Genomic DNA, 55,537 nt, shown 5'->3' with positions numbered 1-55,537 from the left:
GGTGTATGGGCTTTTTCCTAGCGTGAGACGTAAGGCAGGTTTTTATAGTTGTGACATGGGCACATACGCCGTAACTGGAAATAGGGGCTTCAATGTCAGTCGTCGGATACCGAGGCAGGTATGGTCGTCGTGGATAGTGAATTGACGACGCATTCTCTGATCTTTGCGCGTTGGACCCTGTACGGCGATGGCCGCCTGACCGGCGAGGGTTCGGATGTTCAACTGCCACCCAAGGAGTGGCGCGTACTGCGGCTTCTGCTGGCTTCGGGCGGTGAGTTGATGACCAAGGATCGCTTGCTGGAGCTGGTGTGGCCCCAAGGGGAGGTCGCCGAAGAATCGCTGACGCGCTGCATTTACTCGCTGCGCAAATACCTTGGCGCGGACAAGGGGTTTATCAAGACGATCTATGGCCGAGGCTATCGGTTTACCTGTTCGGTGAGGGCCGACGGGCAGGCATCGCGGGGGAGCGGGCAATTGGCGCATGTGTGTTCGGTGTGCGGCCAGGTCAGCCATGCGCCGGTAACGTATGAGCAGGTAAAACATGGCTAGGTTCTGGAGCAAGGGCGTGTTGTTTAGCTTATGGATAAGCGCTGATCAGGCGCTGGCCTATTGCTGGGTTGAGACCGCCAGCCGTTACAACATCGAGCCGGAATTATTGCAGGCTATCGCTGCTGTGGAGTCGGGTTATCGTATGGATGCTATCAATGCGGCCAATCGCAATGGCACCCGCGACATCGGTTTGATGCAGATCAACAGCATCCATCTACCGCGCCTGCTCAAGCAGGGGATTACCGAAGAGCGCTTGTTGAGCGAGCCTTGCCTGTCAGTGGAGGTAGGGGCGTCGATTCTCGCGGAGTTCATCCGGCGCTTTGGCTATAACTGGACAGCGGTGGGGTCATACAACGTGGGGATGGGGTCCGGGCCGCAGCTCGAGACATTGCGTATGCGCTACGCCGAAAAAATCTGGTCGCATTATGAGGCCCTGGTCATGCAGCGCGATTGACGTTTACACCGCACGCCTCGCGCGCGCGGCGTCACCCCGGCTATAATCGGCGCCACCTTTCGCCGCCATCCGAGTCTAGCCCGCCCATGTATACCCTGGCCCGCCAGCTGTTGTTCAAACTTTCCCCGGAAACCTCCCACGATCTGTCCCTGGACCTGATCGGTGCCGGTGGCCGCCTGGGGCTCAATGGCCTGGTATGCAAGGCACCGGCGAAAATGCCGGTGTCGGTGATGGGGCTGGATTTCCCCAACCCGGTTGGGCTGGCGGCTGGCCTGGACAAGAATGGCGGGGCCATCGATGGCTTTGCGCAGCTGGGTTTCGGGTTTGTCGAAATCGGCACCGTGACGCCTCGGCCGCAGCCGGGCAACCCCAAGCCGCGTATCTTCCGCCTGCCCGAAGCCGAGGCGATCATCAATCGCATGGGCTTCAACAACCTGGGCGTTGATCATCTGCTGTCGCGGGTCCAGGCGGCGAAGTACAAGGGCGTCCTGGGGATCAATATCGGCAAGAACTTCGATACCCCGGTAGAACGCGCGGTCGACGACTACCTGATCTGCCTGGACAAGGTCTACGCCCACGCCAGCTACGTCACCGTCAACGTCAGCTCGCCGAACACGCCGGGCCTGCGCAGCCTGCAGTTCGGCGACTCCCTCAAGCAATTGCTCGAAGCCTTGCGCCAGCGCCAGGAAGACCTGGCCGTACGCCATGGCAAGCGCGTGCCGTTGGCGATCAAAATCGCCCCGGACATGAGCGACGAAGAAACCGTGCTGGTGGCTCAGGCCCTGGTGGATTCGGGTATGGATGCGGTCATCGCCACCAACACCACGCTCAGCCGCGTCGGCGTTGAAGGCCTGGCCCATGGTGATGAAGCCGGTGGCCTGTCGGGGGCCCCGGTGCGTGACCAGAGCACGCATATCGTCAAGGTGCTGGCTGCTGAACTGGCCGGGCGTTTGCCGATCATTGCGGTGGGCGGTATCACCGAAGGCAAGCATGCCGCGGAGAAGATCGCTGCGGGCGCCAGCCTGGTGCAGTTGTATTCAGGCTTTATCTACAAGGGCCCTGAATTGATTCGCCAGTCGGTGGATGCCATTGCAGCACTGCCAAAGAAGGCTTGAACCACAGGCAATAAAAAGGGCTCCTTGAAGGAGCCCCTGGGCCGAAGCCCGCCGCCTGGATAGGGCGTGCGTGGTTAAGTCGTTACATATTCGTGGTGGTGTCGGAATTAAATGCCCTTGATTAGCCGACGGCGTGAAGTTCGTTGAGTCTGTGGATGCCCGCAGTGCCAGTCATACCGTCCCAGTTGTCGCCGCGTCCTTCTCGCCAGCCGTTGATCCAGGCTTGGCGTACCGACGGTAGAGTAAATGGGCAAAGCTCACGGGATTTGCCATGAACGCCATATTGATATCCGCGTAAAAATGCTCTTTCCAACGGATCACGCTTAAGTCTTCTCATAGGGTGTTTCCCTCACTTGTTGACTGTCTTGATATCCTTCGGCCTCGTCTGGGGCCGGGCAGAGTTTTTCTGCCGTTGGTGGGCTCGCTGCCGGCGTGGCGAGCCTATGTGTCGGCGTCGTTACGGCGCCAACCTGTGTTGAGTTCTAACCAATAGGTCACATGGATTCAATGATCGTTTTGTCATAAGCACGTAACGATAACGATGCTATAGCCATAAGCTGGGATGGCTTTTCGCCCCATTTATTAGGCAAAGCCAGCTATGATGCACCCTGCAAAGAGGATGGGTTTAATCCTTTAGTGAGAATGCCCGCTCGTTGCAGTCGGTTATTATTCGACGAAGGGTCGGAATATTTCTTTTTGTTGCTTCAAAAATTCACTCTGCCCCGTCAATAAAGGCTCAAGGGCCCGGTAGACGGGGTGGGACGGCACATTCGTGCCACGCGAGCACTCTTCAAGAAAAGTGCTTGATTGAAAACCGAGCCGGCGATGCGTCGCCCGTTCATTTATTGCTGAAAAGCCTGGAATGCCCCATGTCGGACCGTTTTGAACTCTTCCTCACCTGCCCCAAGGGCCTCGAAGGCCTGCTGATCGAGGAAGCCATCGGGCTTGGCCTTGAGGAAGCCCGCGAGCACACCTCGGCCGTGCGCGGCATGGCCGACATGGAAACCGCCTACCGCCTGTGCCTCTGGTCGCGCCTGGCCAACCGTGTGTTGCTGGTGCTCAAGCGCTTCCCGATGAAGGACGCCGAAGACCTCTACCACGGCGTCCTGGACATCGAGTGGGCTGACCACATGGTCCCGGATGGCACGCTGGCCGTGGAATTCAGCGGCCACGGTTCGGGCATCGACAACACCCACTTCGGCGCGCTGAAGGTCAAGGATGCGATTGTCGACAAGCTGCGCACCCCGACTGGCGAACGCCCGTCCATCGACAAGATCAACCCGGACCTGCGCATCCACCTGCGCCTGGACCGTGGCGAAGCGATCCTCTCCCTCGACCTGTCCGGCCACAGCCTGCACCAGCGCGGTTACCGCCTGCAGCAGGGCGCTGCGCCGTTGAAGGAAAACCTGGCGGCGGCGATCCTGATTCGCGCTGGCTGGCCGCGCATTGCGGCCGAAGGCGGCGCGCTGACTGACCCGATGTGCGGCGTGGGCACCTTCCTGGTCGAAGGCGCGATGATCGCCGCCGACATGGCGCCTAACCTCAATCGCGAACTCTGGGGTTTCACCACCTGGCTCGGTCACGTCCCGGCACTGTGGAAGAAACTGCACACCGAGGCCAGCGAACGCGCGGCCATCGGCATGAACAAGCCGCCGTTGTGGGTGCGTGGCTACGAAGCCGACCCGCGCCTGATCCAGCCGGCGCGCAACAACATTGAACGGGCGGGCCTCAGCCACTGGATCAAGGTGTACCAGGGCGAAGTCGGCACCTTCGAGCCGCGTCCGGACCAGAACCAGAAAGGCCTGGTGATCTGCAACCCACCCTACGGCGAGCGCCTGGGTGACGAAGCCAGCCTGTTGTACCTCTACCAGAACCTCGGCGAGCGCCTGCGCCAGGCGTGCATGGGTTGGGAAGCCGCGGTGTTCACCGGCGCGCCGGACCTGGGCAAGCGCATGGGCATCCGCAGCCACAAGCAGTACTCGTTCTGGAACGGCGCGTTGCCGTGCAAATTGCTGCTGATCAAGGTCAACCCGGATCAGTTCGTCACCGGTGAGCGCCGCACCCCGGAGCAGCGCCAGGCTGAGCGTGAGCAAGCCGCCTACGATCAGGCCCCGGTCGAGCCGCAAGAGCGCCAGTACAACAAGAACGGTAACCCGATCAAGCCGGCCCCGGCCCCTGTGGTCGAACAGGCACGCCTGAGCGAAGGCGGGCAGATGTTCGCCAACCGCCTGCAAAAGAACCTCAAGTTGCTGGGTAAGTGGGCCAAGCGCGAAGGTGTGGATTGCTACCGCGTGTACGACGCCGACATGCCGGAATACTCCATGGCCATCGACCTGTACCACGATTGGGTCCATGTACAGGAATACGCCGCGCCTAAGTCCATCGACCCGGAGAAGGCCTCGGCGCGCATGTTCGACGCCCTGGCCGCGATTCCCCAGGCGCTGAACATCGACAAGAGCCGCGTGGTGGTCAAGCGTCGCGAGCGTCAGAGCGGCACCAAGCAGTACGAGCGCCAGAGCGCCCAGGGCAAGTTCACCGAGGTCAGCGAAGGCGGCGTGAAGCTGCTGGTCAACCTCACCGACTACCTGGACACCGGCCTGTTCCTCGATCACCGCCCAATGCGCCTGCGCATCCAGAAAGAAGCCGCCGGCAAGCGCTTCCTCAACCTGTATTGCTACACCGCCACGGCCAGTGTGCACGCTGCCAAGGGCGGTGCGCGCAGCACCACCAGCGTCGACCTGTCCAAGACCTACCTGGACTGGGCGCGTCGCAACTTCTCCCTCAACGGTTTCTCCGACAAGAACCGCCTGGAGCAGGGTGATGTGATGGCGTGGCTGGAGGCTAGCCGCGATGAGTTCGACATGATCTTCATCGACCCGCCGACCTTCTCCAACTCCAAGCGCATGGAAGGCATTTTCGACGTACAGCGTGACCACGTGCAGTTGCTCGACTTGGCCATGGCCCGCCTGGCACCGGGCGGCGTACTGTATTTCTCGAACAACTTCCGCAAGTTCGCGCTGGAGGACAACCTCAGCGAACGCTACGCGGTCGAGGAAATCAGCGACAAGACCATCGACCCGGATTTTGCGCGCAACGCGAAGATCCACCGGGCGTGGAAAATCACCGCGCGCTGATCGCGGTAAACAAAAGCCGCAAGCCTGGATTTTTCCGGGCTTGCGGCTTTTTTACGCTGGTCAAATAGTGGGACGCTAGCTATAACTATGGCCTAGCCAAAGTGACACCCCCCGCACGCTGGCGTTGTGAGTGTTGCCTATGCCGTTGCAAGCCGTTCGCCCGAAAATCCTAGGCTTTATCAGTGAGCAGGCGTCGGCTTGGCTGGTGGCATTGGTGGTGTTTTTGGCAGGCGGCGCCCTGACGATCATCGTCGCCTGGGCGGCGTCCGACCTCTATCAACAACAGGTGCGCCAGCGCTTTCAGTTGCTGGTCAACGAGCGTTACACCCGCTTGCAGGAACGCTTCGAAGACCAGGAACAACGTCTTAACAGCCTACGGCGTTTCTTCGCCAATTCCGATGACGTGTCCCGCGAAGAATTTGACGGCTTTGCCCGGCCCTTGTTGCTGCGTGCCCGTGCCTATTCGTGGGCCCCGCGGGTGTTTCGCGAGCAGCGCAGTCAATTCGAACAGGACGTGTCGCGCCAGCGCGGCACGCCGTTTGTCATTCGAGAATTGAATTCAGCCGGTGAGTTGGCCCCTGCGCCCGAGCGCGAGGAGTACGTACCGGTGCTCTACAGCCAGACCCAAAGCCTGCTGGGCGCGCCGCTGGGTTTTGACCTGTTGGCCCAGCCGCTGCGGCGTTCAGCCCTTGAGCGTGCGCAAAAGAGCGGCAAGCTGGCGGTGTCGCAGCCAATGCAACTGGTGGGGGTGGAGCCGGCGTATGCCACTGGCGTATTGCTGGTGGCGCCGGTGAGCAGCCTGCCTACGTCAACGCAGTCGCAGAATGAGCCCTACGGCTATGTAATGGCGGTGATCAGCATGCGCCAGCTGGTGGCTGACGGTTTGCCAAAGCCGGACCGGGACAACCTGGTAATGCAGATTGTCGACACCTCCGACCTGCAAAAGCGCGTGCTGTTTGAATCCAGCAATGCCGTGGGCGACAGCGACCTCACCGGCGCGCGTCGCCTGACCCTGGGGGACCACGTGTACGCGCTGAGCCTACGCCCGAGCCAGGTATTCGACCAGGCCAACCACTCTTCGCTGGCCACGATCCTGACTATGGGCGGCTTGCTCAGCCTGTTGCTCGGTGCCTTGCTCTATGTGTTGGTGAGCCAGCGCCAGCGGGCGTTGAAACTGGTGGAACAGCGTACCCTGCAGTTGCGCCAGCGCGAACTGGAGCTGCGCGGCGCCCATGGCCAATTGCGCAGCGTGTTGAACGCCGCCACCCAAGTCGCGATCATTGCCACTGACTTGCGTGGGGTCATCAACACCTTCAACGCCGGTGCCGAGCAGATGCTCGGGTTCAACGCCGAGCAGGTGGTAAGCAAGTTGACCCTGGAAAGCCTGCACCTGCCGTCGGAGCTCGAGGCGCGCTCCGCCAGCCTGAGTGTGGCCTTGGGCAAGCGCATCCCGCCGAGCCAGGCGATGCTGGTGGAAAGCCCCGATAACCTGCACAAAGCCCGTGAGTGGAGCCTGATCCGCCAGGACCGCAGCCAGTTGACCGTGAATATGCTGGCCACCGTGTTGCTCGACGACCATGGTTTGTGGATCGGCCACCTCGCCATTTACCTCGACATTACCGAGCAGAAACGCGCCTACGAGGCCCTGGCGGCCCGCGACCGTCTGCTCAAGAAACTCAGCGCCCATGTGCCTGGCGGGATTTTCCAGTTCACCCTGGAACCCCATGACAACTGGCGCTTTATCTACGCCAGCGACGGGATGCGCGACATCTATGAAATCGAAACCAGCGTGTTGCAGCAGGATGCGGCGAAGGTTTTCGAGCGTATCCACCCGCTGGACGTGGAGCGGGTACGTGCGTCGATTCGCTTGTCGGCCTTGCAGTTGAGCCATTGGCGCGAAGAGTATCGGGTGCTGTTGCCGCAACGGGGCCTGCGCTGGATTCGCGGCGAGGCCACCCCGGAAGAGTTACCGGGCGGCGGTACGCTGTGGCATGGCTATGTGTCGGATATTTCCGACCTTAAGCGGGTTGAAGAGGAATTGCGCGCGCTCTCCATTACCGACTCCCTGACCGGGATTCACAACCGTCGCTATTTCCAGGATCGCCTCAAGGCCGAGATGGTGCGACTCAACCGCACCTCGGGGGCGCTGTCGGTGATCATGCTCGATGTCGACCACTTCAAGCGTATCAATGACCAGCACGGGCATGCGGTCGGCGATGGCGTGCTGCAGGAGTTGTGCAAGCGCATCAGCCAGCGCCTGCGGCGCAGCGATGTGTTCTGCCGCCTGGGCGGTGAGGAGTTCATGGTTTTGTGCCCCAACACCGATGGCGAGCAGGCCTACCGCGTGGCGATGGAGTTATGGCAGTCGCTGCGCGATACGCCGATGGAGCCGGTGGGCATCGTCACCGCCAGCTTTGGCGTGGCCAGTTGGCGGGTCGATGAAGGTATTGATGGGCTGCTGCTGCGCGCCGACTCGGCGGTGTATGTGGCCAAGCAGGCGGGCAGGGATCGGGTGGAGGCCGAGCGGATACGGGCTTGATGACAGACACAGGGCAAATGTGGGAGGGGCGGTGCGACGATTCGACTTGCCCCCGAATGCGGAGTCTCAGTCACCCAATCTAGTGACTGGTCTACCGCATTCGCGAGCAAGCCCGCTCCCACAGGGGGGCTGCATTCCCTCTTAAAGGACGGGCGCCGCAGCCACTGCCTTCGGCTGGCGATACAGGTCCAGCAGCACCTGGTCGAGCACCGACGAAGCGCCCCATGGCTTCGGATCGTTGAGGATCGCCACCACCGCCCAGGTATTGCCATTGTTGTCACGGCTGAAGCCGGCGATAGCCCGCACGGTGTTCAAGGTACCGGTCTTGACGTGGGCCTCGCCGCGCATGGCGGTGGTTTTCAGGCGTTTGCGCATGGTGCCGTCGGTACCGGCAATCGGCATCGAGCTGATGTATTCCGCAGCGTAGGGGCTTTTCCACGCGGCTTGCAGCATGGCCGCCATTTCGCGGGCGCTGACCCGTTCGGCGCGGGACAGCCCGGAACCGTTTTCCATCACCAGGTGCGGCGCGGTAATGCCTTTTTTCGCCAGCCACTGGCGCACCACGCGCTGTGCGGCCTTGGCGTCGTCGCCGTCGGCATCGTTACGGAATTGCGCGCCCAGGCTCAGGAACAACTGCTGGGCCATGGTGTTGTTACTGTATTTGTTGATGTCGCGGATGATTTCCGCCAGGTCCGGCGAAAATGCGCGGGCCAGTACCTTGGCATCCTTGGGCACCGGCGCCTGGATATCCCGACCCTGGATGCTGCCGCCCAATTCCTGCCAGATCGCCCGGACGGCGCCGGCGGTGTAGGTGGCGTGATCCAGCAGCGACAGATAGGTCTGCGAGCTGCAGCCCTCGGCCAACTGGCCGCTGACCGTCACCGTCACACTGCCATCGGCGGCGGTGACCGGGTTGTAGCGGACGTCGCCGGTGCATTGCTTGGCAGCGGAAACCTTGACCTGGTTGTCGATGCGGATACTGGCAATGGGCGGCTCGACCGACACGATCACCCGGCCTGAGTCATTGCGGGTGACGAAACGCAGGGCCTTGAGGTTAACCAGCAGGGCGTCGGGTTTGACCAGGAACGGCTTGTTCTCGTCATTGCCGTCGTCATTGAACTCGGGCAACTGCGGCTGGTTGAAGAAACTGCGGTCCAGCACCAGGTCGCCGGTCACTTGCTGTACGCCGTTGGCGCGCAGGTCGCGCATCAGCAGCCAGAGTTTTTCCATGTTCAGCTTGGGGTCGCCGCCGCCCTTGAGGTACAGGTTGCCGTGCAACACGCCACCGCTGAGGGTGCCGTCGGTGTAGAACTCGGTTTTCCACTGGTGGTTGGGGCCGAGCATTTCCAGGGCCGCATAGGTGGTGACCAGCTTCATGGTAGAGGCCGGGTTCACCGAGACATCAGCGTTGAACACGGTAGGGGTGCCGGGGCCGTTCAGGGGAATCATCACCAGGGACAGCGCAGTGTTTTGCAGCTTGGCTTTCTCGAGGGCCTGCGCCACGTTGGGCGGCAAGGTGTTATTGATCGGGGCAGCGGTGGCGGAGAGGGCCAGTGGCAGGACAACACTGGCAAGTAGCACGGAACGCAAAGATTTGATCATAAAGAGTAAAACCCTACTGCTGAGAAGGGTGAAAAAGGCGAGGGGTATGTAAGAAAATCCCTCATTGGTCATGAAAGTGTCGGCATTATGCCCCAAGGTGGTTCCACTTGTAGCTGAACGATAGCTGCTAATCGGGGTTTTTTTGCAGGCATTATGCCGCCCGTCCCAGAGAGTCGGGCAATTGCCGCCTTAAACTGCTAAAGTGCCGCCCGTTATTACTTATGAGGATTGTTCCAATGGCGACTAACCGTTCCCAGCGTCTGCGCAAAAAACTGTGCGTTGATGAATTTCAAGAGCTGGGTTTCGAACTGAACCTGGACTTCAACGAAGGCCTGAGTGAAGAAGCTATCGACGCTTTCCTCGAAGCATTCATCAAAGAAGCCATGGAAGCCAACGGTCTGGGCTATGTTGGCGGCGATGACTACGGTCTGGTTTGCCTGCAGAAGCGTGGCTCGGTCTCCGAAGAGCAGCGCGCTGCCGTTGAAGCCTGGCTGAAAACCCGTTCCGAGCTGACCAAGGCTGAAGTCAGCCCGTTGCTGGACGTGTGGTATCCGGAAAAGCCGATCAACGCGGCTAAGTGATACTAAAAAAAACGGCGACCCTCGGGTCGCCGTTTTTTTATGCCCTGCGCCAGTTCAGAATCAGCAGCGTCAACACCCCCGCCACAATCCCCCAGAACGCCGACCCGATGGAAAACAGCGTCAAGCCAGACGCGGTGACCATAAAGGTGATCAGCGCCGCTTCGCGCTCCTTCGGCTCATTCATCGCGATGGTCAAGCCATTGATGATCGAGCCAAACAACGCCAATGCCGCAATCGACAGCACCAGTTCCTTGGGCAGGGCTGCGAACAACGCCGCCAAGGTGGCGCCGAACACCCCGGCAATCCCGTAGAACACCCCACACCACACAGCTGCGGTATAGCGCTTGTTACGGTCTTCGTGGGCATGGGGCCCGGTGCAGATCGCGGCGCTGATCGCCGCCAGGTTGATGCCGTGGGAGCCGAATGGCGCCAGCACCAGCGAGGCCAGGCCGGTGGTGGTGATCAGCGGCGAGGCCGGCACGGTGTAACCGTCGGCGCGTAATACGGCGACGCCGGGCATGTTCTGCGAGGTCATCGCCACCACGAACAATGGGATGCCGATACTGATGGTCGCCGCCAAGGAGAAGTGCGGTGTGGTCCATACCGGCGTGGCCACTTCCAGGTGAAAGCCGCTGAAATCCAGCAACCCCATGAGCCCCGACAGCGCAGTGCCGATCAGCAGCGCAGCCAACACCGCATAGCGTGGCGACAGGCGCTTGATGATCAGGTAGGTGAAGAACATCCCCAGCACCAGGCCGGTACGATGCTGCGCAGCGACGAAGATTTCGCTGCCGATCTTGAACAGAATCCCTGCCAGCAAAGCCGCCGCCAGCGATGCCGGGATGCGCTTGACCAGTTTTTCAAAGCTGCCGGTCAACCCGCAAAGCGTGACCAGCACGGCGCAGGTGATATAGGCGCCGATCGCTTCACCATAGCTGACGCCGCCCAGGCTGGTAATCAGCAGCGCCGCGCCGGGTGTGGACCAGGCAATGGTGATCGGCGTGCGATAACGCAGCGACAGGCCGATGCTGCACACCGCCATGCCGATGGAGATCGCCCAGATCCACGAAGAAATCTGCGCCGTGGTCAAACCGGCGGCTTGCCCGGCCTGAAACATCAGCACCAGGGAGCTGGTATAGCCGGTCATCATGGCGATGAAGCCGGCGACCACGGCCGACGCAGAGGTGTCGGCCAGCGGGCGCAAAGGCGCTTGGGTGGCGTCGTGCATGGAAAGGTGTTCCTTTTACCTGGGAGTTTGCCGTTTTCGGCACGGATTCAAGCCTAAACTCAAACGTAACGACTCATTGCAATACAGCCGCAGGCGCAAACAGCCGTACAGTGTGTTGGCGCACTCGGTTGTGTACAATGTGCCCTGTTTTTAGGTGATACTTGCCAGCGACACGCGCTTGCCGTATTACCGTTAATTCGCCGCCGTTCTCCAAACCCGAGTGCCCATGAACGAACAGTTGCAACCTCTCAAGAAACAACCGCGTGCCGGCAAGGCCGGTCGCAGCGGAACCCAGGACGATATCGTCTACGCGCATATCTTCGAGGCCATCCTTGAGCAACGCCTGGCGCCCGGAACCAAGTTGAGTGAAGAGGCACTGGGCGAAATCTTCGGCGTGAGCCGCACCATCATTCGCCGCGCGCTGTCGCGCCTGGCCCATGAAGGCGTGGTGCTGCTGCGGCCCAATCGCGGAGCAGTGGTTGCCAGCCCGAGTGTCGAGGAGGCCCGTCAGGTGTTTATGGCGCGGCGCCTGGTAGAGCGAGCAATCACCGAGTTGGCCGTGCAGCATGCCACGGCCGACCAGTTGGCTGAGCTGCGCCAGATGGTCAACGACGAGCGTGACAGCTTCTCCCGTGGCGATCGCGGTGCGGGCATCCGCCTCTCCGGCGAATTCCACCTCAAGCTGGCCGAAGCGGCGAAGAACGCGCCGCTGATCAGCTTCCAGCGCAGCCTGGTGTCCCAGACCTCGTTGATCATCGCCCAGTACGAAAGCGGCAACCGCTCGCACTGTTCCTACGATGAGCACACCCAGCTGATCGACGCGATCGAAGCGCGGGACGCGGTGTTGGCGGTGGATTTGATGATGCATCACATGGATCACATTGACAGCAAGCTCAACCTCGATGAGGAAGGCGCGTCGGATGATCTGCATGCGGTGTTTTCGCATTTGTTGCAGACGAAGAAGCCTGGGCGTTCCTCAGTAAAGTTGTAATTTCCCAGGTTCACATGGGATTAAAAATGTGGGAGGGGGCTTGCCCCCGATGGCAGTGGATCAGTCAGCTTATGTGTAGCTGACACACTGCAATCGGGGGCAAGCCCCCTCCCACATTTGTTTTGTGTTGTGGCTGAGATTAGCGTTGGTGCACCAGTTGCCCGGCCGCGTAGGTTTGCAGAATCGTCCGATCATCCCCCAGCGTCATCAACACGAACAACGTCTCGGCAATGTTATTGGCTTGCTTCAAGCGATAGCTCAGCAGCGGCGTGGCGTTGTAGTCCAGCACCAAGAAGTCGGCATCGGTGCCCGGTTGCAACGTACCGATCTTGTCTTCCAGGCGCAGTGCCCGCGCGCCGCCCAGGGTGGCCAGGTACAGCGATTTGAACGGGCTCAACCGCGCGCCCTGCAACTGCATGACCTTGTAGGCTTCGTTCAGGGTCTGCAGCAGCGAGAAGCTGGTGCCGCCGCCCACGTCGGTGCCCAGGCCCACATTCAATTTGTGCTTCTCGGCCATCGGCAGGTTGAACAAGCCGCTGCCGAGGAAGAAGTTCGAGGTCGGGCAGAACGCTACAGCCGAGCCGGTTTCTGCCAAGCGCGCGCACTCGTCGTCGCACAGGTGCACGCCGTGGGCAAACACCGAGCGCTCGCCGAGCAATTTGTAGTGGTCGTACACGTCCAGATAGCCGTTGCGCTCCGGGAACAGCTCTTTCACCCACTCGACTTCCTGCTTGTTCTCACTGATGTGCGTCTGCATGTACAGGTCCGGGTATTCACCCAGCAGTTGCCCGGCCAGCGCCAGTTGCTCCGGCGTGCTGGTGGGGGCGAAACGTGGCGTGACCGCATAGTGCAGGCGGCCTTTGCCGTGCCAGCGTTCGATCAGTGCCTTGCTTTCCTGGTAACCGGTTTCGGCGGTGTCGGTGAGATAGTCCGGCGCGTTGCGGTCCATCATCACCTTGCCGGCGATCATGCGCAGGTCGAGTTTCTCGGCCGCTTCGAAGAATGAGTTCACCGATTGCGGGTGCACGCTGCCGAACACCAGCGCGGTGGTGGTGCCGTTGCGCAACAGTTCCTTGATGAAAATATCCGCGACTTCGTCGGCGTGGGCCTTGTCGGCGAACTGGCTTTCACACGGGAAAGTGTAGGTGTTGAGCCAATCCAGCAACTGTTCGCCATAGGCGCCGACCATGCCGGTTTGCGGCAGGTGGATGTGGGTGTCGATCAGGCCCGGGGTGATCAGCGCGTCCTGGTAATGGGTCACTTCGATATCGGCGGGCAGTGTCGGCAGCAGGTCGCCGGCATGACCGACGGCACTGATCTGGCCGTTATCGATCACCAGCAGGCCGTCTTCGAAATACTCATAAGAGGCTTCGATCCCGACTTCAGCAGGGTCGGCGATGCTGTGCAGGATGGCGGCACGGTAGGCTTTGCGAGTCAAAGGCATGGGGTTCTCAACTTAGATAGCTTGGCTGCGACGCGAGGCCGGCAGCAGTTTGGCAATGGGTTCGGCGCTGGCAGTGTGCTGGCCGAAATTCGCGTTATAGGTGGCGATGATTTCGCCGGCGATGGAGATGGCGATCTCCACCGGCAGTTTGCCCTTCACCTCGGTGAGGCCCATGGGGCAACGCATGCGTTGTAGCTGCGCGGTGTCGAAGCCGCGATCGCGCAGGCGGTGTTCGAACTTCACGCGTTTGGTCTTCGAACCGATCAGGCCGAAGTAGGCAAAGTCATTGCGCTTGAGCAGGGCGGCGGTCAGTTCCAGGTCCAGCGCGTGATTGTGGGTCATGACGATGCAGTAACTGCCCACGGGCAGGTCGGCAATTTCATCCACCGGCTCTTCGCTGACGATTTTACGCACGCCCTGGGGGATGTGTTCTGGAAACTCCTGGTCACGGGAATCGATCCAGCGCACCCGGCACGGCAGGCTCGCCAGCAGCGGCACCAGCGCGCGGCCGACATGGCCGGCGCCAAACACCGCAATCTGCGCCTGCACTTGGCCCATGGGCTCGAACAGCAGCACGGTCACGCCGCCGCAGCACTGGCCCAGGCTCGCGCCCAGGCTGAAGCGCTCCAGGTGGGTGTTCTGCTGGCCGCGTACGAGCATGTCCCGGGCGATCTGCATCGCCTTGTATTCCAAGTGCCCGCCACCGATGGTGTCGAAGGTCTGCGCGGCGCTGATCACCATCTTCGAGCCGGCATTGCGCGGCGTGGAGCCGAGTTCTTCGATGATGGTTACCAGTACGCAGGGTTCACCCCGGTTCTGCAGGTCGGCGAGGGCGCTGATCCAGTTGTTCATAGTCACCTCTTGTGGTGTCTGTGAGGCCGTCATCGGGGGCAAGCCCCCTCCCACATTTGAAGGTATTCACAGATAAAAATGTGGGAGTGGGGCTTGCCCCCGATGGCAGCGCCTCGGTCTAAAGCGAAGCCAACTCAGTTTCGGTCTCCACAGCCACAGCAGCGGTCAACTGCCGCATCTGCTCACACCCCCACAACACCCGCTCCGGCGTTGCCGGCGCATCAATTTTGGGCTGATGGCGGTAGTCACCCAAACTCGCCACCGCATCCTTGATCGCACACCACGAGGCAATCCCGAGCATGAACGGCGGCTCACCCACGGCCTTGGAGTGGAACACCGTGTCTTCCGGGTTCTTGCGGTTTTCCACCAGCTTCACGCGCAAATCCAGGGGCATGTCCGCCACGGCCGGGATCTTGTAGCTGGCCGGGCCGTTGGTCATCAGCTTGCCCTTGTTATTCCACACCAGCTCTTCCATGGTCAGCCAGCCCATGCCCTGGATAAAGCCGCCTTCGACCTGGCCGATGTCGATGGCCGGGTTCAGCGAGGCGCCCACGTCGTGGAGGATGTCGGTACGCAGCATCTTGTATTCGCCGGTCAGGGTGTCGACGATCACTTCGCAGCAGGCCGCGCCGAAGGCGAAGTAATAGAACGGCCGCCCGCGCGACTGGCTGCGGTCGTAGAAGATTTTCGGGGTCTTGTAAAAGCCGGTGCTCGACAGCGACACCTGGGCGAAATACGCCTGCTGGATCAAGGCTTCGAAGGTCAGGATCTGGTCACGCACGCGCACATGGCCGTTGTGGAATTCCACGTCCGCTTCGCTCACGTCGTATTTGCGCGCAGCGAACTCCACCAGGCGCTGCTTGATGGTTTCGGCGGCGTTCTGCGCGGCCTTGCCGTTCAGGTCGGCACCGCTGGAGGCGGCAGTCGGCGAGGTGTTGGGCACCTTGTCGGTGTTGGTGGCGGTGATTTGCACACGGTCGATGTCGACCTGGAACACCTCGGCCACCACCTGCGCGACCTTGGTGTTCAAACCCTGGCCCATCTCGGTGCCGCCGTGGTTCAGGTGGATACTGCCGTCGGTGTAGATATGGATCAGCGCGCCCGCTTGGTTCAAGAAGCTGGCGGTGAACGAAATGCCGAATTTCACCGGGGTCAGCGCCAGGCCTTTTTTCAGGATCGGGCTGTGGGCGTTGTACAGGCGGATCGCTTCGCGGCGTTCGGCGTATTGGCTGCTGGCCTCAAGCTCGGCGGTCATCTCGTCGAGCATGTTGTGCTCGACGGTCTGGTAGTAGTGGGTGACGTTACGCTCGGTCTTGCCGTAGTAGTTGGCCTTGCGCACGGCCAATGGGTCCAGCGCCAAGTGACGGGCGATGGCGTCCATGACTTCCTCGATGGCGACCATGCCTTGCGGGCCACCGAAGCCGCGATAGGCGGTGTTGGACGCGGTGTTGGTCTTGCAGCGATGGCCGTTGACCGTGGCGTCGCCCAGGTAATACGAGTTATCGGAGTGGAACATCGCGCGGTCGACAATCGAGTTGGACAGGTCCGGCGAGCAGCCGCAGTTACCCGCCAGGTCCAGGTTGATCCCGTGCAGGCGGCCGCTGTCGTCGAAGCCCACGTCGTATTCGATATAGAAGGGGTGGCGCTTGCCGGTCATCAGCATGTCTTCGACGCGCGGCAGGCGCATCTTGGTCGGCTGCCCGGTCAGGCGCGCCACCACTGCACACAGGCACGCGGGGCTGGCGGCCTGGGTTTCCTTGCCGCCGAAACCACCGCCCATGCGGCGCATGTCGACGACGATTTTGTTCATCGACACGTCGAGCACTTCGGCCACCAGTTTCTGCACTTCGGTGGGGTTTTGCGTGGAGCAGTAGACGATCATGCCGCCGTCTTCGGTGGGCATTACCGAGGAAATCTGGGTTTCCAGGTAAAAGTGTTCCTGGCCGCCGATATGCAGGGTGCCCTGGATGCGGTTTTTCGCCGTCGCCAATGCGCCCACCGAATCACCGCGCTGATGGGTGTGGCTGTCCAGCACGAAGTGTTTTTTGCGAAACGCCTCGACCACGTCCAGCACCGGCTCCAGGTCTTCGTATTCGATCACGGCGGCCATGGCGGCCTTGCGCGCGGTTTCCAGGTCGCGGGCGGCCACGGCCAGGACCACTTGGCCAACGAACTGCACAGTGTCGATGGCCAGCAACGGGTCGCCGGGCATCAACGGGCCGATGTCTTTCAGGCCCGGCACATCCTCGTGGGTGATGGCGATGCGCACGCCTTCGAAGGCGTAGCAGGGCGCGGTGTCGATGCTGATGATGCGGGCGTGGGCGCGGTCGGACATGCGCGCATACAGGTGCAATTGGTTGGGGAATTCCAGGCGGTCATCGATGTACTGCGCCTCACCGGAGACGTGCTTGGCGGCGCTGTCATGCTTGACGCTGCGGCCGACCCCGGAGGTCAGGTCCTGGGCAAACAATTCGGCGAGTTCGGCCTGGGTTTTAACGACGGCGTGATGGTTAGACATAAGCGGTCACCCGAGTCTCGATGTGTGGCGTTTGCAGCTCGATAAAGTATTTACGCAGCAGGTTTTGCGCGCTGAGCAGGCGGTATTCCTTGCTGGCGCGGAAGTCCGACAGCGGGGTGAAATCCTCGGCCAGGGCCGCGCAGGCTTTTTCCACGGTGGCGGCATTCCAGGTGGCGCCGACCAACACGGCTTCGCAGCTTTTGGCGCGTTTTGGTGTGGCGGCCATGCCACCGAACGCGACGCGGGCTGCGTTGATCACTCCGTTTTCAATCTTCAGGTTGAAGGCGGCGCAGACGGCAGAAATGTCATCGTCCAGGCGCTTGGAGACCTTATAGGCACGGAACAGCGCATGGCCCTTGGGGACGATGATTTTCTCGATGAATTCGCTGTCCTGCCGCGCGGTGACGCGGTAGTCGATAAAGTAGTCTTCCAGCGCCAGGGTGCGGCGGGTAGTGCCCTTGCACAGCACGATCTGCGCGCCAAGGGCGATCAGCAGCGGCGGCGAATCGCCAATCGGCGAGGCGTTGCCGATATTGCCGCCCAGCGTGCCCTGGTTGCGGATCTGCAAGGAGGCGAAGCGGTGCAGCAACTCGCCGAAGTCCGGGTATTCGTGGTGCAGCGCGGTGTAGCAGTCGGAGAGGGCGGTGGCGGCGCCGATTTCCAGGCGGTCGTCGAAAGATTCGATGCGCTTCATTTCTTCAATGTTGCCCACGTAGATCATCACCGGCAGGGTGCGGTGGAACTGCGTGACTTCCAGCGCCAGGTCAGTGCCGCCGGCCAGCAGGCGGGCTTGCGGGTAGGCGTCGTAGAGGTCGGCCAGGTCGGCGACGGTGAGCGGTACCAGGCAGCGTTTGTCGCCGCTGTTGAGTTCACCGGTTTGCGTCGGCGCGATGGCTTTGAGGCGCGCGATGGTTTCGGCTTGGCGGCTGTCGAACTGGTCCAGCGGTTTGTTGCAGCAAGCCTGCTCGGCGGCGGCGAGGATCGGGCGATAACCGGTGCAGCGGCACAGGTTGCCGGCCAGGGCTTCGTGGGCTTTTTGACTGTCGGGGGCGTCGCTGTTCTTTTGCAGGGCGAACAACGACATCACAAACCCTGGGGTGCAAAAGCCGCATTGCGAGCCGTGGCACTCGACCATGGCCTGTTGCACGCTGTGCAGTTGGCCCTGGTGCTTGAGGTCTTCGACGCTGATCAACTGCTTGCCGTGCAGGGACGAGACAAAGGTCAGGCACGAATTGAGGCTGCGATAACGAATCTGCTCCGCGCCTTGTGCGTCGCTGTGCAGCTCGCCGACCACCACGGTGCACGCGCCGCAGTCGCCGCTGGCGCAGCCTTCCTTGGTACCGGATTTGCCCAGGTGCTCGCGCAAATAGTTGAGCACAGTCAGGTTGGGGTCCAGGGCGTGCTCGCTACGGAGTTCCTGGTTAAGTAAAAACTGGATCACGGAAGGCCTCGCAGACTCATTATTGTTGTTAACCGCTTTGCGCCGAATCTAGTCATGTCTGACTTTTCGGTCAACGATTTTCTGACCAGAAGGTCAAGAAATTGCGATCGCAACACTTTCAATTATGGTTCAGTCTTCTGAAACCGGCGTTTTTACGGGCTTATGGCTTTTCATTGCTGCTTATTCCGTGCCAAATTCGCCACCGTGGGCGTAGCGCCATCAGCCAGCCAATGCGCTACACTGCCGCGCTTGTATCGATAGAAGATTTTGAAGGGAAAACATGACGTTCAAGGCGCCGGACAGTCTCGCCGAGCAAATCGCTCATCACCTCGCCGAACGTATCATTCGCGGCGATCTCAAGCCTGGGGAGCGGATCCAGGAGCAGAAAGTCACGCTGGCACTCAATGTCAGCCGTGGTTCCGTGCGTGAAGCCCTGCTGATCCTTGAACGCCGTCACTTGATCGCGATCCTGCCGCGCCGTGGCGCCCACGTCACCGAGCTCACCGCGCACAAGGTGCAGAGCCTGTGCACCTTGATGAGCGAGTTGTACATCTTGCTGGGCAATGCGGTTGCCGAAGGTTGGCAGACCCAGGCCGACATGGCGCCGTTCGTGCAGATCCAGCAGCGTCTTGTCGGCAACTTCGAGCGCCAGGACATCCGCGCCTTCGTCGAAGAGTGCTTCAACGTGATGCGCGCCGCGTACCCCTTCGCCAATAACCCGTATTTGCAGGAAACCGTCGAGAACCTGCAACCGGCGATGAACCGCGCCTATTACCTGGCCCTGGATCAGCGCAAGGCGTCGATGAGCGAATACCTGGCACTGTTCGAGCAATTGCTCGCCGCCGTACTTGCCCGTGACCTGCCGCAGATTCGCCAAGTACTGTCGGCCTACTGCCAGCGCAGTTCCTCATTGGTTATCGCAGCGTTGGCGGACGCCTAAGCGTGCGGCTCAAGTGCATCAAACTGGCGGGGTTCAAATCCTTCGTCGACCCGACCACGGTGAACTTCCCCAGTAACATGGCGGCGGTGGTCGGGCCCAATGGTTGCGGCAAGTCGAACATCATCGACGCCGTACGCTGGGTGATGGGCGAGAGCTCGGCAAAAAACCTGCGTGGCGAGTCGATGACCGACGTCATCTTCAACGGCTCCACCAGCCGCAAGCCAGTGAGCCAGGCCAGCATCGAACTGGTGTTCGACAACTCCGACGGCACGCTGATCGGTGAGTACGCGGCCTACGCGGAGATCTCGATCCGCCGTAAAGTCACGCGCGACAGCCAGAACAGTTACTTCCTCAACGGCACCAAATGCCGTCGACGCGATATCACCGACATCTTCCTCGGCACCGGCCTGGGCCCGCGCAGCTACTCGATCATCGAACAGGGCATGATCTCCAAGCTGATCGAAGCCAAGCCCGAAGACCTGCGCAACTTTATCGAGGAAGCCGCCGGCATCTCCAAGTACAAGGAGCGCCGCCGCGAGACCGAAAACCGTATCCGCCGCACCCATGAAAACCTCGCCCGCCTGACCGACCTGCGCGAAGAGCTGGAGCGTCAACTCGAGCGCCTGCACCGCCAGGCCCAGGCCGCCGAGAAGTATCAGGAATACAAGGGCGAGGAGCGCCAGCTCAAGGCGCAACTGTCGGCCCTGCGTTGGCAGGCGCTGAATGACCAGGTGGGCCAGCGCGAAGCGATTATCGGCACCCAGGAAATCAGCTTCGAAGCCCTGGTGGCCGAGCAACGTAATGCCGACGCCAGCATCGAGCGCCTGCGTGATGGGCACCACGACCTGTCCGAGCGCTTCAATCTGGTGCAGGGGCGCTTCTATTCGGTGGGCGGCGATATCGCCCGCGTCGAGCAGAGCATCCAGCACGGCCAGCAGCGTTTGCGCCAGTTGCAGGACGACTTGAAAGAAGCCGAGCGCGCGCGGTTGGAAACCGAATCGCATCTGGGCCACGACCGCACGCTGCTGCTGACCCTCGGCGAAGAGCTGGACATGCTCACCCCCGAGCAGGAAATCACCAGCGCCGCCGCCGAAGAAGCCGCCGCCGCGCTGGAAGAATCCGAAACCACCATGCACGGTTGGCAGGAGCAGTGGGACACCTTCAACCTGCAATCTGCCGAACCGCGCCGCCAGGCCGAAGTGCAGCAGTCGCGCATCCAACAGCTGGAAACCAGCATGGAACGCCTGGCCGAGCGCCAGCGCCGCATGCAGGAAGAGCGCGCATTGCTCGCCGCCGACCCGGAAGACGCGGCGATCATGGAACTGAGTGAGCAACTCGCCGAAAGCGAGATGACCCTCGAAGAGCTGGAGGCCAGCGAAGAACAGCAAGTGGAGCGCCTGGAGCAATTGCGTCAGCAGCTGCAACAGGCGACCCAGGCGCAGCAGCAAGCCCAGGGCGATTTGCAGCGGCTCAACGGCCGGTTGGCCTCCCTCGAGGCCTTGCAGCAAGCCGCGCTGGACCCGGGCACCGGCACCGCCGAGTGGTTGCGCGACCAGCATCTGGCCGAGCGCCCGCGCCTGGCCGAAGGGTTAAAAGTTGAAGCCGGTTGGGAGCTGGCGGTGGAAACCGTTTTAGGCGCCGACCTGCAAGCCGTGCTGGTGGACGATTTTGGCGGCTTCGACCTGGCCGGTTTTGCCCAGGGCGATCTGCGTTTGCTCAGCCCGGCCGCCGATGGCGTGCGGGTGCCGGGCAGCCTGCTGGATAAAGTCGAGGCGGCGATTGATCTGTCGCCCTGGCTCGGCCAGGTCAAACCGGTGGAGTCCCTGGAACAGGCATTGGCCCAGCGCGGCCAACTGGCAGCCGGCGAAAGCCTGATCAGCCGCGACGGCTATTGGGTCGGGCGGCACTTCCTGCGGGTGCGCCGCGCCAGTGAAGCGGAAAGCGGCGTATTGGCCCGTGGCCAGGAAATCGTCAACCTGAGCGCCGAGCGTGAAGAGCGCGAAGCCACCTTGGAACGCTTGGAAACCGAACTGCAAACCCTGCGCGCCACCCAGCGTCAGCAAGAGACCGGCCGCGAGCACCTGCGCCGACTGTTGCAGGACGAGGCGCGCCAGCAAGGCGAACTGAAAGCCCAACTGTCGGCGAGCAAGGCCAAGGTCGAGCAACTGACCCTGCGTCGTACGCGCCTCGACGAAGAAGTCGCCGAGATGGGCGAGCAGCGCGCCCTCGAACACGAACAGATCGGTGAAGCGCGCCTGCAGTTGCAGGAAGCCCTCGACAGCATGGCGCTGGACACCGAGCAGCGCGAGCTGCTGCTGGCCCAGCGCGACAGCCTGCGCGAGCGCCTCGACCGCGTGCGCCAGGAAGCCCGCCAGCACAAGGACCACGCCCACCAATTGGCGGTGCGCCTGGGCTCGCTCAAGGCTCAGCATAATTCCACGGCCCAGGCCCTTGAGCGCCTGGAGATGCAATCCGAACGCCTTACCGAAAAGCGCGAGCAACTGAGCCTCAACCTTGAAGAGGGCGAAGCGCCCCTGGAAGAGTTGCGCCTCAAGCTCGAAGAGTTGCTCGACAAACGCATGACCGTCGACGAAGAACTCAAGACTGCACAGATCGCCCTGGAAGACGCCGACCGCGAACTGCGCGACGCCGAAAAACGCCGGACCCAGGCCGAGCAGCAGTCCCAGCTGATCCGCGGCCAGCTCGAGCAGCAGCGCATGGAATGGCAAGCCCTGACCGTGCGCCGCAAGACCCTGCAAGACCAGTTGCTGGAAGACGGCTACGACCTGCACGGCGTGCTCAATACCTTGACCGCACAGGCCAACGAAAAAGACGCCGAAGAAGAACTTGAGCGGATTGCCGCACGTATCCAACGCCTGGGCGCGATCAACCTCGCGGCCATCGATGAATACCAGCAGCAGTCCGAGCGTAAACGTTATCTGGATGCCCAGGACGCCGACTTGGTGGAAGCCTTGGACACCCTGGAAAACGTGATCCGCAAGATCGACAAGGAAACCCGCAACCGCTTCAAAGATACCTTTGATCAGATTAATGGCGGTTTACAGGCGTTATTCCCAAAAGTTTTCGGCGGTGGCAGCGCTTACTTGGAACTGACGGGCGAAGATCTACTCGATACAGGGGTAACGATCATGGCGCGGCCTCCGGGCAAGAAGAACAGCACCATCCATTTGTTGTCCGGCGGCGAGAAAGCCCTGACCGCATTGGCCTTGGTATTTGCCATCTTCAAGTTGAACCCGGCGCCGTTCTGCATGCTCGATGAAGTTGACGCCCCGCTGGATGACGCTAACGTTGGACGCTACGCGCGTTTGGTCAAAGAGATGTCCCAGACCGTGCAGTTCATCTACATCACCCACAACAAGATCGCCATGGAAATGGCTGATCAGCTGATGGGCGTCACGATGCATGAGCCGGGCTGTTCGCGATTGGTGGCCGTGGATGTGGAAGAAGCGATGGCGATGGTGGAATCCTGAGCCACGCCTTGAGAGATTTTTTGTAGCGCGATGTAAGGTCGTTTACCGGTCTGGCGAAAGTGGCAAATGGACATATTTGTTCAAGGCATTTTGACAGACGGTGTAAAGTTATCTTTGGTCGTGCTAGTTTAATGTCAAATTTTCGTGTGCGTGGGTAAAACGTCAGCCAGAACATAGAGTTGGCGCCACGTTTTAAAGCGGTTTGCACGTTGCTAAACCCCTTATTTTTCAGCATTTTTTATTAGAGGCACGGGATTACATGGAAATCGGTCTGCGCGAGTGGCTGATCGTCATCGGCATTATTGTCATTGCCGGTATTCTTTTTGATGGCTGGCGCCGCATGCGCGGTGGCAAGGGCAAGCTCAAATTCCGTCTGGACCGCAACCTGTCCAACTTGCCCGACGACGACGGCAGCGCCGAGCTGCTGGGGCCGCCCCGTGTGCTGGATACCCACAAAGAACCACAGCTGGACGAGCACGACTTGCCGTCGATGAGCGCGCCGCTGCGTGAAGCCCGCGAGCCGTCCTCCAAGCGTGGCAAACGCGCGAGCGCGGCGGTTGCCGAGCCACATCAGGGCGACCTCAACCTCGACGTGGACGAAGGGCCTAGCTTCAGCAGCCGCGACGATGATTTCCCGGATGAAAACGTCGGCAAGACGTCGACCGCGCCGCGCCAATCGGTCAACGACCAGCCGGCTGCCGAAGAAGTCCTGGTGATCAGCGTGATCTGCCGCGACGCCGCCGGCTTCAAAGGCCCGGCACTGTTGCAGAACATCCTCGAAAGCGGCCTGCGTTTTGGCGAGATGGATATCTTCCACCGTCACGAAAGCATGGCTGGCAATGGCGAAGTGCTGTTCTCCATGGCCAACGCGGTCAAGCCAGGCACCTTCGACCTCGACGATATCGACCTGTTCAGCACCCCGGCGGTGAGCTTCTTCCTCGGTTTGCCAGGCCCGCGTCACCCGAAACAAGCGTTCGACGTGATGGTGGCCGCCGCCCGCAAGCTGTCCCAGGAACTCAACGGCGAGCTCAAGGACGACCAACGCAGCGTCCTGACTGCCCAGACCATCGAGCACTACCGTCAGCGCATCGTCGAGTTCGAGCGTCGCGCCCTGACACAGAAACGCTGAGGATTGGTTTCCAGCGTTGTCAGTAGAATAAGCGCACTAACATATTGAGCAGCTTCGGCTGCTCTTTTGCTTTATGAGAGAACACCCATGACCGCCGCCCACACCCGCATCCTCGAACTGCGCGCTGAACTGGATCAGCACAACTACCGTTACCACGTCCTCGACGAGCCGAGCATTCCGGACGCCGAGTACGACCGCTTGTTCCACGAACTCAAGGCCCTGGAGGCCGAGCACCCGGAACTGGTGACGCGTGACTCGCCGACGCAGCGGGTCGGCAGTGCGGCGCTGTCGGCGTTTACCCAGGTGAAGCATGAAATTCCGATGCTCAGCCTCGGCAACGCCTTCGATGAAACCACCATGCTCGAATTTGATCGCCGCGTGACCGAAGGCCTCGACCTGCCGGCGGGCGATCTGTTCGGCGCTGGCGCTGCGGTGGAATACAGCTGCGAGCCCAAGCTGGATGGCCTGGCGGTCAGCCTGTTGTATCAGGACGGTGAGTTGGTGCGTGGCGCCACCCGGGGTGATGGCACCACCGGTGAAGACATCAGCGTCAACGTGCGCACCGTGCGCAATATCCCACTGAAACTGCACGGCAGTGGCTGGCCGGCGACCCTGGAAGTGCGCGGCGAAGTGTTCATGTCCAAGGCCGGTTTCGAGCGGCTCAATGCCTCGCAGCTGGAGGTCGGCGGCAAGACCTTCGCCAACCCGCGCAACGCCGCCGCCGGCAGCCTGCGCCAGTTGGACTCGAAAATCACCGCCAGCCGCCCGTTGGAATTCTGCTGCTATGGCGTGACCACCGATATCAGCGACACCCATATCGGCAACCTGCAGCAGTTGCAGAAGTGGGGCATGCCGATCAGTCATGAACTGAAACTGGCCAAAGGCATCCAGGACTGCCTCGACTACTACCGCGATATCGGCGAGCGGCGTAACAGCCTGCCCTATGAAATCGACGGCGTGGTGTTCAAGGTCAACAGCATTGCCTCGCAGCGGGAGCTGGGCTTCCGTGCCCGCGAGCCGCGTTGGGCCATCGCGCATAAATTCCCGGCCCTGGAAGAATTGACCGAACTGCTCGACGTCGAATTCCAGGTCGGCCGCACCGGCGCCGTAACCCCGGTGGCGCGCCTTAAACCGGTCAAGGTGGCTGGCGTCACGGTGTCCAACGCCACGTTGCATAACATGGATGAGGTTGCGCGCCTGGGCGTGATGATCGGCGACACCGTGATCATCCGCCGCGCCGGCGACGTCATCCCGCAGGTGGTGTCGGTGGTCCTCGAACGCCGCCCGGAAAACGCCCGCGCGGTGCCGATCCCCGAAAGCTGCCCGGTGTGCGGTTCGCATGTGGAACGTACGCAGCTGGTCAAACGCAGCAAGGGCAAGGAAACCGTCAGCGAAGGCGCGGTGTACCGCTGCGTTGGGCGCCTGGCCTGTGGCGCGCAACTCAAGCAGGCGATTATTCACTTCGTCTCGCGCCGCGCCATGGACATCGACGGCCTGGGCGACAAGACCATCGAGCAGTTGGTGGATGAAAAGCTCATCGGTTCGCCGGCCGACCTCTACAAGCTCAAGTACGAGCAGATCATCGACCTGGAAGGCTTCGCCGATATCTCCAGCAAGAAGCTGATCACCGCCATCGAAAACAGCAAGACGCCGACCCTGGCGCGGTTCATCTACGCGCTGGGCATCCCGGATGTGGGCGAGGAGACCGCCAAGGTGCTGGCGCGCTCCCTGGCCTCCCTGGAGCGCGTGCAGCGGGCCTTGCCGGAAGTGCTGACGTACTTGCCGGACGTCGGCCTGGAAGTGGCGCATGAGATCCACAGCTTCTTTGAAGACAGCCATAACCAGGACGTGATCGGCGCGCTGCTGTCGCCGGATGAATGCGGCCTGCAATTGCAGGAGCAGGGCGAGCTGAGCGCCGAGTTTGCCGCCAGCACCACACTCGGTGGCTTGCTCGACAAACTGCACGTGCCTTCCGTGGGCCCGGGCGCCGCGCAGAAACTGGCGGACAAGTTCGGCAGCCTCGAAGGCGTGATCAAGGCGGATTGGCTGGATATGCGCCAGGCACTGCCCGAGAAGCAAGCCAAGGCCGTACGAGAGTTTTTCGATAACCCGGACAACGCCAACCGTGCCCTGGCCATCGAGCAGCAGCTCAAGGACTTCGGCATGCACTGGCAGAGCGAGAAGAAGGTGGTCGAAGGCCTGCCCGAAGCCGGCCACACCTGGGTACTCACCGGTTCCCTGGAACTGATGAGCCGCGATGTGGCCAAGGACAAGCTCGAAAGCCTCGGCGCCAAGGTGGCCGGTTCCGTCTCGGCGAAAACCCACTGCGTGGTGGCCGGCCCGGGCGCCGGTTCCAAACTGGCCAAGGCCAGCGAACTGGGCCTGAAAGTCCTCGACGAAGAAGCCTTCGTCGCCTTCCTGGCCAAACACAACATCACCGTGTAGCAGCTCGCGTGTTGTAACAACCCCGCCTGTTGTGGCAAGCAGGCCTGTTGTGATCAGCAAGCTTGTTGTTGCTAACAGGCTTGTTGTGGCGAGCGGGCTTGCCCGCGTTGGGCTGCGCAGCAGCCCCGCTCATTACCAAAGTGGAACGATCTCGAAGAGGAAATGATCTAGTCTCAGTCACCCAGGGAGAGATCGCCATGTTCCGCTACTTCGAGCAACTCAGTTCGCGCATCGCTGCACCGTTCACGGCGGGCTCATCCCGCAACAGCAAAGTGTGGCAGTGCCGTTGCGGGCAATCCCTGTTCTTCCGCAACAGCCAATGCCTGGCCTGCCAGGCGCTGTTGGGCTATCAGCCACAACAGAGCCGCTTGTCGTCCCTGCAACCCGGGCCCGTCGTCGACACCTGGCTGCAAGACGACAACCTCGACGCCGGCGCCTTCCGCCGCTGCGCCAACCTCGACACTCCAGCCGCCTGCAACTGGCTGATCCCGGCCCACAGCACCGCGCCGTTGTGTGTGGCCTGCAGCCTCAATCGCACCATCCCCGACTTGTCCGTCCCGGAAAACCCCGAGCGCTGGCGCAAGGTGGAAACAGCCAAACGCCGCCTGGTGGCGCAACTGATCAGCCTCGGCCTGCAAGTGGTGCCTAAAAGTGTCGACGAAGACAACGGCCTGGCGTTCGACTTCGTAGGCATCGACCTCGAAGGCAACGCGCCCATGACCGGCCACGCCAACGGCCTGATCACCCTCGACATCAAAGAAGCCGACGACGCCCACCGCGAGAAAATCCGCGTGCAGATGCGCGAACCCTATCGCACCTTGCTCGGCCATTTTCGCCATGAGGTCGGCCATTATTATTGGGATCGCCTGATCGCCAACAGCCACCGGCTTGAACCCTTTCGCCGCATATTCGGCGACGAACGCGCCAGTTACGCCGACGCCCTCGACCAGCACTACCAAAACGGCCCGCGGCCTGACTGGCAGCAAACCTGCGTCAGCGCCTACGCCACCATGCACCCCTGGGAAGACTGGGCCGAAACCTGGGCGCATTACCTGCACATGATGGATGCGGTCGACACTGCCTTGGGCTTTGGCATGAGCGCCCGCGAGATGGACCTGGATTACCAGCCATTCCCCCTCACCACCCTCTACGACCCGGAACACCCCGGCGGCACGGCGTTCCTGGCATTCGTCAACGCCTGGATCGAACTGGCCGGCATGCTCAATGAACTGTCGCGCAGCATGGGCCAGCCGGATTTCTACCCCTTCGTGCTGCCCCCGGCGGTCATCGCCAAGCTGCACTTTATTCACCTGGTGATCCAGCAAGAGGGCGGCCGGGCCGATGAGGTAGTACAGGCACAATGAAGCACCTGTGGGAGGGGGCTTGCCCCCGATGGCGGTATACCAGCAAGCAAATCCACTGCCTGATCCACCGCCATCGGGAGCAAGCCCCCTCCCACATGGCAAGTACTTGAACCTTCTCATTTTTTAATCCGGAACCAACGGTTGTAACTTCCGATGAGATCGGTACAATGGCCCCGCTTGCCGAGAGGCAGGCGTCGTTATGGTGACCCCATCGGTCCCCCCGCAACGATTACCCGTGAACCTGGTCAGAGCCGGAAGGCAGCAGCCACAGCGGGAACATTGTGTGCCGGGGTGTGGCTGGTGGGGTTGCCTCCATAACGCTCCCTCTTGCAGCACCCCCTCTGATTCAAACCCAAATCCCGTGTTTCCCAGCCACTGCCAATATTTATTGTGCGGTCGATGACGGCTGTTTCACAACTTTCCAAACCCCCGCTGGACAACCCAAAACCGCCTTGTTAGTTTGCGCCGGCCACTTGTTTCAGAATATGACAAGGGTGCCAGCTTGATATTGAAGTGCTATCACTTCTTTAACTAACAAGGATGTCTGTGATGAAAAGCCTGCAAGGGTTGCCGCGTCTTATCACCGCTTCGGTGGGCGCCCCCGGTAAAGCCCGTAACTTGCCCGCCGATGTTCAGTGCGTCCAATACTTGTTCAATTTGATCATTCCCAAGATGGGGTTTCCGCTGGCTGAAAACGGTAAGTGCGATGGCCAGTTGGTGCAATGCATCAGCCAATACCAGTTTCGCCATCTCAAATACGCCCACCCCGATGGCGTGATCGACCCCACTGGGCGCACCTTCAACAGCCTGATCGAAGAAGCGGTGAAAGTGCCGGTGAAAGCCTTCCCGACGATGCGCATTCCAAGCTTTTTGAATGTGTTCGGCAATAACCAGGGCGATGCGGTGCAGGCGACGGTCAATGTGTACCTGGACCGCATGCGCGCGATGGTCGAGGCCGAGCGACGCAACCGGCAGTTGATGCTCCAGGCCACGTGCGATGGGGGTATGACGCTCAGCGAAACGGACTTCCAGAACGCCGCCACGCAGTTGGGCAGTGGTATTTCGGTGAATATCATCAAGGCCTTCGCCACTGTGGAATCCGGTGGGCGTTCCGGTTTCGGGCCGGCCAAGTTGCCGGTGATCGCCTTTGAAGGGCACCTGTTTCGCAAGTACACCAAACACATCTACGACCAGGCGCACCCGCTGCTTTCGTACCCCTACAAGAAAAAGGCCGGGCCGCAGTGGCAAGCCAATAACAAGGACCAGGCCAAGGCCTGGGAAACCATGGCCACCGCGTTTGCCCTCGACCAGGAAGCGGCCTTGATGTCGGCGTCCTGGGGCATGTTTCAGATCATGGGGTTCAACTTTGCGTCGTGCGGTTACAAGACCGTGTTTGAGTTCTCGGCGGCATTGAAAGTAAATGCCGGCAACCAACTAAAGGCATTTCTCGGTTTTTGCAGTAAAAGCCCGGCGTTGATGAAAGCCATGAAAGCCAAAGACTTTACCGGCATGGCCCGTAACTATAACGGCGAGGACTACGGCAACTATGACGTGCTTATGCAAAAGGCCTACGAAAAACTTGAAGGGAAAAAATAGCATGATGCGTTTTCTAGCAGTTGGCGTGCTGTCGTTGTGCGCCGGGGCGTCGGCTTTTGCCGGTTCGGCCGGGTTGCATTCAGGCAAATACGAAGGGCTGATGCTGGCGGTGACGCCGGAGCATCAGGTTGAAGGCTTTTATGCTGAAGAGATGGGCGAGGGCGTGACCCGCGGTTGTGCGTTTTACCTGCAAGGCAAGCCCGCTGCGCTGACCACCTGGCTCGATGCGGCGTACCCCGGCAGTGTGGCGCCTTCGGCCGACGGCGTGACCCTGACCGTGGAGCAGGGTCGCGAGCATCCCGGTTGCCTGAGTGTGCTGATGCCGGAGATTGCCACCGGCCTGGACTTGACCCAGACCGCCGCCAAACCGTGGATCGGCCTGGTCACGGTGTCCGCCGACAAGGCCTACCTGCTGAAAACCCCTGGTGCCAAGGCCGCCAAGCGCTCGTACATCGTCAAAAGAGATGTGGTCGGTGTGCTGGCCTTCAAGGATGGCTGGGCCCAGGTCGAGTTCATCAACGCCGATGACCGTGCATTCACCGGCTGGATCAGCCAGGACCAATACAGCCGCCTGGCCGCACCGGCTGCACCGCACTGAGTTATCTGCGTGCGCCGCAATGTGCCAGGCACATTGCGGCGTTTTTGTGTGTGGCGTTCAGGCCTTGTTACGGTTGAACAGCTTGCGGACCCCGGCGAGCAACGCCACCACACCGATCACCAAGAACTTCTTCGCGGCCAGCAGGAAGATGCCGATCTTGGCGAACAGCCCGGCCTTGGCGGCAATCCCGCCGGCCACCAGAGCCGCGAGGCCGTAAGTCGCGAGCTTGTCGGTTTTCGGGTTGAAGTCGGTGTACAGGTTGCCGTCGGTGAAGTTGGTGAAGGCCAGCACCTTGGGCATTTCCTGCTGGATGGTGGCCAGGTCGGCCATCGCGGCGACGGCGTTTAGTTCCAGCACGCCCTCGCGGCCCAGCACGCGAATGCTGTAGTTGAGGGTGTTCTGGTCGGCGTCATCGGCTTTCAACTCACGGGCCCAGTACATCTTGTGGCTGGTGTCGTCGTAGCGCGGCGGCTCGGCCCAGCCCAACAGGTGCAGGCCGGCGTAGCCTTGTTTCTGGCGTTCCTTGTTCTCTGCTTCGTCTTCTTCCTGCATTTGCTTGAGCAGGTCGGCGTAGTCGATTTTCGCCGCATCCTCGTCGGAGATATGCCCGTCGTTCTTGTAACTGACGATCACGCCCCAGCCACGTTCTGACAAGGGGCTGACAGCTTTTGGCACGATCATGCCCAAGGTCTTGAAGCCCGGCGGGTTGCCCCAGCCATCGGTCAGCAGGCGCTCGGTGTCGGCCGGGTCGAGGTAGTAGAACTCGTCGTTTAGCTTGAGGGTGGCAATGCCGCTGGGCAGGGTGACCGTGCCGGTCTTTTGCTTGAGCGAGGCGAGAAAATGTTCGGCCGTTTCAGCGGGGGCGCTGGCTTCGGCAGGTGCAGATGCAGGTGCGGTGGCGGCAAAGGCGGGTGCGACAGGCAGGCTCAGCAAGGCCGCCGCCAGCAATAGGCGGAAGTAATTCATGGTAGTCCCTTACATTTTGAATTAATTTCGCGGGAGAATACATGAAATAAACTGTTACAGGTTAGCCGAAAGTCTCCCGCAGCAGCCCGGCAAACGCATCCCGCGCCAGGTGCCGCTGGGTGTCCTTGTGCCAGAACAGCAGGTTGTCCACGGCCTTCAATTCTTCAAAGCGATAGGACGCCAGTTGATTGGCCTGTTCATAGCGCGCCAGGATGCCTTCCGGCGCCAACGCCACGCCAATCCCCGCACTCACGCAACCGATGATCGTGCCCCAACTGGCATAGCTGGCGATGGCTGGCTTGAAATCATGGGGCTTGACCCAGTTTTCCAATGCGGCGCGATACGGGCAGCCGGGCGGCCATACCAGCAGCGTGCGGCCCGCCAGGTCCCCGGCGCTGTGGATCGGCGGGCTGGAGGCGCTGGCGATCAGCACCAGGCGCTCGCTGTAGACCACGCTGTGTTCCAGCTTCGCGCGTTTGTTGCCGGAGGCGACCAACGCCACATCCAGGCGATGGTGTTGCAGGTCATCGAGCAACGGGCCCCAGGCGCCGGTCACCAGTTCCAGGCTGACTTCGGGGTAGCGCCGGTGATATTCCGCCAGCAGCGGTGGCAAGCGGCCGCTGGCACTCGACTCGACTGCGCCGATCCGCAAGGTGCCACGGGGGATGGCATTCACATCCACGGCACGTTTGGATTCCTCCACCAGGGCCAGGATGCGCTCACAGTAATCGAGGAAGATCTCACCGGCGGCGCTGATCGCCAGGCCACGCCCGGCGCGGATAAACAACGGCGTGCCCAACTCGCTTTCCAGCTGCTTGATGCGCGTGGTGATGTTGGACGGCACGCAGTGCAGTTGCAGGGCAGCCTGGGCCACGCTGCCGGTTTGCGCCACGGCTCGTACCATCTTCAGTTGGGCCAGTTCCATTGCTCAGTTCCAGTGATTTCAGATGTCAGAAACGGTTAATTGTCCTGCGCCTTGGCGGGGCCAAGACTGACGGCATTCCTTCTGAATGTCTGGACGCCGTCGATGAATACCCCTTCGCCCGTAAAGCTTACGCTAGTGATCGCCAGCGTCATCCTCTGTTGGGCTTATTCGCCGATTGGCGTGCATATGGGGCTGCACAGCTATAGCCCTGGCCAGTTGGCATTGCTGCGGTTTCTGATTGCTTCGGTGTTTATGGCGGCGGTGGCGCTGGTGCTGGGTATCGGCCGGCCACGCCTGCGGGACGTGCCGTGGCTGCTGGTGCTGGCGTTCTTTGGGGTGTTCCTGCACCACACTTGCCTTAATTATGGGCAGCAATGGGTGACGGCGGCCGCGTCCAGCGTGTTGGCGCAGTCGGCGCCGCTGTTCAGTGTGTTGATTGCGTTTTTCTGCTTGAAGGAGCGCGTCAGCCTTTGGCGCTGGGGCTGTGTGTTGCTGGGCTTGCTGGGCGTGCTGGTGGTGGTCTGGGGCGATCACGGCGTCGGCGATATCGACCCGCGTGGCTTGTTGATCCTGCTGGCGGCGGGCTCATGGAGCGTGTATTTCGCCATCCAGAAACACTACGCCCACCGTTACAGCCCGCTGACCATGGCGTGCTACATGGTGTGGGCCGGCACCCTGATGCTTTGCGTCAATCTGCCGGGCCTGCCCGCCGCCGTAGCGCAGGCGCCGTTGCCGGAGAACCTGGCGGTGCTGGTGCTGGGGATTTTCCCGAGTGCCCTGGCGTACCTGGCCTGGGGTTATGTGCTCAAGCATGTCGAGGTCAGCCGCGCGTCGGTGGCGATGTACCTGATTCCGCCGGTGGCCATGGCGCTGGCCGCGACGCTGCTGGGCGAGCACATCGCCCTGCAGGTGGTGCTGGGCGCGGTGATCGTGTTGGCCAGCGTGGCGGCCATCAGCCTGGAAGGGCGCTGGCGGTCAATCGCTCAGGCTGAAGGCGCGCAAGCGGTGGCCGTCAAGGTCCTGGGCGACGAAGGTGTAGCCGAAATCCAGGTGGGCCGGTGATTGAATGATCTGCGCGCCACGCTCCACCCATTCAGCGTGCAAGGCATCCACGGCGGCCTGGTCGGGCAGCGAGAAACCCACTTCGCCGCCACCGCCGGTGAGCTGCGCCGCCGGTTCCACGGTATGGCGCGACCACAGCCCGAGCTTCACGCCGTGGTCGAGGATAAACAGGGCAAACGTCGGGTTGAGCTCCACTGGCGGCTTGCCCAGCAGGCGGCTATAGAAGTTGGCGCTGGTGGCCGGGCTGTCGACGTACAGCAGGAAATAATGGGCGACGGTGTGCATGCAGGCTCCTTGAAGACGGGCGTTGGAAGTGGCGCCAGTCTATAAGGCCGTACTGTCAGTTCCTGTCAGGAGTGAGCGGCGGGTGTTCTCCGGTATACAGCTGGATGATGTCATCGATCTCCCCCGACATCTGCATCCGCAGCAGCGTACGCAGGATTCGCTGCACCGGCACGTTCGGGTCATTACGCACGGTGCAGCCGAGTTTCTGCTCATCGATCACGGCAATCTTATGCAGCTTTTTGCCGACCGGCATGTGCTGGTTGAAGCGGTCGAGTATCCATTCGTTGCTTACGGCGTACTTGAAGCGCCCGGCCACCAGCTTGTGCAATACCTGTTCTTCGCTGCGCGCGTCATCGCGGCTGAGCTGGCCGCTGGCAAACAGCGGGTCGAGGGTGACGTAGCGATAGTTGAGCACCGTGCCGATCGATTGGGGCGCCAGCGTGTTGACCTGCACCGGCTGTACGGGAACCTGGGTGCTGATCAGCAGGTTGCGCTGCACCATCAGCGGAATGCTCCAGGTGTAATCGCCGGACATATTCTCGAACCAGGCCTGGGTGACATAACAGCGCACGTCGATGTCGCCATGCTCCATGGCGGCGGAGATGCGCGCCCTGGCCAGTACCTGAAACTGCGCCGGGCGGCCGACCTGGGTGGCCAGGCTCAACATCAAGTCATACAAAATGCCCTGCACGGGCCGGCCGTCCTCCAGTTGCACCATGGGCATCGCCCAGCTGTCGGAAACCGAGAAACGCAACGGTGCAGGCGCCGCCAGGCAAGCCGTGGTGATCATCCATAAAGCGCCCAGGACTACGCGCATACACACTCCGGGTTCAGGCCTTTTCGGGGCCAATCAGCAGAGCTTAGTCAGAATAGGCGAGCGTGCCGGATGCAATTTCCCCCTTGCTCCGCTAGCATTACCGGCTTCCGCTTCCCAGTTGCGACGGTTTTCGATGAGTTATCAGGTTCTTGCACGTAAATGGCGTCCGCGCTCGTTCCGCGAAATGGTCGGCCAGACCCATGTGCTCAAGGCTCTGATCAATGCCTTGGACAGCCAACGGCTGCACCACGCCTACCTGTTCACCGGTACCCGGGGCGTGGGCAAGACCACCATCGCGCGCATCATCGCCAAATGCCTGAACTGTGAAACCGGTATCACTTCGACGCCCTGCGGCACCTGCTCGGTGTGCAAGGAAATCGACGAAGGGCGCTTTGTCGACCTGATCGAGATCGACGCCGCCAGCCGCACCAAGGTCGAAGACACTCGCGAGTTGCTCGACAACGTGCAGTACGCGCCCAGCCGTGGTCGCTTCAAGGTCTACCTGATCGACGAAGTGCACATGCTGTCGAGCCATTCCTTCAACGCCTTGTTGAAAACCCTGGAAGAGCCGCCGCCCTACGTCAAATTCATCCTGGCCACCACCGACCCGCAGAAACTCCCTGCAACGATTCTGTCGCGGTGCCTGCAGTTCTCGCTGAAAAACATGACCCCGGAGCGTGTGGTCGAGCATTTGACCCACGTGCTGGGCGTCGAGAACGTACCGTTCGAAGACGACGCATTGTGGCTGCTCGGCCGCGCCGCCGACGGCTCGATGCGGGATGCCATGAGCCTCACCGACCAGGCCATCGCCTTTGGTGAAGGCAAGGTCATGGCCGCCGATGTGCGCGCCATGCTCGGCACGCTGGACCACGGCCAGGTATTCGACGTGCTGCACGCGTTGATCGAAGGCGATGCCAAGGCATTGCTCGAGGCGGTGCGCCACCTGTCGGAGCAAGGCCCGGACTGGAATGGCGTGCTCTCGGAAATCCTCAATGTGCTGCACCGCGTTGCCATCGCCCAGGCCTTGCCTGAAGGTGTCGACAACGGCCATGGCGACCGTGACCGCGTGCTGGCCCTGGCCCAGGCGCTGCCGGCCGAAGATGTACAGTTTTACTACCAGATGGGCCTGATCGGCCGCCGAGACTTGCCCCTGGCGCCGGACCCGCGCGGTGGCTTCGAAATGGTCCTGCTGCGGATGTTGGCCTTCCGGCCCGCTGACTCGGCCGATGCGCCGAGACAGCCGCTAAAGCCAGTGGGGATCAGCCAGGCCACAGTTGATTCCGCCAAACCAGTGGCTGGCGCGGCAACGGTTGCGCCAGTGGTCGCTGCGCCTGCGCCGGTTGCGCCGGTTGCGCCGGTTGCGCCGGTTGCGCCGGTGCCCGAGCCGGCACCGGTGGTGGCAGCGCCTGTGGTTGAGCCCGAGCCGGTTGTGGTGCCCGAGCCTGAGCCCGAACCTGCGGCCGTTGTCGACTTGCCCTGGAATGATCCGGTAGAGGCCGAAGCCGAACCTGAACAGCAGCCCTATGTGGAGCCGGTGCTGGAAACCACCGGCGAGCAGCCCGAACTGATCCCGATGCCCACGCCGACGCCCGACAGCGTCGTGCCGGACGCGCCGGAGTGGGTCGCCGCGCCCGTGCCGGAGCCGAGCGTGGCGCAGGTCGAGGCCGCAACCCCGGGTATCGACCTCGACGACGAACCGCCGCTGGACGAAGACTACATTGAGCCGGACATGGATTCGGCCTACAGCTACCTGGACGACCTGGCCAGCGAGCACACCGCCGAGCCGGCCCCGGAACCCGAGGCCGAGCCTGCAGCGGCGCCGGCCACCGGCCTGGCGCTGCAATGGCTGGAATTGTTCCCGAAATTGCCGATTTCCGGCATGACCGGCAGCATCGCCGCCAACTGCACGCTGATCGCGGTTGATGGCGACCACTGGCTGTTGCACCTGGACCCGGCCCACAGCGCCCTGTTCAACGCGACCCAGCAACGCCGCCTCAACGACGCGCTTAACCAGTACCATGAGCGCACGCTGACCATCGCCATCGAGCTGATCAAGCCTGAGCAGGAAACCCCGGCCCAGGCCGCTACGCGTCGGCGTATCAACCGCCAGCGCGAAGCCGAGGACTCGATCCACGGCGATCCGCTCATCCAGCAAATGATGCAACAGTTCGGTGCGGTCGTCCGTCACGATACTATTGAACCTGTCGAAGCCCCGGTGCCCCAGGCGTCCTGACACCGGGCTACTAATTGATCCACGTACTTTTGAGGTGATTCCCATGATGAAAGGTGGCATGGCCGGCCTGATGAAGCAGGCGCAGCAGATGCAGGAAAAAATGGCCAAGATGCAGGAAGAACTGGCCAACGCCGAAGTCACCGGTAAAGCCGGTGGCGATATGGTCAGCGTGGTGATGACCGGTCGTCACGACATCAAGCGCGTAAGCATCGACCCAAGCGTGCTGCCAGGCGTGGGCGAAGATGACCTGGAAATGCTCGAAGCGCTGTTCGCCGCGGCCGTCAACGACGCCGTGCGCAAGATCGAAGCCAACAGCCAGGAAAAAATGGGCGCCGCGACCGCGGGCATGCAATTGCCACCGGGCATGAAGCTGCCGTTCTAATCGGCAGCCTTTGGCTAGACTCCAATGCCAGGCCCAGTGCCTGGCATTTTTGTTTGTGGTTGTGGCAAGCGGGCTTGCCCGCGCAGGGCTGCGAAGCAGCCCCAATACGTCACTTGAGCTGAACCCCGGCACTGCCCCCATGGTCTGCACCCTATACCGAAGCATTCGTTAAAGGAGCCCCAGATGCCTCAAGAACCGATTCTCAACCAGCGCATTGTCCTGGTCTCGCGCCCTCAAGGTGCGCCGACCCCGGAGAACTTTCGCCTGGAGCGTGTGAACCTGCCGGAGTTGGCGGACGGCCAGGTCCTGCTGAAAACCCTGTACCTGTCCCTCGACCCCTACATGCGCGGACGCATGAGCGACGCGCCGTCCTACGCCGCGCCGGTGGAAATCGACGAAGTGATGACCGGTGGGGCTGTCAGCCGTATCGAGCAGTCGCGTAATCCGAAGTTCGAAGTGGGCGATCTGGTGGTCGGTTCCACCGGCTGGCAGAGCCACAGCATTTCCGACGGCCGCAACCTGATGCCGGTGCCCAAGGGCCTGGCCAGCCCTTCCATGGCATTGGGCGTGCTGGGCATGCCGGGCATGACCGCCTATATGGGCCTGATGGACATCGGCCAGCCCAAGGCCGGCGAAACCCTGGTGGTAGCCGCAGCGTCCGGCGCCGTGGGTTCGGTGGTAGGCCAGGTGGCCAAGCTCAAGGGCTTGCGTGTGGTGGGTATTGCGGGCGGCGCCGACAAATGCCGCTACGTGGTGGACGAATTGGGCTTTGATGCCTGCATCGACCACAAGAGCGCGGATTTCGCCGATGAGCTGGCCCAGGCCTGTTTCAAGGGCGTGGACATTTATTTTGAAAACGTCGGCGGCAAGGTGTTCGACGCGGTGTTGCCGTTGCTCAACCCCAAGGCGCGCATTCCGCTGTGCGGGCTGATTGCCGGTTACAACGCGCATGAAGCGCCCAGCGGGCCTGATCGCTTGCCGGCGTTGCAACGCACCTTGCTGACCAAGCGCGTGCGCATCCAGGGCTTTATCGTGTTCGACGACTACGGTGACCGCCACCCGGAGTTCATCAGTGCCATGGCAGCGTGGGTGCGCGAGGGCAAGGTGAAGTTTCGCGAGGACGTGGTAGAGGGCCTGGAGCAGGCGCCCGAAGCCTTTATCGGTTTGCTCGAAGGGCGCAACTTCGGCAAGTTGGTGGTACGTGTCGCGCAGGACTGAGGATTTGACGCTAATCCGAGGCGCGGGTATAAACCGCGTCTCGTTGTTTTGTCGGACCATTCGCCCATGAGCTTCAGCCCCCTGATTCGCCAACTGATCGACGCCCTGCGCACGTTGCCGGGCGTAGGCCAGAAAACCGCCCAACGCATGGCGCTGCAACTGCTGGAGCGTGATCGCAGCGGCGGCACCCGGTTGGCCCAGGCCTTGAGCCAGGCCATGACCGGCGTCGGCCACTGCCGCCAGTGCCGCACCCTGACCGAAGAAGAACTCTGCCCGCAATGCGCCGACCCGCGTCGCGACGACACTTTGCTGTGTGTGGTGGAAGGCCCGATGGATGTGTACGCGGTAGAGCAGACCGGCTATCGCGGGCGCTATTTTGTGCTCAAGGGGCACCTGTCGCCCCTCGATGGCCTGGGCCCGGAAGCCATCGGTATTCCGCAGTTGGTGGCGCGAATTGAAGAGCAGGGCACCTTTACCGAAGTGATCCTGGCCACCAACCCGACCGTTGAAGGTGAGGCGACGGCGCATTACATCGCCCAGTTGCTGACCAATAAGGGCTTGATCACCTCGCGTATCGCCCACGGCGTGCCGTTGGGTGGCGAGCTGGAGCTGGTGGATGGCGGCACGCTGGCGCATTCGTTCGCCGGCCGCAAGCCGATCGCGCTCTAAGCAACACCACATTGATCTGCTCCAGGCAGTGACATCTTGAAAACCAAGCAAGCGCTTGGTAAGTTCGCTCCACCCCTCCGTGGAGCTTGCCGATGTCTGCCTTTCAGGACTACTTCGACCCCAGCCACCAATTGGTCCGCGACAGCGTGCGCCGTTTTGTCGAGCGCGAAATGTTGCCGGGCATCGAGCAATGGGAGGAGGCCGAATGCTTTCCTCGCGAGCTGTACCTCAAGGCAGGCGCGGCGGGCATCCTGGGTATCGGCTACGCCGAAACCTTGGGCGGCAGCCACGAAGGTGATGTGTTCGCCAAGGTGGCGGCCAGCGAGGAACTGATGCGCTGCGGTTCCGCAGGTGTGGTGGCGGGGTTGGGCTCGTTGGATATTGGTTTGCCGCCGGTGGTGAAATGGGCGCGACCCGAGGTGCGCGAGCGGGTTGCGCCACAGGTGCTGGCGGGCGAAAAGATCATCGCTCTGGCCGTGACCGAGCCAGGTGGCGGCTCCGACGTGGCCAACCTGCAAACCCGCGCAGTGCGTGACGGCGAGTATTACCGCGTGAGCGGCAGCAAGACCTTTATCACCAGCGGCATCCGCGCCGACTTCTACACCGTCGCCGTACGCACCGGCGGGCCGGGCTTTGCCGGCATCAGCCTGCTGCTGATCGAAAAGAACACTCCTGGGTTCACCGTCGGCCAGCCCCTGAAGAAAATGGGTTGGTGGGCGTCGGACACGGCTGAATTATTCTTCGACGATTGCCGGGTGCCTGTAGGCAACCTGATTGGCGCCGAGAACATGGGCTTTGCCTGCATCATGGGTAATTTCCAGAGCGAACGCTTGGCCCTGGCGCTGATGGCCAATATGACCGCACAACTGGCGCTGGAACAAAGCCTCAACTGGGCGGCCCAGCGCGAGGCGTTCGGCAAACCCATCGGCAAGTTCCAGGTGCTCAAGCATCGCTTGGCGGAAATGGCCACCGCCGTTGAGGTCTCACGGGAATTCACCTACCGCCAGGCAGCCAAGATGGCGGCCGGCAAGAGTGTGATCAAGGAGATTTCCATGGCCAAGAACCTCGCCACCGACACGGCTGACCGCGTGACCTATGACGCCGTGCAGATTCTTGGTGGGCAGGGTTATATGCGCGGCAGCCTGGTGGAGCGGCTGTATCGCGATAACCGGATACTGTCGATTGGTGGGGGGACCCGGGAGGTGATGAATGAGATCATCAGTAAGCAGATGGGGTTGTGAGGTGGGTTGTTCTCACTGGCCTCATCGGGGGCAAGCCCCCTCCCACCTTTGATCTGTGAATACTTTCCAAATGTGGGAGGGGCGGTGCGACGATTCGACTTGCCCCCGATGAGGTCCGCCCAGGCAGCCCCTATCTTTCAGTCAACGCAAACTGCGTCAGGCAAAAAGTCGGAATCCCCATATCTTCCAACCGCTGCGAACCGCCCAGCTCGGGCAAATCAATAATCGCCGCCGCTTCGAAGATCTTCGCCCCCATGCGCCGCACCAGGTTGGCCGCCGCGATCAGGGTGCCGCCGGTGGCGATCAGGTCATCGAACATCAGCACCGAGTCGCCTTCGCACAGGCTGTCGGCGTGCACTTCCAGGAACGCTTCGCCGTATTCGGTCTGGTAACCCTCGGCCAGCACGTCGGCCGGCAGCTTGCCCTGCTTGCGGAACAGGATCAGCGGTTTGTTCAGTTGGTAGGCGATGATCGAGCCAATCAGGAAGCCCCGCGCATCCATCGCGCCGATATGGCTGAAATCCGCTTCTACGTAGCGCTGGGCAAAGGTGTCGGCCACCAGGCGCAGTGCCCTGGGCGATTGGAACAACGGTGTGATGTCACGGAAGATCACCCCAGGCTTGGGGAAGTCAATGACAGGGCGGATCAGGGATTTGATGTCGAACGAATCGAAGGTCATCGTCGAAGAGTCCTGGGGCTGGAAACGGACTCGAAGTATACCTGCGGCCTCGCCGATTGGCGCGGCCGCAAGGCTTTGCCTCAGCTTTCCAGGGAGCCACCGGCCAATGCGCAGAGCTGGATCGGATCGAGAATATGCACTTCCTTGCCCTCGGCAGCGATCAGCTCGTTCTGCTGAAAGCGCGTGAATACGCGGGATACGGTTTCTACCGCGAGGCCCAGGTAGTTGCCGATTTCATTGCGCGACATGCTCAGGCGGAACTGGTTGGCCGAGAAGCCACGGGCACGGAACCGCGCCGACAGGTTGACCAGGAAGGTGGCGATGCGCTCGTCGGCGGTCTTCTTCGACAGCAGCAGCATCATTTGCTGGTCGTCACGAATTTCGCGGCTCATCACGCGCATCAGCTGACGGCGCAGCTGCGGCAACTGCAGGGCCAATTCGTCCAGGCGCTCGAACGGGATTTCACACACCGATGTCGTCTCCAGCGCTTGGGCGGACACGGGGTGAATCTCGGTGTCCATGCCTGACAGCCCGACCAATTCGCTGGGCAGGTGGAATCCGGTGATCTGCTCTTCGCCGCCGTCGCTCAGGCTGAAGGTCTTCAGTGCACCCGAGCGTACTGCGTAGACGGAATCGAACTTGTCACCCTGGCGAAACAGAAATTCGCCTTTTTTCAGCGGGCGACCGCGTTTAACGATCTCGTCCAGCGCATCCATGTCTTCCAGATTCAGCGAAAGTGGCAGGCAGAGGGGGGCCAGGCTGCAATCCTTGCAATGGGCCTGGCTATGAGCGCGCAGTTTGACTGGCTCGGACATTTCTTAAATCCTTGTGGGAAAACACACATAAGACGTAAGGGTAACGCACTGGGGGGCGGTGAGGCCAGCCTGTACAAAAAACCGGCAACGGTATAAAGCTTTTTGTATCGGCGCCGATACAAGGGCATTCCTACCCACCGGAGCTCGGATCATGTCTGTCATCGCCGCCTACAATCCTGCCATCCGAGTTCCTACAGTGCCGGACGCGAAGCCAGCAGCCGAAACTGCGGTAAAGGCCCAGGCCGCTGCGCCGGCGGCTGAAACCAAAGGCGTGGAAGGCGTGACGGTGACGATTTCCGGCGCGGCGTTCAAGGCGGTGGCGGTGGCCAGTAAAGCCAATTCCGATATCGATGACAGTGGCTTGGATGACAGCGTTAAACAGATCCTCAAAATGATTCGCAAGCTCAAGCAACAGATCGCCGAGAAAATGGCCGAGCTCCAGGCGGTCGCGAATGACAATAGCCTGACGCCGGAGCAGGCCCGGGTGAAGACCAACAACATCCAGGGCGCTATCAGTGCGCTGCAGGCGGGCTTGATGACCTCCCAGGGCTCCCTGCTCAAGGCGATGAAAAGCTTGAGCGCGGATGGCGCGCTCAAGGCCGCTTCGCTGGCGATGTAACTAGATCACCCGTGAAAACCGTTGCCGATTCTGGTGCTCCAGGTAGGCATCGAACACCATGCACACCGAGCGCACCAGCAGGCGCCCGGCCGGCAGTACGCGGATGCCTTGGGCATCCAGCGCGATCAGGCCATCTCTGGCCATAGTTTCAAGTTGTGGCCAAGCGTCGTCGAAATACGCGCGAAAATCGATGTTAAAGGCCTGTTCGATCCTTTCGAATGCCAGGCTGAAATTGCAGATCAACTGCTGAATCACTTCCCGTCGTAACCGATCGTCCGTGGTGCAGCGCAAACCACGGCTGGTGGCCAGTTGCGCGCCGGCCAGGGTGTTCTGGTAGGCGTTGAGATCACTGGTGTTCTGGCAATACAGATCGCCGATCTGGCTGATCGCCGACACGCCGAGGCCGATCAGGTCGCAATGCCCGTGGGTGGTGTAGCCCTGGAAGTTGCGCTGCAGGGCACCTTCCTCCTGGGCGATGGCGAGTTCGTCGTCCGGTAGGGCGAAGTGGTCCATGCCGATGTAGCGGTAGCCGGCCTGGGTCAATTGTTCGATGGTGGTTTGCAGCATCAGCAGCTTGGCGGCCGGGGAGGGCAGGTCGTCGCTGTTGATGCGCCGCTGGGGCATGAAACGCTCCGGCAGGTGCGCGTAGTTGAACACCGACAGGCGGTCCGGTTGCAGCTTGATCACTTCTTCCACAGTGCGCGCAAAGTTGATCGGCGTTTGCTGGGGCAGGCCGTAGATCAGGTCGATATTGATCGAACGAAACTGCAAGGTGCGCGCCGCGTCGATCACCGCGCGGGTTTCTTCCAGGCTCTGCAGGCGGTTGACCGCCCGCTGCACGTCCGGGTCTAGGTCTTGTAGGCCGATGCTCACGCGGTTGAAGCCCAATTCGCGCAGCAGGCCCATGGTCGCCCAGTCGGCTTCGCGGGGGTCGATCTCGATGCCGTAGTCGCCGGAATCGTCGTCCAGCAAGTTGAAGTGCTGGCGCAGGCTGCCCATGACCTGGCGCAGTTCGTCGTGGCTGAGAAAGGTCGGCGTGCCGCCGCCGAAGTGCAGTTGCTCCACCGGCTGTTTCGGGTCGAGGTGGCAAGCCACCAATTGGATCTCCTGCTCCAGGCGCTGCAGGTACGCCTGGGCGCGGCCGCGGTCCTTGGTAATCACTTTGTTACAGGCGCAGTAGTAGCAGATGTTCGCGCAGAACGGCACATGCACATACACCGACAACGGCCGCACGGCCTTGCGGCTGTCGCGCAGGGCATGGAGCAGGTCGAAGGTGCCTACCTGGCTGTCGAATTGTACGGCGGTGGGGTAGGACGTGTAGCGCGGTCCCGCCAGGTCGTAGCGGTGAATCAGATCGGTGTCCCAACGAATGGCGTCGAGCATGCGGGCGGTCCCCCGGATAGGCTAGTGGGCCGAGTCTAGGGGCGTGGCGGGCAGGCCATGTTGATTTGCATCAACGGGGAGCGGCGCTTTGCCACATTGCCGGTTAGTGGCCCATTAGCCAGTGCTGATGCGGGCCGGGCAAGGTCCACAGACCAAACAGGATCACCAGCAACCCTCCGGCCACGCGCACGCTGCGTTTGCGCAGCAATGCCGTGACGCGTTCGGCTGCCAGCCCGGTGGCCAGCAGCACCGGCCAGGTGCCCAGGCCGAACGCCAGCATCAGCAGCGCACTGTCCAGCGCGTTACCCTGGCTGGCGGCCCACAGCAGGGTGCTGTAGACCAGCCCGCACGGCAACCAGCCCCACAGCGCGCCCAGCAGTAACGCACGCGGCAGGCTGGACACCGGCAGCAAACGGTTGGCCACCGGCTGTATGTAGCGCCACAGGCCGCGCCCGAGGCTTTCGATGCGGGTCAGGCCGCTCCACCAGCCGGCGAGGTACAGGCCCATGCAGATCAACAGCAAGCCGGCGAGCACGCGCATGAACATCGCCGCCGGGCTGTTGGCCACTGCCCAGCCGGCCAGGCCCAGCAGCAGGCCGGCGGTGGCATAGCTGAGGATGCGCCCCAGGTTGTACGCCAGCAGCAGGCGAAAACGCCGGCTGCGTTGCTCCTTGGGGATCGCCAGGGTCAGCGCGCCCATCAGCCCGCCGCACATGCCCAGGCAATGGCCGCCGCCCAGCAGGCCGAGGATCAGCGCGGAGACCAGCAGGGGCGCCAGTTCAAGCATGGGGCGGTTCTTTAGGCGCGGGCGGTTGCTCGGGGTTGTTGGCTGCGTCGACAGCGGCCAGGTGGTTGGGGTCCTGGTCGTCAAACAGCACGCTGTGGGCCGGGCCATCGAGGTCGTCGTACTGGCCGCTGTCCACCGCCCAGAAGAAGATGTAGATGGCCACACCCACTAACAGCAGCGCCGCCGGAATCATCACGTATAGAGCTGGCATCTGCACTCCATGCCCACGCGGCTCAAGCCGGCAGCGGGCGGGTTACGGTAGGGGCGCTGTCCGCCTGCGCCCTCGGCAGGCGAGTCAGGCGCAGGGCGTTGAGCACCACGGTCAACGAACTGAGGGACATGCCGATCGCCGCCCAGATCGGGGTGATCCAACCGAGGGCGGCGAACGGCAGCATCAAGCCATTGTACAGCCCCGCCCACAGCAGGTTTTCAATGATTACCCGCCGCGTGCGCCGCGCCAGGGTAAACGCGTGCACCAGCGCATCGAGGCGGTTGGACAGCAGCACCGCATCGGCGCTGGTCTTCGCCAGATCGGTGGCCGTGCCCATGGCCACGCTGATATCGGCGGCGGCCAGTACCGGCACATCGTTGACGCCATCGCCGAGCATCAGCACCTTGCGGCCTTCCTGGTGCAGGCGCTGCAGCACTTGTAGTTTGTCATCGGGGCGCAGGCCGCCGTGGGCTTCGTCGATACCCAACTCGGCTGCCACGCTGGCGACCATCGGCGAGGTGTCCCCCGACAGCAGCAAGGTGCGCCACCCGCGCGCCTTGCACGCGGCCAGCAAGGCCGGGGCATCGCTGCGCAGGCGGTCATCCAGCACGAACCAGGCGAGGGCGCCGTCACGGTCACCGAGCAGCAGCCACTGACCAGCCTCGTTCGGTGAGGCCGGGATTGGGCAGCCGCTCAGTTCGCAGACAAAACCGGGCTGGCCAATGCGCAACTGGCGCTCGCCGACGCGACCTTCCAGGCCCAGGCCGGGCGAACTGAGCACCTCTTCGGCTGCCAGTGGCGCGCGGCCAAAAGCCCGGGCAATCGGGTGTTCGGAGCGGTTTTCGAGGGCGGCCGCGAGGGCCAGGCACAGGTCGCTGCTGGTGCCGCCCAAGGGCCGGATCGCGCGCAATGCCAGGCGGCCTTCGGTGAGGGTGCCGGTCTTATCAAAAATCACTGTGTCGATCTGGTTCAGGCCTTCCAGCACATGGCCACGGGTCAACAGCAGCCCGAGTTTGTGCAGGGTGCCGGTGGCGGCGGTGAGGGCCGTCGGCGTGGCCAGTGACAACGCGCACGGGCAGGTCGCTACCAGCATCGCCAGTACGATCCAGAATGCTCGCGATGCATCCAACTGCCACCACACCAGGCCGATCACGGCGGCGGCAATCAGCGAGCACAGCAGAAACCATTGCGCGGCGCGGTCGGCGATCTGCGCCAGGCGCGGTTTCTCCGCCTGGGCGCGCTCCAGCAGGCGCACGATGGCGGACAGCCGGGTGTCGTGGCCCAGGGCGCGTACTTCAACCGTCAAGGCGCCTTCGACATTCAGGGTGCCGGCTGTAACCGAATCACCGACTTGCCGCCGTTGCGGCAGATACTCACCGGTGAGTAGGGATTCATCGATGCTGGACTGGCCGTCGAGGATCAGCCCATCCGCCGGCAGCACCGCGCCCGGATGCACCAGCACGCGGTCGCCCACGGCCAGTTCGCGCAGCAGGATGCGTTCACTCTGGCCATCCGCCGTGAGCCGCAGGCACGAGGCGGGCAGCAGGTTGACCAACTGCGCGGTGGCGGCGGCCGTGCGCTCGCGTGCGCGGCGCTCCAGGTAGCGCCCGGCCAGCAGGAACAGCGCAAACATGCCCACCGCGTCGAAGTACAGTTCGCCCACGCCGGTCATCGCGGTCCAGATGCCGGCCAGGTAGGCGCCACCAATCGCCAGGGACACCGACACATCCATGGTCAGGTGGCGTGTGCGCAGATCGCGCAGGGCGCCCTTGAAAAACGGCGCGCAGCTGTAGAACACGATGGGGGTTGTCAGAAACATCGCCACCCAACGCAGGATCACATGCAACTCGGGGCTGAGGTCGATATTGAATTCCGGCCAGGTGGCCATGGTCGCCATCATCGCCTGGAACCACAGCAACCCGGCTACCCCCAGTTGGCGCAGGGCCAGGCGGTTTTCGCTGGCCAGCTGTTCGGCCGCGCGGTCCGCCTGGTAGGGGTGGGCGGCGTAGCCGATGTGGCGCAATTCACTCAGCAGCTGGCTCAACGGCAATTGCCCGTCGGCCCAGCGCACGTGCAGACGATGGTTGGACAGGTTCAACCGCGCCTCGGCCACGGCGGGCAGGCTGCGCAGGTGTTTTTCGATCAACCAGCCACAGGCCGCGCAACTGATGCCTTCCATCAACAGGGTGATTTCGGCGAGCTCGCCCTGATGGCGCACGAAGGGCTGTTGCACGTCGGCGCGGTCGTACAGCGCCAGTTCGTCCACCAGTTGCACCGGCAGCGCCTCGGGGTTGGCCGAGGCTTCGCTGCGGTGCTGGTAATAGCTTTCCAGGCCACCGGCCACGATGGCTTCGGCCACTGCCTGGCAGCCTGGGCAGCATAATTCGCGGCGCTCGCCGAGGATTACGGCGGTAAAGCGGCTGCCGGAGGGGACGGGGAGGGCGCAGTGGTAGCAGGGGGAGGTCATGGTTATGGATCTTGGTTGGCTGGGAGGGCCTCATCGGGGGCAAGCCCCCTCCCACATTTGAAATGCATTCCAAATGTGGGAGGGGGCTTGCCCCCGATACGCGAAGCGCGGCTTTTATTTTTTCAGGTCTTCAGCACCCTGCAATGGTTCGTCGCCCAGCAGCAAGTCCTTGTCATGGCTGACCTGTTCTTCTTCGAACATGCGCCAGGTGCGGTCGCCTTCCACGCCGAGCAGTTCGACGAAACGGCGGCCTTCGACCTTGTCGGTGACCTGGCCGATGTAGCGCCCGGGTTCGCTGGCGCTGAGGGCCAGGTTGATCTTGCGATCCTTCTCGGGCTGGGTCGGGGAAATCAGGTTCAGTTCCAGGGTCGCCGGGTTGCTGTTGCCGCTCAGGTGTACCTCGACTTCGCCGGTCAGCTCGTCCAGGTGCACCTTGGCACGCAGTTGCAGGGTCTGGGCCAGCAGCTCGCGGTCCAGGGAACGGTTGATGCCTTTGCCGGCCTCGTAGTAGTTGTCGTTGACCAGGTTGTCCGGGTTGTTCACCGCGATGGTCACCATGGACAAGGTCAAGGTCACCGAGCAGGCCAGGATGCCAATGATGATCCAGGGCCAGAGGTGCTTGTACCAGGGGCTTGCGGCAGTAGCTGCGGGCATTGTTGTGCTCTCTGTTTAACGGACTTGGGGGCCGATGAATCGGCTCTTGGCTTCAATACGAACACTGTCGTCATCGGCGTCGGTGAGGATGAATTTGACCTCGTTGGTGCTCGACGGCAATTGCTCCGGCGCGCTCGACAACTCCACCGGCATACTGACGATATCGCCGGCGGCCACCTTGATTTCGCGCCGGCCTTGCAGCTTGAGGTCCGGCAGGCCTGCGGCGTCGAGCACGTAGGTGTGGTCGCGCTGGTCCTTGTTCATGATCTTCAGGCTGTAGACGTTTTCGATGCGCCCCTCGGCGTTTTCGCGGAACAGCACGCGGTCCTTGCTCACGTCGAACCCTACCAGCGAGCGCATGAAAAACGCAGCGGCCAACAGGCTGATCATCGCCAGCAACACCAGCGCATACCCGATCAGGCGTGGGCGCAGCTTATGGGTTTTCTGCCCGGACAGGTTGTGCTCGGTGGTGTAGCTGATCAGGCCGCGTGGGTATTCCATCTTGTCCATGATGTTGTCGCAGGCATCGATGCAGGCGGCGCAGCCGATGCACTCGATTTGCAGGCCGTCGCGGATGTCGATGCCGGTGGGGCACACCTGCACGCACATCGTGCAGTCGATGCAATCGCCCAGGCCCTGGGCCTTGTAGTCGATGCCCTTTTTACGCGGGCCGCGCACTTCGCCACGGCGCGGGTCGTAGGAGACGATCAGGGTGTCCTTGTCGAACATCACGCTCTGGAAGCGTGCGTACGGGCACATGTAGATACACACCTGCTCGCGCAGCCAGCCGGCGTTGCCGTAGGTGGCGAGGGTGAAGAAGCCGACCCAGAAATACGACCAGCCATCGGCCTGGCCGGTGAAGAAGTCGAACACCAGTTCGCGGATTGGCGAGAAGTAGCCGACGAAGGTCATGCCGGTGGCAAAGCCAATCAGCAGCCACAGCGTGTGCTTGCTGAATTTGCGCAGGAATTTGTTGGCGCCCATGGGGGCTTTGTCGAGCTTGATGCGCTGGTTGCGGTCGCCTTCGGTGACCTTTTCGCACCACATGAAGATCCAGGTCCACACGCTTTGCGGGCAGGTATAACCGCACCACACGCGCCCCGCGTACACCGTGATAAAGAACAGGCCAAACGCCGCAACAATGAGAATGCCCGAGAGCAGGATGAAGTCCTGGGGCCAGAAGGTCGCGCCAAAAATGAAGAATTTACGTTCCGGCAAGTTCCACCAGACAGCCTGGTGGCCACCCCAGTTCAGCCACACCGTGCCGAAGTAGAGCAGGAACAACGCGGCGCCACCGAGCATGCGCAAATTGCGGAACAGACCGGTGAAGGCGCGGGTGTAGATTTTCTCTCGCGACGCGTAGAGATCGACGGACTGGGTCGTATTTTTGGCAGGCGGGGTAACGTCATGTACCGGTATCTGGTCTCTCATCATTGCATCCCACGGCGGTGGAGATTTGCCTCGGCCAGTACGTGCCAACCGGGGTCAAATTAAGGGTGTTGCAGTGGCCTAATGATACGCCCCCGATCCCTGTCAAAGGGTGCGACCTTTGGTCGCGTTGGGGGAAATCAATTGATGGTATATGTGATCTGGATCAATTGACTTGGGAAGTATGGACGGTTTTGGCCGGTGAGCAGGTCATTCATCCCATGGATTAATCAGTGGAACGCCACTGGACTTGAAGTCACTGACATTCCGTGTGACCACCGTGAGCCCATGAACCAGAGCGGTTGCGGCAATCAAAGCGTCGCTCTCGTTAGCCTGGTCCGGCACATGCAAACGGGCGCAACGCAGCGCGACGGCTGCATCAACCGGCAATATCCTGGCATCGAAAGCCGGCATCACATGACGCTTGAGCCATAGACGCAGTACCTTCCCCTGAGTCGGGTCACGACGTTCGATGCGCAGTACCCCGGTTTCCAGCTCTTTCAAGGTAATCGCCGAGATAAACATGCGCGGTGCGATGACACTTTTGGCCCAGGCGACCACGTTCGCGTCGGCCTGGGGTTTACGAAGTTCAGAGATAACGTTGGTGTCGAGTAGGTACATCAAGAAAGGTCCACGGGTCGATGAGTGATCACGGCACGTTCGGTTTCGAAGTCGATTTCGGCAGCTTCCGGCATAACCAACAGGTCAACGATGTCGACATTGAGCCCCGTCAGTTTCTGGTAGTCCTCAATACTTAGCAGTACATGGGCAGGCTTGCCGCGATCGGTGATAAAAACCGGCCCTTGGCGGGCAGCTTTTTTGGCACCGCTTGTGTCTTGATTGAATTCACGGCTGGAAATAGTGGTGATGGTCATGGGGTGACCGCCTTTGTTGGACATGATGTAGATACGTTACTACCTCGGCATGAAGAGGGGCAAGTTCGAGGCTACCAGCGGTCGATTTTCCGGGCGGGAAACAGCCAGGCCTTGCGCAGCTTTCACTCTATAGCCATAAATCGCGTATGAATCTGTCTGTAAGTTTGTATGCGTTTTGGGAACGTGGTGCGGTGAAATTAACACTCACTTGTCACCTTCTTCCATGTCGGGAGTAGGGCAACTTACAGTGAGATAGCTCTTGGAAATTTCTACAACTCTGGCAAACGTCAACCCTTTGGATTCTTCATCCGCGAGTTCCGACAACGTACGCGCAGCGCTTCGAGAGCTTTCAAACTTTTACATGAGCCTCGATAACGTTTCATTAGCGCTGCTGCTGAGTCAAAACCTCCAAAGGTTTTCGGATCCCGAAACGCCAGGGTTTATTACTTCGGACTTTTTGATGGTTATCGTCAAAGGCCAGGGAGGAAACAAGTTTACCCAAGCAGACCAGGCACTCGCGCTGGAAATCCTTTCACGCAACGAGTTTTTATCGACTATTGATCTGGATAGTAATAACCAGAGAGATGGAAAAATTGATCTTAATGATATCCACCGATACATCGATTCGCTGTAATGGCGCCGATCGCCTGTCCGCGCCTACGCCCGTGGATTAATCAATGAATTGTCGATGAGTGAAGTCGTTCCGCGCTCAAATAAAAACAGCCCCGCCGATTAATATTGGCGGGGCTGTTTTTGGTTTAACGCTTTACTCTGTATCGGCCGGTTTTTCCCCATGGGACAAGCTGTACACATACGCCGCCAGCAAGTGCACCTTGTCATTGCCTTGCAACAGTTCCTGAGCCGGCATCTGGCCCTGACGGCCGTAACGGATGGTTTGCTGCAGTTGGGCGAAGCTCGAACCGTAGATGAATGCACCCGGGTGGGTCAGGTCCGGCGCGCCCATGGCTGGGGTGCCTTTACCGGCGGGCCCGTGGCAGGCCACGCAGTTGGCGGCGAACAGTTTCGCACCGTTGGCCACGTCGGCCTTGGCGCCTTCCGGGAGTTTGCGCCCGTCGAGGTTGGTCACCACAAACCCGGCCACGTCGGCCACGCCTTGCTCGCCAATGACTTCGGCCCAGGCCGGCATCACCGCATGGCGGCCTTTCATGATGGTTTCCTTGATGGTCGCTGGCTCGCCGCCCCAGCGCCAGTCGGCGTCGGTCAGGTTGGGGAAACCGTAGGCGCCCTTGGCGTCGGAACCGTGGCACACCGAGCAGTTGGAGGCGAACAAACGGCCACCCATCTTCAGGGCTTGCGGGTCCTTGGCCACTTCTTCAATTGGCATCGCTGCGAATTTGGCGAAGATCGGCCCGAACTTGGCCTCCGACTTGGCCATTTCCTTTTCCCATTCGTGCACGCCGGTCCAGCCGGTCTGGCCGTTGGCAAACGGGGTTTGCTTGTCGTTGTCGAGGTAGTTGTAGCCCGGCAACAGGCCTTTCCAGTTGCCCAGGCCTGGGTAGAGCGCCAGGTAGCCGAGGGCGAAGATGATGGTGCCGACGAACAGCATGAACCACCATTTTGGCAGCGGGTTGTCGTACTCCTCGATGCCGTCGAACGAGTGGCCGACGGTCTCGTCGGTTTGCTCGGCGCGCTGCCCCTTGCGGGTCGACAGCAGCAGCCAGGTCAGGGCGAAGATGGTACCCAGACTGAGGACTGTGACGTACAGACTCCAGAACGTAGTCATTCTTTGTTACTCCTAGAAGCTTGCTCGACGTGCTTGATGGCTTCGGGATCATCTGCAAAGGGCAGCATGGTCGCGTCGTCAAACTCCGACTTGCGCCGGGGGCTGAACACCCACAGCGCCAGGCCGATAAAGGCCACCATCACCACAACGGTGCCCAGGCCTCGAATCATCCCGATATCCATGAAGGTCACCGTTTGCTTTTGATGATGGTGCCAAGGCCTTGCAGGTAGGCCACCAATGCGTCCATTTCGGTCTTGCCCTTGACGGCTGCGGCTGCACCGGCGATGTCTTCGTCGGTGTAGGGCACGCCCAGGGTGCGCAAGACTTCCATCTTCTTCGCGGTGTCCTTGCCGTCGAGCTTGTTTTCCACGAGGAACGGGTACGCCGGCATTTTCGACTCCGGCACCACGTTGCGCGGGTTGTACAAGTGCGCTCGCTGCCAGTCATCGGAGTAACGCCCGCCAACACGGGCCAGGTCCGGGCCGGTGCGCTTGGAGCCCCACAGGAACGGGTGGTCCCACACGCTTTCACCGGCGACCGAGTAGTGGCCGTAGCGTTCGGTTTCGGCACGGAATGGGCGGATCATCTGCGAGTGGCACCCCACGCAACCGTTGGCGATGTAGACGTCGCGGCCTTCCAGTTCAAGGGCGGTGCGCGGCTTCATGCCTTCCACCGGCTTGTTGGTTACGTCCTGGAAAAACAACGGGACGATCTGGGTCAGGCCGCCGATGCTCACGGCGATGACCATGAAGAAGGCCAGCAGGCCGATATTCTTCTCGACTACTTCATGCTTCATCAGTGGGCTCCCACAACGGCGATCTTGGCGGCGGCTTCAGCTTGCGCAGGGTCGGAAGCACGCACGGTGCGCCAGACGTTGTAGGCCATGAGCAACATGCCGCTGGCAAAGAACGCACCGCCCAGGGCGCGAACGATGTAACCAGGGTGGCTGGCTTGCAGCGCTTCGACGAAGGAGTAGGTGAGGGTGCCGTCATCGTTGATGGCGCGCCACATCAGGCCCTGGGTGATGCCGTTGACCCACATCGACGCGATGTACAGCACGGTGCCGATGGTGGCGAGCCAGAAGTGCGCGTTGATCAGCCCGACGCTGTGCATCTGCGCGCGGCCGAACAGTTTGGGGATCATGTGGTACAGCGCGCCGATGGAGATCATCGCTACCCAGCCGAGGGCGCCGGCGTGTACGTGGCCGATGGTCCAGTCAGTGTAGTGGGACAGCGAGTTGACGGTCTTGATCGCCATCATCGGCCCTTCAAAGGTCGACATGCCGTAGAACGCCAGCGATACCACCAGGAAGCGCAGGATCGGGTCGGTGCGCAACTTATGCCAGGCGCCCGAGAGGGTCATCATGCCGTTGATCATGCCGCCCCAGCTGGGTGCCAGCAGGATGATCGACATCGCCATGCCCAGCGACTGCGCCCAGTCCGGCAATGCGGTGTAGTGCAAGTGGTGCGGGCCGGCCCAGATGTACAGGGTAATCAGCGCCCAGAAGTGCACGATGGACAAACGGTACGAGTAAATAGGACGTTCGGCCTGTTTAGGTACGAAGTAGTACATCATCCCCAGGAAACCGGTGGTCAGGAAGAAACCGACCGCGTTGTGGCCGTACCACCACTGGATCATTGCATCCGTGGCCCCGGCGTAGGCCGAGTAGGACTTGAACAGGCTTACCGGTAGCGACGCGTGGTTGACGATGTGCAGCATCGCCGTCACCAGGATAAACGCGCCGTAGAACCAGTTGCCCACGTAGATGTGCTTGGTCTTGCGCTTGACGATGGTGCCGAAGAACACCACGGCGTAGGTCACCCAGACGATGGCCAGCAAAATGGCGATCGGCCATTCCAGCTCGGCGTATTCCTTGGTGGTGGTGTAGCCCAGCGGCAGGGTGACGATGGCGCCGATGATAACGGCTTGCCAGCCCCAGAAGGTGAAGGCCGCGAGGCCGTCGGAGATCAGTCGCGTCTGGCAGGTTCGCTGCACGACATAGTAGGAGGTGGCAAACAATGCACATCCGCCGAAGGCGAAAATCACCAGGTTGGTGTGCAGCGGGCGTAGACGGCCGAAGCTCGTCCATGGCAAACCGAAGTTCAATTCCGGCCAAACCAGTTGCGAGGCGATGAACACCCCGAGCCCCATGCCAAGGATCCCCCAGACCACCGTCATGATGGCGAACTGGCGGACTACCTTATAGTTATAAGCAGTCGGACTGATTGCTGTGCTCATTCTAAGGTTCCACGGTTTAGGTTTTTTTATAGGTAAAATCGGCCGCAAGTATGTAGAAACCGAGGGGCCATTGCAACGCAATGACTGACCTGTATCAATGCGTTCCGCGCCAGATTCTGCGCCCTTTCCATGTTTGGTGTAAGGACAAAATCAGAAATCGAAAGCTGATCAAGTGGACAGGAATTTTTCCAAGCCCCGCGGGTAACGTCGCGCAGGCCAAAACCGGCCACTCTGCAGGGAAGCGTAGACCCGAATGGCAGGACGTGAAAGTTGTGCTTTGGAAGGGGTGCGACACTGGGTCACGCACGAGGTGGCTCATTCAAGGGTGAGCAATGAACCTGTGACGAGGGAGCTTGCTCCCGCTGGACCGGGCTGGCGCTCCAGTGCGAAGCGCTCCCCAAATTTATGGGGCCGCTTCGCAGCCCAACGGGAGCAAGCTCCCTCGCCACAAGGTAGGAGTTACTGCAGTTGGCTTTCTGGCGTTGCGCCATCAGCGTTATGGGAAAGGCTGTAAACGTAGGCGGCCAGCAGGTGCACCTTGTCGTTGCCTTGCAGCACTTCCTGCGCCGGCATCTGGCCTTGGCGGCCGTGGCGGATGGTCTGCTGCAACTGCGCAAGGCTGGTGCCGTAGATATAGCCGGCCGGTTTGCTCAGGTCGGGCGCGCCCATGGCTTCCATGCCGTGGCCTTGTGGGCCATGGCAGGCCACGCAGGTGGTGCTGAACGCCGCTTGGCCGGCGGCCAGGTCGGCAGTGCTGTCGGCCGGTAAGGGCAGCTTGGCCAGGTCGTGGCGTACATAAGCGGCAACGTTTTTCACGCCGTCGTCGCCGAGCATGTCACCCCAGGCCGGCATTGCCGCGTGGCGGCCGTTGAGGATGGTGGTCTTGATCGCCTCGGCCGAACCGCCCCAGCGCCAGATGTTGTCCGCCAGGTTCGGGAAACCATACGCGCCCTTGGCGTCCGAGCCGTGGCACACCGCGCAGTTGGAGGCGAACAGGCGCCCGCCCATTTTCAGCGCCTGCGGGTCCTTGGCCACTTCTTCCACGGGCATGGCCGAGAATTTGGCGAAGATCGGCCCGAACTTGGTGTCGGCCTTGGCCATTTCCTTGTCCCATTCCTTGGTCGAGGTCCAGCCGTCTTCATAACCAGGCAACACGCCTTTCCAATTGCCCAGGCCCGGGTAGAGGATCAGGTAGCCGACGGCAAACACCAGGGTGCCGACGAACAGCATGAACCACCACTGGGGCAGCGGGTTGTCGTATTCCTCGATGCCATCGAAGGCGTGGCCCATGGTCTGGTCGACGCTGCCACGGGTTTCGCCCTTGCGGGTGCCGATCAACAGCCAGGTCAGGCCGATCAGGCTGCCGAGGGTCAGAACGCAGATCCATGTACTCCAAAACAGGGTCATGGCTGGGTGCTCCTTGTTGCAGGCTCTTCTTGAGCATCGGATGGAAGGGGTTCATCGGCGAACGGCAGCAGGCGGGCCTGCTCGAACTCCGCATTGCGCCGGTTGTTGAACACCCACAGCGACAGGCCGATAAAGGCGATGGCGACCACCAGCGTGCCGAGGCCGCGGATGGTGCCTGCATCGAATTCAAATCCCATGGCTCACCTCTTGCTCTTGATGGCAGTGCCGAGCACTTGCAGGTAGGAGACCAGCGCGTCCATCTCGGTCTTGCCCTTGAGGCTGGCCACTGCGCCACTGATATCGTCGTCGGTGTAAGGCACGCCGAGGGTGCGCATCACTTTCAACTTGGTCTCGGTGTGGCTGCTGTCGACCTGGGCCGTGACCAGCCACGGGTAGGCCGGCATTTTCGACTCGGGCACCA

The 55,537-nt window shown here is 61.5% G+C and carries 50 protein-coding genes and 1 other RNA gene (1 of these 51 only partly in view); 23 read left to right on the top strand and 28 right to left on the bottom strand.

The features are described from left to right. Positions 1-120 precede the first annotated feature (120 nt). The 3 genes from CXQ82_RS23225 (at position 121) to CXQ82_RS23215 (ending at position 2,118) form a co-directional block, all read left to right on the top strand. A complete protein-coding gene (locus CXQ82_RS23225) occupies positions 121-549 on the top strand; it encodes a winged helix-turn-helix domain-containing protein (protein WP_101272476.1) in 429 nt (142 codons plus the stop codon). Further along, a complete protein-coding gene (locus tag CXQ82_RS23220; RefSeq protein ID WP_101272475.1) occupies positions 542-1,003 on the top strand; it encodes a transglycosylase SLT domain-containing protein in 462 nt (153 codons plus the stop codon). The genes CXQ82_RS23225 and CXQ82_RS23220 overlap by 8 nt, the downstream gene beginning before the upstream one ends. 86 nt (positions 1,004-1,089) lie before the next feature. Continuing rightward, positions 1,090-2,118, top strand: coding sequence for a quinone-dependent dihydroorotate dehydrogenase (locus tag CXQ82_RS23215; protein WP_101272474.1), 1,029 nt, complete (start codon positions 1,090-1,092; stop codon positions 2,116-2,118). Between the two features lie 121 nt (positions 2,119-2,239). On the opposite strand, the gene rmf is transcribed toward CXQ82_RS23215, so the two are convergent. Then, entirely contained in the window at positions 2,240-2,455 is a 216-nt protein-coding gene (rmf, locus tag CXQ82_RS23210) for a ribosome modulation factor (RefSeq protein WP_002553055.1), read from the bottom strand. A gap of 532 nt (positions 2,456-2,987) precedes the next feature. Between rmf and rlmKL the strand changes: the two genes are divergently transcribed. Both rlmKL and CXQ82_RS23200 read left to right on the top strand, forming a co-directional pair. Further along, positions 2,988-5,252 carry a bifunctional 23S rRNA (guanine(2069)-N(7))-methyltransferase RlmK/23S rRNA (guanine(2445)-N(2))-methyltransferase RlmL gene (gene rlmKL, locus CXQ82_RS23205; RefSeq protein WP_101272473.1) on the top strand — a complete coding sequence of 755 codons (2,265 nt, stop codon included), beginning with the start codon at positions 2,988-2,990 and terminating at the stop codon, positions 5,250-5,252. Between the two features lie 139 nt (positions 5,253-5,391). Beyond that, positions 5,392-7,791 (top strand): diguanylate cyclase, encoded by a 2,400-nt coding sequence (locus CXQ82_RS23200; RefSeq protein ID WP_101272472.1) that lies wholly within the window; start codon positions 5,392-5,394, stop codon positions 7,789-7,791. Positions 7,792-7,932: 141 nt separating this feature from the next. On the opposite strand, the gene dacB is transcribed toward CXQ82_RS23200, so the two are convergent. Then, positions 7,933-9,393, bottom strand: coding sequence for a D-alanyl-D-alanine carboxypeptidase/D-alanyl-D-alanine-endopeptidase (dacB, locus tag CXQ82_RS23195; protein WP_101272471.1), 1,461 nt, complete (start codon positions 9,391-9,393; stop codon positions 7,933-7,935). Positions 9,394-9,629: 236 nt separating this feature from the next. On the opposite strand from dacB, the gene CXQ82_RS23190 reads away from it, so the two are divergent. Continuing rightward, positions 9,630-9,974 carry a YggL family protein gene (locus CXQ82_RS23190; RefSeq protein ID WP_003193255.1) on the top strand — a complete coding sequence of 115 codons (345 nt, stop codon included), beginning with the start codon at positions 9,630-9,632 and terminating at the stop codon, positions 9,972-9,974. 37 nt (positions 9,975-10,011) lie between these two features. Here CXQ82_RS23190 and CXQ82_RS23185 read toward each other — a convergent pair whose 3' ends face one another. After that, entirely contained in the window at positions 10,012-11,202 is a 1,191-nt protein-coding gene (locus tag CXQ82_RS23185; RefSeq protein WP_101272470.1) for a benzoate/H(+) symporter BenE family transporter, read from the bottom strand. Positions 11,203-11,428: 226 nt separating this feature from the next. On the opposite strand from CXQ82_RS23185, the gene CXQ82_RS23180 reads away from it, so the two are divergent. Beyond that, positions 11,429-12,193 carry a GntR family transcriptional regulator gene (locus CXQ82_RS23180; RefSeq protein ID WP_101272469.1) on the top strand — a complete coding sequence of 255 codons (765 nt, stop codon included), beginning with the start codon at positions 11,429-11,431 and terminating at the stop codon, positions 12,191-12,193. A gap of 139 nt (positions 12,194-12,332) precedes the next feature. Here CXQ82_RS23180 and guaD read toward each other — a convergent pair whose 3' ends face one another. The 4 genes from guaD to xdhA form a co-directional block, all read right to left on the bottom strand. After that, on the bottom strand, positions 12,333-13,637 hold the full coding sequence (guaD, locus tag CXQ82_RS23175; RefSeq protein ID WP_101272468.1) for a guanine deaminase: 1,305 nt from the start codon (positions 13,635-13,637) through the stop codon (positions 12,333-12,335). Positions 13,638-13,649: 12 nt separating this feature from the next. Beyond that, positions 13,650-14,489, bottom strand: a complete 840-nt coding sequence (gene xdhC, locus CXQ82_RS23170; protein WP_101272467.1) for a xanthine dehydrogenase accessory protein XdhC — start codon at positions 14,487-14,489, stop codon at positions 13,650-13,652. A 118-nt stretch (positions 14,490-14,607) separates the two neighbouring features. Further along, entirely contained in the window at positions 14,608-17,007 is a 2,400-nt protein-coding gene (gene xdhB, locus CXQ82_RS23165; RefSeq protein WP_101272466.1) for a xanthine dehydrogenase molybdopterin binding subunit, read from the bottom strand. Next, positions 17,000-18,448, bottom strand: coding sequence for a xanthine dehydrogenase small subunit (gene xdhA, locus CXQ82_RS23160; RefSeq protein ID WP_101272465.1), 1,449 nt, complete (start codon positions 18,446-18,448; stop codon positions 17,000-17,002). Before xdhA ends, xdhB begins: the two co-directional genes overlap by 8 nt. A 280-nt stretch (positions 18,449-18,728) precedes the next feature. Between xdhA and CXQ82_RS23155 the strand changes: the two genes are divergently transcribed. The 8 genes from CXQ82_RS23155 to CXQ82_RS23120 all read left to right on the top strand — a co-directional run bounded on the left by CXQ82_RS23155 (position 18,729) and on the right by CXQ82_RS23120 (position 30,011). Beyond that, entirely contained in the window at positions 18,729-19,388 is a 660-nt protein-coding gene (locus tag CXQ82_RS23155) for a GntR family transcriptional regulator (RefSeq protein WP_101272464.1), read from the top strand. A gap of 2 nt (positions 19,389-19,390) precedes the next feature. Next, positions 19,391-22,879, top strand: a complete 3,489-nt coding sequence (gene smc, locus CXQ82_RS23150; protein ID WP_101272463.1) for a chromosome segregation protein SMC — start codon at positions 19,391-19,393, stop codon at positions 22,877-22,879. 259 nt (positions 22,880-23,138) lie between these two features. Further along, positions 23,139-24,008: a cell division protein ZipA gene (gene zipA / locus CXQ82_RS23145; protein ID WP_101272462.1), complete on the top strand. Its 870-nt coding sequence runs from the start codon at positions 23,139-23,141 to the stop codon at positions 24,006-24,008. 87 nt (positions 24,009-24,095) lie between these two features. After that, positions 24,096-26,453, top strand: coding sequence for an NAD-dependent DNA ligase LigA (gene ligA, locus CXQ82_RS23140; RefSeq protein ID WP_101272461.1), 2,358 nt, complete (start codon positions 24,096-24,098; stop codon positions 26,451-26,453). Between the two features lie 197 nt (positions 26,454-26,650). Beyond that, positions 26,651-27,817: a putative zinc-binding metallopeptidase gene (locus CXQ82_RS23135; RefSeq protein WP_101272460.1), complete on the top strand. Its 1,167-nt coding sequence runs from the start codon at positions 26,651-26,653 to the stop codon at positions 27,815-27,817. Positions 27,818-28,026: 209 nt separating this feature from the next. Then, an RNA gene (gene ffs, locus CXQ82_RS23130) (signal recognition particle sRNA small type) lies at positions 28,027-28,123 on the top strand. Between the two features lie 243 nt (positions 28,124-28,366). Continuing rightward, entirely contained in the window at positions 28,367-29,413 is a 1,047-nt protein-coding gene (locus tag CXQ82_RS23125; RefSeq protein WP_101272459.1) for an N-acetylmuramidase family protein, read from the top strand. 1 nt (position 29,414) lies between these two features. After that, positions 29,415-30,011, top strand: coding sequence for a hypothetical protein (locus CXQ82_RS23120; protein WP_101272458.1), 597 nt, complete (start codon positions 29,415-29,417; stop codon positions 30,009-30,011). Between the two features lie 57 nt (positions 30,012-30,068). On the opposite strand, the gene CXQ82_RS23115 is transcribed toward CXQ82_RS23120, so the two are convergent. Further along, complete coding sequence (locus CXQ82_RS23115) at positions 30,069-30,977, bottom strand: DUF2167 domain-containing protein (protein ID WP_101272457.1); 909 nt, start codon at positions 30,975-30,977, stop codon at positions 30,069-30,071. Positions 30,978-31,038: 61 nt separating this feature from the next. Continuing rightward, positions 31,039-31,902 carry a LysR family transcriptional regulator gene (locus CXQ82_RS23110; RefSeq protein WP_101272456.1) on the bottom strand — a complete coding sequence of 288 codons (864 nt, stop codon included), beginning with the start codon at positions 31,900-31,902 and terminating at the stop codon, positions 31,039-31,041. A 102-nt stretch (positions 31,903-32,004) separates the two neighbouring features. Between CXQ82_RS23110 and CXQ82_RS23105 the strand changes: the two genes are divergently transcribed. After that, positions 32,005-32,964, top strand: coding sequence for a DMT family transporter (locus tag CXQ82_RS23105; RefSeq protein ID WP_101272455.1), 960 nt, complete (start codon positions 32,005-32,007; stop codon positions 32,962-32,964). Here CXQ82_RS23105 and CXQ82_RS23100 read toward each other — a convergent pair. Both CXQ82_RS23100 and CXQ82_RS23095 read right to left on the bottom strand, forming a co-directional pair. Continuing rightward, positions 32,878-33,249: a VOC family protein gene (locus CXQ82_RS23100; protein ID WP_101272454.1), complete on the bottom strand. Its 372-nt coding sequence runs from the start codon at positions 33,247-33,249 to the stop codon at positions 32,878-32,880. The genes CXQ82_RS23105 and CXQ82_RS23100 overlap by 87 nt on opposite strands. A gap of 55 nt (positions 33,250-33,304) precedes the next feature. Continuing rightward, complete coding sequence (locus CXQ82_RS23095; RefSeq protein WP_101272453.1) at positions 33,305-34,066, bottom strand: ABC transporter substrate-binding protein; 762 nt, start codon at positions 34,064-34,066, stop codon at positions 33,305-33,307. 133 nt (positions 34,067-34,199) lie between these two features. On the opposite strand from CXQ82_RS23095, the gene dnaX reads away from it, so the two are divergent. The 5 genes from dnaX (at position 34,200) to CXQ82_RS23070 (ending at position 39,809) form a co-directional block, all read left to right on the top strand. Next, positions 34,200-36,299 (top strand): DNA polymerase III subunit gamma/tau, encoded by a 2,100-nt coding sequence (gene dnaX / locus CXQ82_RS23090; protein ID WP_101272452.1) that lies wholly within the window; start codon positions 34,200-34,202, stop codon positions 36,297-36,299. A 43-nt stretch (positions 36,300-36,342) separates the two neighbouring features. After that, on the top strand, positions 36,343-36,681 hold the full coding sequence (locus CXQ82_RS23085; protein ID WP_101272451.1) for a YbaB/EbfC family nucleoid-associated protein: 339 nt from the start codon (positions 36,343-36,345) through the stop codon (positions 36,679-36,681). Between the two features lie 183 nt (positions 36,682-36,864). After that, complete coding sequence (locus tag CXQ82_RS23080; protein ID WP_101272450.1) at positions 36,865-37,899, top strand: NADP-dependent oxidoreductase; 1,035 nt, start codon at positions 36,865-36,867, stop codon at positions 37,897-37,899. A gap of 66 nt (positions 37,900-37,965) precedes the next feature. Continuing rightward, positions 37,966-38,568 carry a recombination mediator RecR gene (recR, locus tag CXQ82_RS23075; RefSeq protein ID WP_015885312.1) on the top strand — a complete coding sequence of 201 codons (603 nt, stop codon included), beginning with the start codon at positions 37,966-37,968 and terminating at the stop codon, positions 38,566-38,568. A gap of 92 nt (positions 38,569-38,660) precedes the next feature. Continuing rightward, entirely contained in the window at positions 38,661-39,809 is a 1,149-nt protein-coding gene (locus tag CXQ82_RS23070; protein WP_101272449.1) for an acyl-CoA dehydrogenase family protein, read from the top strand. Between the two features lie 130 nt (positions 39,810-39,939). On the opposite strand, the gene CXQ82_RS23065 is transcribed toward CXQ82_RS23070, so the two are convergent. Together CXQ82_RS23065 and fnr are read right to left on the bottom strand one after the other, a co-directional pair. After that, positions 39,940-40,488, bottom strand: coding sequence for an adenine phosphoribosyltransferase (locus CXQ82_RS23065; RefSeq protein ID WP_101272448.1), 549 nt, complete (start codon positions 40,486-40,488; stop codon positions 39,940-39,942). A gap of 80 nt (positions 40,489-40,568) precedes the next feature. After that, complete coding sequence (gene fnr / locus CXQ82_RS23060; RefSeq protein ID WP_101272447.1) at positions 40,569-41,303, bottom strand: fumarate/nitrate reduction transcriptional regulator Fnr; 735 nt, start codon at positions 41,301-41,303, stop codon at positions 40,569-40,571. Positions 41,304-41,454: 151 nt separating this feature from the next. On the opposite strand from fnr, the gene CXQ82_RS23055 reads away from it, so the two are divergent. Then, positions 41,455-41,922, top strand: a complete 468-nt coding sequence (locus CXQ82_RS23055; RefSeq protein WP_101272446.1) for a hypothetical protein — start codon at positions 41,455-41,457, stop codon at positions 41,920-41,922. Here the strand turns inward: CXQ82_RS23055 and hemN are convergent, their stop codons facing one another. The 8 genes from hemN to CXQ82_RS23015 all read right to left on the bottom strand — a co-directional run bounded on the left by hemN (position 41,923) and on the right by CXQ82_RS23015 (position 49,727). Beyond that, complete coding sequence (gene hemN / locus CXQ82_RS23050) at positions 41,923-43,305, bottom strand: oxygen-independent coproporphyrinogen III oxidase (protein ID WP_101272445.1); 1,383 nt, start codon at positions 43,303-43,305, stop codon at positions 41,923-41,925. It abuts the gene before it with no gap. Between the two features lie 103 nt (positions 43,306-43,408). Further along, a complete protein-coding gene (locus CXQ82_RS23045; protein ID WP_101272444.1) occupies positions 43,409-44,092 on the bottom strand; it encodes a sulfite exporter TauE/SafE family protein in 684 nt (227 codons plus the stop codon). After that, positions 44,085-44,303 (bottom strand): cbb3-type cytochrome oxidase assembly protein CcoS, encoded by a 219-nt coding sequence (gene ccoS / locus CXQ82_RS23040; protein ID WP_101272443.1) that lies wholly within the window; start codon positions 44,301-44,303, stop codon positions 44,085-44,087. The genes CXQ82_RS23045 and ccoS overlap by 8 nt, the downstream gene beginning before the upstream one ends. A gap of 22 nt (positions 44,304-44,325) precedes the next feature. Further along, positions 44,326-46,770: a heavy metal translocating P-type ATPase gene (locus tag CXQ82_RS23035; protein WP_371917329.1), complete on the bottom strand. Its 2,445-nt coding sequence runs from the start codon at positions 46,768-46,770 to the stop codon at positions 44,326-44,328. Between the two features lie 114 nt (positions 46,771-46,884). Next, positions 46,885-47,424 carry a FixH family protein gene (locus tag CXQ82_RS23030; RefSeq protein WP_101272441.1) on the bottom strand — a complete coding sequence of 180 codons (540 nt, stop codon included), beginning with the start codon at positions 47,422-47,424 and terminating at the stop codon, positions 46,885-46,887. A gap of 15 nt (positions 47,425-47,439) precedes the next feature. Continuing rightward, on the bottom strand, positions 47,440-48,855 hold the full coding sequence (ccoG, locus tag CXQ82_RS23025; protein WP_101272440.1) for a cytochrome c oxidase accessory protein CcoG: 1,416 nt from the start codon (positions 48,853-48,855) through the stop codon (positions 47,440-47,442). A gap of 207 nt (positions 48,856-49,062) precedes the next feature. Further along, complete coding sequence (locus CXQ82_RS23020) at positions 49,063-49,473, bottom strand: type II toxin-antitoxin system VapC family toxin (RefSeq protein WP_101272439.1); 411 nt, start codon at positions 49,471-49,473, stop codon at positions 49,063-49,065. Further along, positions 49,473-49,727 (bottom strand): type II toxin-antitoxin system Phd/YefM family antitoxin, encoded by a 255-nt coding sequence (locus CXQ82_RS23015; RefSeq protein ID WP_101272438.1) that lies wholly within the window; start codon positions 49,725-49,727, stop codon positions 49,473-49,475. Before CXQ82_RS23015 ends, CXQ82_RS23020 begins: the two co-directional genes overlap by 1 nt. A gap of 259 nt (positions 49,728-49,986) precedes the next feature. Here CXQ82_RS23015 and CXQ82_RS23010 point away from each other — a divergent pair, with 259 nt between their 5' ends. Then, positions 49,987-50,361: a hypothetical protein gene (locus CXQ82_RS23010; protein WP_157832191.1), complete on the top strand. Its 375-nt coding sequence runs from the start codon at positions 49,987-49,989 to the stop codon at positions 50,359-50,361. 132 nt (positions 50,362-50,493) lie between these two features. Here the strand turns inward: CXQ82_RS23010 and ccoP (CXQ82_RS23005) are convergent, their stop codons facing one another. The 7 genes from ccoP (CXQ82_RS23005) to ccoO (CXQ82_RS22975) form a co-directional block, all read right to left on the bottom strand. Further along, the gene (gene ccoP / locus CXQ82_RS23005; protein WP_101272436.1) at positions 50,494-51,471 is read right to left on the bottom strand and encodes a cytochrome-c oxidase, cbb3-type subunit III; all 978 of its coding nucleotides are present in this window, start codon (positions 51,469-51,471) and stop codon (positions 50,494-50,496) included. After that, complete coding sequence (locus tag CXQ82_RS23000) at positions 51,468-51,653, bottom strand: CcoQ/FixQ family Cbb3-type cytochrome c oxidase assembly chaperone (protein WP_003193169.1); 186 nt, start codon at positions 51,651-51,653, stop codon at positions 51,468-51,470. The genes ccoP (CXQ82_RS23005) and CXQ82_RS23000 overlap by 4 nt, the downstream gene beginning before the upstream one ends. A gap of 5 nt (positions 51,654-51,658) precedes the next feature. Further along, positions 51,659-52,267, bottom strand: coding sequence for a cytochrome-c oxidase, cbb3-type subunit II (gene ccoO / locus CXQ82_RS22995; RefSeq protein WP_003193167.1), 609 nt, complete (start codon positions 52,265-52,267; stop codon positions 51,659-51,661). After that, entirely contained in the window at positions 52,267-53,709 is a 1,443-nt protein-coding gene (gene ccoN, locus CXQ82_RS22990) for a cytochrome-c oxidase, cbb3-type subunit I (RefSeq protein WP_101272435.1), read from the bottom strand. The genes ccoO (CXQ82_RS22995) and ccoN overlap by 1 nt, the downstream gene beginning before the upstream one ends. Positions 53,710-54,168: 459 nt before the next feature. Further along, positions 54,169-55,116 (bottom strand): cytochrome-c oxidase, cbb3-type subunit III, encoded by a 948-nt coding sequence (gene ccoP, locus CXQ82_RS22985; protein ID WP_101272434.1) that lies wholly within the window; start codon positions 55,114-55,116, stop codon positions 54,169-54,171. Then, positions 55,113-55,313 carry a cbb3-type cytochrome c oxidase subunit 3 gene (locus CXQ82_RS22980; protein WP_101272433.1) on the bottom strand — a complete coding sequence of 67 codons (201 nt, stop codon included), beginning with the start codon at positions 55,311-55,313 and terminating at the stop codon, positions 55,113-55,115. The genes ccoP (CXQ82_RS22985) and CXQ82_RS22980 overlap by 4 nt, the downstream gene beginning before the upstream one ends. 3 nt (positions 55,314-55,316) lie before the next feature. After that, positions 55,317-55,537, bottom strand: partial view of a cytochrome-c oxidase, cbb3-type subunit II gene (gene ccoO, locus CXQ82_RS22975; RefSeq protein ID WP_034108140.1) — the final stretch only. Its footprint extends 388 nt past the window's final position; the window shows 221 of its 609 coding nt (coding positions 389-609); the start codon falls outside the window, past its right edge; it ends in the stop codon at positions 55,317-55,319.

This window comes from Pseudomonas sp. S09G 359, assembly GCF_002843605.1.
GTDB lineage: Bacteria > Pseudomonadota > Gammaproteobacteria > Pseudomonadales > Pseudomonadaceae > Aquipseudomonas.
This window is presented reverse-complemented; position numbering and strand designations above follow the sequence as displayed.

What these genes read in the sequence shown, in the direction of transcription:
- CXQ82_RS23225 (WP_101272476.1), top strand. Translation starts at nt 121, where the DNA reads ATGGTCGTCGTGGATAGTGAATTGACGACGCATTCTCTGATCTTTGCG.
- CXQ82_RS23220 (WP_101272475.1), top strand. Translation starts at nt 542, where the DNA reads ATGGCTAGGTTCTGGAGCAAGGGCGTGTTGTTTAGCTTATGGATAAGC.
- CXQ82_RS23215 (WP_101272474.1), top strand. Translation starts at nt 1,090, where the DNA reads ATGTATACCCTGGCCCGCCAGCTGTTGTTCAAACTTTCCCCGGAAACC.
- rmf (WP_002553055.1), bottom strand. Translation starts at nt 2,455, where the DNA reads ATGAGAAGACTTAAGCGTGATCCGTTGGAAAGAGCATTTTTACGCGGA.
- rlmKL (WP_101272473.1), top strand. Translation starts at nt 2,988, where the DNA reads ATGTCGGACCGTTTTGAACTCTTCCTCACCTGCCCCAAGGGCCTCGAA.
- CXQ82_RS23200 (WP_101272472.1), top strand. Translation starts at nt 5,392, where the DNA reads ATGCCGTTGCAAGCCGTTCGCCCGAAAATCCTAGGCTTTATCAGTGAG.
- dacB (WP_101272471.1), bottom strand. Translation starts at nt 9,393, where the DNA reads ATGATCAAATCTTTGCGTTCCGTGCTACTTGCCAGTGTTGTCCTGCCA.
- CXQ82_RS23190 (WP_003193255.1), top strand. Translation starts at nt 9,630, where the DNA reads ATGGCGACTAACCGTTCCCAGCGTCTGCGCAAAAAACTGTGCGTTGAT.
- CXQ82_RS23185 (WP_101272470.1), bottom strand. Translation starts at nt 11,202, where the DNA reads ATGCACGACGCCACCCAAGCGCCTTTGCGCCCGCTGGCCGACACCTCT.
- CXQ82_RS23180 (WP_101272469.1), top strand. Translation starts at nt 11,429, where the DNA reads ATGAACGAACAGTTGCAACCTCTCAAGAAACAACCGCGTGCCGGCAAG.
- guaD (WP_101272468.1), bottom strand. Translation starts at nt 13,637, where the DNA reads ATGCCTTTGACTCGCAAAGCCTACCGTGCCGCCATCCTGCACAGCATC.
- xdhC (WP_101272467.1), bottom strand. Translation starts at nt 14,489, where the DNA reads ATGAACAACTGGATCAGCGCCCTCGCCGACCTGCAGAACCGGGGTGAA.
- xdhB (WP_101272466.1), bottom strand. Translation starts at nt 17,007, where the DNA reads ATGTCTAACCATCACGCCGTCGTTAAAACCCAGGCCGAACTCGCCGAA.
- CXQ82_RS23155 (WP_101272464.1), top strand. Translation starts at nt 18,729, where the DNA reads ATGACGTTCAAGGCGCCGGACAGTCTCGCCGAGCAAATCGCTCATCAC.
- zipA (WP_101272462.1), top strand. Translation starts at nt 23,139, where the DNA reads ATGGAAATCGGTCTGCGCGAGTGGCTGATCGTCATCGGCATTATTGTC.
- ligA (WP_101272461.1), top strand. Translation starts at nt 24,096, where the DNA reads ATGACCGCCGCCCACACCCGCATCCTCGAACTGCGCGCTGAACTGGAT.
- CXQ82_RS23135 (WP_101272460.1), top strand. Translation starts at nt 26,651, where the DNA reads ATGTTCCGCTACTTCGAGCAACTCAGTTCGCGCATCGCTGCACCGTTC.
- CXQ82_RS23125 (WP_101272459.1), top strand. Translation starts at nt 28,367, where the DNA reads ATGAAAAGCCTGCAAGGGTTGCCGCGTCTTATCACCGCTTCGGTGGGC.
- CXQ82_RS23120 (WP_101272458.1), top strand. Translation starts at nt 29,415, where the DNA reads ATGATGCGTTTTCTAGCAGTTGGCGTGCTGTCGTTGTGCGCCGGGGCG.
- CXQ82_RS23115 (WP_101272457.1), bottom strand. Translation starts at nt 30,977, where the DNA reads ATGAATTACTTCCGCCTATTGCTGGCGGCGGCCTTGCTGAGCCTGCCT.
- CXQ82_RS23110 (WP_101272456.1), bottom strand. Translation starts at nt 31,902, where the DNA reads ATGGAACTGGCCCAACTGAAGATGGTACGAGCCGTGGCGCAAACCGGC.
- CXQ82_RS23105 (WP_101272455.1), top strand. Translation starts at nt 32,005, where the DNA reads ATGAATACCCCTTCGCCCGTAAAGCTTACGCTAGTGATCGCCAGCGTC.
- CXQ82_RS23100 (WP_101272454.1), bottom strand. Translation starts at nt 33,249, where the DNA reads ATGCACACCGTCGCCCATTATTTCCTGCTGTACGTCGACAGCCCGGCC.
- CXQ82_RS23095 (WP_101272453.1), bottom strand. Translation starts at nt 34,066, where the DNA reads ATGCGCGTAGTCCTGGGCGCTTTATGGATGATCACCACGGCTTGCCTG.
- dnaX (WP_101272452.1), top strand. Translation starts at nt 34,200, where the DNA reads ATGAGTTATCAGGTTCTTGCACGTAAATGGCGTCCGCGCTCGTTCCGC.
- CXQ82_RS23085 (WP_101272451.1), top strand. Translation starts at nt 36,343, where the DNA reads ATGATGAAAGGTGGCATGGCCGGCCTGATGAAGCAGGCGCAGCAGATG.
- CXQ82_RS23080 (WP_101272450.1), top strand. Translation starts at nt 36,865, where the DNA reads ATGCCTCAAGAACCGATTCTCAACCAGCGCATTGTCCTGGTCTCGCGC.
- recR (WP_015885312.1), top strand. Translation starts at nt 37,966, where the DNA reads ATGAGCTTCAGCCCCCTGATTCGCCAACTGATCGACGCCCTGCGCACG.
- CXQ82_RS23070 (WP_101272449.1), top strand. Translation starts at nt 38,661, where the DNA reads ATGTCTGCCTTTCAGGACTACTTCGACCCCAGCCACCAATTGGTCCGC.
- CXQ82_RS23065 (WP_101272448.1), bottom strand. Translation starts at nt 40,488, where the DNA reads ATGACCTTCGATTCGTTCGACATCAAATCCCTGATCCGCCCTGTCATT.
- fnr (WP_101272447.1), bottom strand. Translation starts at nt 41,303, where the DNA reads ATGTCCGAGCCAGTCAAACTGCGCGCTCATAGCCAGGCCCATTGCAAG.
- CXQ82_RS23055 (WP_101272446.1), top strand. Translation starts at nt 41,455, where the DNA reads ATGTCTGTCATCGCCGCCTACAATCCTGCCATCCGAGTTCCTACAGTG.
- hemN (WP_101272445.1), bottom strand. Translation starts at nt 43,305, where the DNA reads ATGCTCGACGCCATTCGTTGGGACACCGATCTGATTCACCGCTACGAC.
- CXQ82_RS23045 (WP_101272444.1), bottom strand. Translation starts at nt 44,092, where the DNA reads ATGCTTGAACTGGCGCCCCTGCTGGTCTCCGCGCTGATCCTCGGCCTG.
- ccoS (WP_101272443.1), bottom strand. Translation starts at nt 44,303, where the DNA reads ATGCCAGCTCTATACGTGATGATTCCGGCGGCGCTGCTGTTAGTGGGT.
- CXQ82_RS23035 (WP_371917329.1), bottom strand. Translation starts at nt 46,770, where the DNA reads ATGACCTCCCCCTGCTACCACTGCGCCCTCCCCGTCCCCTCCGGCAGC.
- CXQ82_RS23030 (WP_101272441.1), bottom strand. Translation starts at nt 47,424, where the DNA reads ATGCCCGCAGCTACTGCCGCAAGCCCCTGGTACAAGCACCTCTGGCCC.
- ccoG (WP_101272440.1), bottom strand. Translation starts at nt 48,855, where the DNA reads ATGAGAGACCAGATACCGGTACATGACGTTACCCCGCCTGCCAAAAAT.
- CXQ82_RS23020 (WP_101272439.1), bottom strand. Translation starts at nt 49,473, where the DNA reads ATGTACCTACTCGACACCAACGTTATCTCTGAACTTCGTAAACCCCAG.
- CXQ82_RS23015 (WP_101272438.1), bottom strand. Translation starts at nt 49,727, where the DNA reads ATGACCATCACCACTATTTCCAGCCGTGAATTCAATCAAGACACAAGC.
- ccoP (WP_101272436.1), bottom strand. Translation starts at nt 51,471, where the DNA reads ATGACTACGTTCTGGAGTCTGTACGTCACAGTCCTCAGTCTGGGTACC.
- CXQ82_RS23000 (WP_003193169.1), bottom strand. Translation starts at nt 51,653, where the DNA reads ATGGATATCGGGATGATTCGAGGCCTGGGCACCGTTGTGGTGATGGTG.
- ccoO (WP_003193167.1), bottom strand. Translation starts at nt 52,267, where the DNA reads ATGAAGCATGAAGTAGTCGAGAAGAATATCGGCCTGCTGGCCTTCTTC.
- ccoN (WP_101272435.1), bottom strand. Translation starts at nt 53,709, where the DNA reads ATGAGCACAGCAATCAGTCCGACTGCTTATAACTATAAGGTAGTCCGC.
- ccoP (WP_101272434.1), bottom strand. Translation starts at nt 55,116, where the DNA reads ATGACCCTGTTTTGGAGTACATGGATCTGCGTTCTGACCCTCGGCAGC.
- CXQ82_RS22980 (WP_101272433.1), bottom strand. Translation starts at nt 55,313, where the DNA reads ATGGGATTTGAATTCGATGCAGGCACCATCCGCGGCCTCGGCACGCTG.